Consider the following 55,684-nt stretch of genomic DNA (forward strand, 5'->3'; position numbering starts at 1 on the left):
TGCACGGGGTGACGTTCTCGCCGCTCGGCGGGCACCGGTTCGACGGCGTTTCGCTGGATTGAGGAAGGCAGGCCGGCGCGCGTGCGCCGGCCGTCGACGCGACGGTCAGTTCAGTGCGACCGCCGCCGCTGCTTCGACCGGCGAGCCTTCGAGCGCGACGGATGGCCGGCCGTCGGGGCCGACCGGCACGTCGCCGACGAGCGTCGTGCGATAGAGCTGGCGATCGAAGTCGAGATCGAAGATGTCGACCGGCGCGAGATGCGCGGTCGCGCGGTTGTCCCAGAACGCGATGCTGCGTGGCTCCCACTTGAAGCGGATCGTGAATTCCGGCCGCGTCACGTGCTCCCACAGCAGTTCGAGCAACGCCTGGCTTTCGCGCGGCGTCAGCCCGACGATCGACTTCAGGAAACTCGGGCTCACGTACAGCGCACGTTCGCCGGTCTCCGGGTGCACGCGCACCAGCGGATGCTCGGTCACGAGCGGGCGGCGCTCGACGGCTTCATCGAATGCGCCGGTCGCGCGCGCACCGGCCGGCGGCGTGAAGCGGTGGATGCCGCGCAAGCCGTCGACGAAGCCGCGCAGCGGCGCCGACAGCGTCTCGTACGCACGCACGAGGTTGGTCCAGTGCGTGTCGCCGCCGTACGGCGGAATCGTCACGCCGCGCAGGATCGACGCCCACGGCGGATTGATCGCGGCCGTCACGTCGGTGTGCCAGCCCGTCCACGGCCGGCGCACCGGCTCGCCTTCGAAACGCGTCGCCTTGCGATGCTTCGCGATCGAATAGACGGCCGGGTGACCGTCGACGTGCCCGAACACCGGATGGCCGACGGTCGGCTCGCCGAACTGCGCGGAGAACGCGACATGCTGCTCGTGCGTGAGGAATTGCTCGCGGAAGAAGATCACGCGCCATTTCAGCAGCGCGGCGCGAATCGCGGCGATCTGCGGCGTGGTCAACGGCTGGGTGAGGTCGATGCCGCGAATCTCCGCGCCGATGTGGGCGGACAGCGGGATCACGTCGACCGGCTGGGCGGCGGGTTCGGGTAGGGCGCTCATGCGACGCTCCTGGCGGAAGTGAACGGGGTGGACGGCCGGCGACATCGTTGCGCATGCAAGCGTCGGCCCGGTGGCGGGAACGTCATGGTCGGATCCTCCGGTCGGCAATGCGGGAATGCGGAAAGGTGGCCGGCGCGGCGGCGGCCGAAGTCGCCGCCGCGCGCGGCGAACGTCATTGCAGCGTCGCGCCGGGCCCCTTCAGCACGACGCTGCGGCGGCCGTCGACGCCGACCGGCACGTCGCCGTGAACGGTCGCGCGCCGCACGACGCGGTGCGCATCGCCGTAATCGTTGATCGCATAGTGCTGCGTCGCGCGGTTGTCCCAGATCGCGACGTCGCCTTGCTGCCAGTTCCAGCGCACGGTGTTCTCGAGGCGCGTCACGTGTTCGTGCAGCACCTGCAGCAGATGCGCGGAATCCTGCGACGACAGCCCCTTGATCTTCTGCACGAAGTGCCCGAGCACGAGCGTGCGTTCGCCGGTCTCCGGATGCACGCGCACGACCGGGTGTTCGGTCTCGTAGACGGTCGACGTGAACACTTCGCGGTAGCGCTTCAGTTGCGTGTCGTCGGCATGCACGTGCGTCGACGCGTAGTCGTAAGCGTTCGTATGCACTGCCGACAGCGTGTCGGCGAGTGCGCGCAGCGATTCGGGCAGATGCATGTACGCGGCGGCCGTGTTGGCCCACACCGTGTCGCCGCCGAACGGCGGGATCACGACCGCGCGCAGGATCGACACCTTCGGATACGCGTCGACGAAGGTCACGTCGGTGTGCCACGAATTGGCGCGCGCGCCGTGCGCGGAATCGAGTTCGAGCAGGTGCGCGCTGCCGTCGACGGACGGCACGGTCGGGTGCGCGACGATCTCGCCGAAGCGGCGCGCGAAGGCTTCCTGCGCCGTGTCGTCGAGATGGCCCTGGTTGCGGAAGAACAGCACCTTGTGGCGCAGCAGCGCGGCCTGGATTGCGTCGAACGTCGCGTCGTCGAGCGTGCCCGACAGCCGGACCCCGGCGATCTCGGCGCCGATCCGGCCGGCGACCTGGCGAACCTGAAGCGGGACGGCGGCCGTGCGCGGTGCGGCGGCGTGCGAAGCATGCGATGACGGGTGAGCGGCGTGCTGGACTTCGGACATCGGGAGTCTCCTGGATCGGATCGGTCGAGTCTCCATTCAAGCAGGGACCGCGCGGAACCGGAACCGATGAATCGTCACATCCTTAGCGCGCGCCGCGATGATCGATATGTGTCGTCATGCTGAGCAATTCGGGCACGGTGTCGGGTCATGCGGCGCGACCGTGTCACCACGCGAGCCGCCATTCGCCGATCCGGTGCGCATCGGGCGCATCGACGCGCTTCGCCCGGCCGCCACCGCCCCCATCGCCGCCACCCGGCGGTGCGCGATCGTCGAAATCGGCGAGCACCGTATCGCGCAGCCGCGCGAATTCCGGCGAATCGCGTCGGCGCGGCCGCGGCAGCGCGACGTCGACGATGCGCTCGATGCGCCCGGGGCGCGGTGCCATCGTGACGACGCGATCGCCGAGATAGACGGCTTCGTCGACGTCGTGCGTGACGAGCACCATCGTGATGCGTTCCTGCTCCCAGATGCGCAGCAGCTCGTTCTGCATGCGTGCGCGCGTCTGTGCATCGAGTGCGCCGAACGGCTCGTCGAGCAGCAGCACGCGCGGCCGGTTGACGAGGCCGCGTGCGATCGCGACGCGCTGCGCCATCCCGCCCGACAGCTGGTTCGGGTACGCATGCTCGAAGCCGTTCAGCCCGACGAGCGCGATGTGCTCGGCCACTGCGCGTCGCTTGCTCGCAGCGTCGAGCGGTGCATTGCGCAGCGCGGCCTCGACGTTCTGCGCGACCGTCAGCCACGGGAACAGCCGGTGATCCTGGAACACGATCCCGCGCTGCAGCGACGTGTCGCGCACCGGTTCGTCCCCGGCGCGGATTTCGCCCGCGTAGTCGGTGTCGAGCCCGGCGATCAGCCGCAGCAACGTCGACTTGCCGCAGCCGCTCGCGCCGACGATCGTGACGAATTCGCCGGCACGCACGTGCAGCGACACGTCGTCGAGCACGGCAAGCGTCGCGCCGCGTTGCGCATAGCGCTTGCTCACGTGGAGGATATCGAGCGAATCGGAAGCGAGGTTCGTCATGGCGGAGCAGGAAGCGACAGGAAGAAGAAGGGCGATCAATGGCGCAGGTCGCCGCGCCGGGCCAGCACCTTGCGTTCGACCGCACGCGCGATCGCGTTCAGCGCCCAGCCGGTCACGCCGACGACGATGATTCCGAACAGCACGAGGTCCATCCGGAACTGCTCGCTGCCGTCGATCAGCGTGTTGCCGATCCCGCTGCCCGCGACGAGCAGGTACTCGGCGCCGAGCGTCGCGAGCCACGAGTAGATGAGGCCGAGATACAGCCCGGTGAAGATCGACGGCAGCGCGGCGGGCAGGAGCACGTAACGCACCAGCTGAAGCCGCGAATAGCGCAGCGCGCGGGCCACGTCGACATACGCGCGCGGCACTGCATGAATGCCGTCGCACGTATGCGTGGCGACCGGCAGAAGCGCGGCGAGTGACAGGAACACGACCTTGGCGGCGTCGCCGAGGCCGAACCAGACGGAAATCAGCGGAATCCACGCGAACAGCGAGATCTGCTTGAACGTGTCGAAGCTCGGGCCGACCACCCGCGCAGCGATGCGCGACAGGCCGAGCGCGGCGCCGAGCAGCAGGCCGCCGGTCGCGCCGATCGCGAAGCCGCACGCTTCGCGCGCGAGCGAAGCCGACAGCGCGCGCGCCAGCGCACCGCTGGTCGTCTGGGTCCACGCCGTGTGCAGCACGTCGGTGGGGCCGACCAGCAGCCCGCTTTTGACGAGATGCGCGGACGAGACGGCCCACCAGAGCGCGAACGCGCCGAGTGGCAGGACGAAACCGCGCCAGTCGGGCACGGGGAAGCGCCGGGCGGTCGAGACGGCGGGCGACGAGGCGTCGGGTGTCGACGTGGCGGCAGGCGGCATGAGCGGCATCCTTGAATCGGGTTCAGCCGCGGAACGCGGACGGCACGCCACGGCGCAGCCGTGCTTCGAGCGCGTCGAGCAGCCGGTTGATTGCGAGGCCGACCGCGCCGACGACGATCACCGCCGCCATCACGAGATCGAGCTGGAACAGCTGGCGCCCGTACACGATCAGGTAGCCGAGCCCTTCGGACGACGCGACGAGTTCGACGACGACGAGCGCGAGCCAGGATTTCGTGAAGGCGAGCCGTACACCGGTCGCGAGTGTCGGGATCGCGGCGGGCAGCACGACGTGGGCGATGCGCTGGCGGCGCGTATAGCCGAACACGCGCGCGACTTCATCGAGCGCAGGCGGCGTCTGGCGGAAACCCTGCAGCGTGCTCATCGTCACGGGGACGAGTGCCGCATGCGCGATCAGCAGGTACTTCAGCGGCTCGCCGACGCCGACGAGCAGCAGCAGGAATGGCAGCCAGCCGAGCACGGGAATTTGCACGAGCGCGTTGAAGCCGGGCAGCACGTAGGCTTCCAGCGTGCGCGACAGGCCGAGCGCCGCACCGGTCGCGAAACCGAGCAGCGTGCCGGCCGCGAAGCCGACCAGCACGCGCTGCAGGCTGACCAGCGTATGGCGCGCGAGATCGCCGCTGGCGGCGAGTTCCGCGAGCGAGTCGGCGACCTGTTCGGGCGGCGGCAGGATCTGCGGCGCGATCCAGCCGCGCGCGCTGCCGACCGTCCACAGCGCGAACAGCAGTGCGGGCAGCGCCCACGGCGCGAGCCGCCACGCCACGCGCTTCACGGCCGCCGCGCGGGTCTGCGCCGCGAGCGCAGGCGGGTCGGACGACGGAATCGGGATCGCGGTGTCGCTCATCGGGGCCAGTCCGGGTCAGGAGAGGGGCTTGCCGGACGCGTCATAGCGCGGCCAGTAGTGCTCGAGGTGCTGCGCGCGCAACGCGTTGTCGAGATACTTCGGTTCGAACCAGCCGTCGACGTCGACCGGCTGGCGGATCAGTTTCAGCTTCAGCGCGTCCTGCGCGACGGCCTTGTAGCGCGCGACGAGGAACGGATCGATCAGCGGCGACAGGCGGTCCTTCAGGCGCTGGTTCGCAAAGTCGGCCTGCCACGACGTATAAGGCACGCCGCTTTTCGCCCACAGCTTGAACAACGCGTCGCGGTTCGCTTCATCGGACGACCAGTGCGCGCCCTTGACCAGCGCGTCGACGACACGCTGCACGATGTCCGGATGCGCGCGCTCGAAGTCGTCGAGCACGAGCAGGTGGGTCTGGCGCGTGAACTGCGGGCCGTCGTTCTGCGATTCGTAGATGATCTTCGCAAGGCCCGCGTCGCGCAGTTTGTACAACTGATAGTCGCCGACCGATGCGTCGATGCCCTTCGACGCGAGCGCGGCGAGCGAACTCGCCGAGTCGAGGTTGATCACGCGCAGGTCGCGTTCGCCGAGGCCGTTCTTCGCGAGCGCATTGTCGGCGACGAGCTGCAGGTTCGTGCCGCGGAAGATCGACACGCGGCGGTCCTTCAGGTCGGCGATCGAGCGGATCGCGGAGTCCGGCGGCACCGCGATCTTCACGCCCGAGCGCACGCTCGCGGCGAGCAGCAGGCGCGTCCTGATTCCATTCGAGCGTGCGAGCACCGCCGGCAGGTCGCCCTGGTAGGCAAAGTCGAGCGCCTTGTTGGCGATCGCCTCGTTGACGGCCGGGCCGGCGCCCTTGAAGAACAGCCACTGCACCTTGATGCCGTCGGTCGCGAACTCCTTTTCGACCAGTTGCTGCAATTGCGCGGTGGCCGCGCTCGACCCGCCGAAGGTCGGCGGATCGCCGGTGCCCTGCTGGGCGACGCCGATGCGGATGGTGGCGGGCTTGTCGGCGTGCGCGGCGACAGCGGGGAACGCGACGAGGGACGCGATCAGCAACGATCGCAGCAGGCGCAGCGGAGACGGGAATCGGTCGATCATGGCGCGTCGGATGGCGAGGAGTGGAAATCGGGCCGGAGGGCGTCGAACCATTCTGGAGGACGCCGCCGGCGCGGGACAAGCAACGATTTGAACTATGCTTATCGCCGCGTTTCCGGTTGGCAAATCACGCGTGGCGCCAATTGGAAATGTCGAATCGCGCGAGCGCCGAGCACCGATCCCGCAGCCGATCGACGGCGTGCAATATTTTCCGGATCGCGCTGGCATGCACGAAAGGATTGCCGGGCAACGCACACGAGAGTGTGTTCTGAATTCGTCAATGCGAAGCGTGCGGCATATCGAAAAACTGAATAAAAAACCATCGAATTGAACGCTGGCGGCAATGATGCGGCCGGGCATTAACATACTTACTTCGAGCCATGACCGGCCTGCCGCGCCACGCTGGAAAAGCGGTAAATGGCGTGCGCGTATTTCATCGCTGAAGCGCTCCGCGCATAAATGCATTCCGACGCCAAATCATTTGAATTCGCCCAGAAAATTGTCTATACCCTAGACGAATTGGCGTAATCCGCATCGTGTCAATGCGGCTCGCCACAACCGCGCGAATGTAGCGGGGAATGCCGTCGCCGCACGCCACGCGTTGCAGCGATCGAATGGATTCCGGGGAATGCGCACGGTCCGATGCCGGGGCCGCCGCATGGGTCAAGAATGAGCGAACGCCGTGCGCACCACCCCGTGCAACACCGCGTCATTACATTCAACGGTCGATCACCGACCCCGCCACACGGAGGTTGTCATGCTGCAATACGTCAAGACCTTGCTGCGCGATGAACGTGGTGTCAGCTCGCTCGAATATGCGGTTCTGGCCGGCATCGTCGTGGTCGCGCTGGCGGCGGTCGGGGTGATTCTCAGCAGCACGTCCGGCGGCTTGCCGGCCGTGTTCACCGCGCTGATCAACAAGGTCACGGCGTTGATCTGATCTCCTGAACCCGCGCGCCGTCGGCGGACACACGGATCCGCAGCGGTACGACGTATCCAGCCGGGGCGCGCCGACGGACGGCTCTCCGATGCTCTTTCTCGCACAGTCGGCGGCGACGCTCGTGCTGGTGTCGCTCGCGACCCAGGACCTGCGCGAGCGGCGCTTGTCCAATCGCGCCGTGCTGGCGTTCGCGATGCTGTATTTGATCGCGGCGGCACTCGCGCGCGACGGGCTCGCGCAACTCGCCGGTCACGTGGCGACCGCCGCGGCGATGCTGCTGCTGTTCGCGGGCTTGCGTCACGCGGGCTGGATGGGCGGCGGCGACGTGAAGCTGGCGGCGGCGGTGTTCCTGTGGGCCGGCCCGACGCTCGCGTTCCCGGTGCTGACGCTCGTCGCCGCGAGCGGCGCCCTGTATGGCGTCGCCGCGCTCGCGGCCGTTGCATGGCGGCGTCACACCGCGCCGGCACGTGCGATCGCGCCGCGCGGCGTGCCGTACGGCATCGCGCTCGCGCTCGGCGGCATGCTGGCCGTCTGGGCGCCGTTTCCTCACGCGGTTTCGCTTGCCTAGCCGGGGGACGCACGCCGCCATGCCCAAACCCCTGAGAATGGCCGTGCTGATCATCGCTGCCGCGATCGGCGCCTTCATCCTGCGTCAGCTGTACGTCTCCGCGTCGACGCCTTCCGCGCCCGGCGAAGCGGCCGAGGTGAGCGTGCGCGTCGCGGCGGCGGACCTGCCCGAAGGGCTGCTGCTGCGCGACAACGATCTCGCGTGGAAGCGCATGCCGCGCACGCAGTTGCCGGCCGGTGCGTTCGTCGAGACGCAACCGGGCGCGGACCTGAAGGGCGCGCTGCTGCGCAATCGTGTCGACGCCGGTGCGCCGATCCGCGCGGACAACGTGATTGCGGCCGGCGCGCCGGATTTTCTCGCGGCCGCGCTGCAGCCCGGCATGCGCGCGATCTCGGTGCCGGTCGACGACGTATCGGGCAACGCGGGGCTGATCCAGCCGGGCGACTTCGTCGACGTGGTGCTCACGCAGGAAATCGGCGGGTCCGCGACGACGCCCGGCACGTTCGAAGCGGAGACGGTCGTGCGGCGCGCGCGCGTGCTCGCGGTCGGCTCGGAATTCCAGCGTGCGAAGACACCCGCGAGCGCGCCGGACGTGCCGGTCCGCGCGCGCACGGTCACGCTCGAGGTCGCGCCGCGCACCGCCCAGGTCGTGCTGGTCGCGACGCGCCTCGGCTCGCTGTCGCTGGCGTTGCGCAGCTTCGCGACGAGTGATCGCCGCCAGGCGGCGGGCGGCGGCGAACAGGAGCCCGATACGCCGCCGGTGTGGGCCGGCGACGTGTCGCGCGCGGCCCGTGACGCGGCGCGGGCGCCGTCCGGGAGAACGGACGGCGGCACGCGGCCGGCGGTGCAGGGCAATACGGTCGTGATTTATCGCGGCTCGTCGGTCGACGACGGGTCGCGCGGCATCGGCATCGGCACGCCTGGCTTGCCGCCGCTGCCGTCCGGGTGGCCGGCTATGCCAGGCATGCCGGTTGCGCCGGCTGCGCCTGCGGGCGGCAACGTCGCCGCGGACGCGACGGCGCAAGCGCCGCGCGCGGCCGTGCCGCAGTGACGGCATGACGATTCGGGCCGGCCGCCCGGCGGCCGGCATTTGACGGGAAGACGCATGGTGCGCATGGTTCGTTGGATCGCTTTCTGGTGCCTGGCCTGCATCGTCGCGCCGGGCGTCGTGCTCGCGCCGCGCGCGCAGGCGGCGGACGCCGGTGCGGCGTTGTCGATCGCGACCGGCAAGGGCGAGATGCTGTCGCTGTCCGAACCCGCGACCGCGATGTTCGTCGCGGACCCGAGCATCGCGGACATCCAGGTGCCGTCGCCGCGCACCGTGTTCGTGTTCGGGAAGAAGGCGGGCACCACCACGCTGATCGCGCTCGGCGCGAACCATCGGCCGATCCTGCGCCGGACGGTGATCGTGCAGGTCGATACCGCGTCGCTGCAGGCGGTGCTCGACAGCCGCTTTCCGCAATTGAAGCTGTCGGTGTCCGGCGCGCCGGGCTCGCTGATGGTGTCGGGCAAGGTGCCGAGCGCAGCCGACGCGGACGCCGTGATGCAGTCGCTCACGCCGTATCTCAACGACAAGGAAAAGATCGTCAACCGGCTCACGCTGTCGCGCCCGATCCAGGTGAACCTGCGCGTGCGCGTGACCGAGGTGAGCCGCAACGTCACGCAGCAGCTCGGCATCAACTGGAGCTCGCTCGGCGCGGCCGGCAATTTCGTTGGCGGGTTGTTCAACGGACGCACGCTGTTCGATCCGACGACCAAGCTGTTCAACCTGTCGCCGACCGGCGCGTATTCGATACTCGGCGGTTTCCACGCGGGGCGCTGGTCGATCGACGTCGTGCTCGATGCGCTCGACCAGGAAGGCCTGATCACGATGCTCGCTGAGCCGAATCTCACCGCGATGTCCGGGCAGACCGCGAGCTTCCTCGCCGGCGGCGAAATTCCGATTCCGGTCGCGCAGGCCGGCACCACGACCGGCGCGATCACGGTCGAGTTCAAGCCGTTCGGCGTGTCGCTCGACTTCACGCCGACCGTGCTCGCCGACAACCGGATCAGCCTGAAGGTGCGGCCGGAGGTGAGCGAGGTCGACTCGAGCAACAGCGTGACGACGGGCGGCGTCACGGTGCCGGGGCTTTCCGTGCGGCGCGTCGAGACGACGGTCGAGCTGTCGAGCGGGCAGAGCTTCGCGATCGGCGGCCTGCTGCAGAGCCAGACGGCCGATACCGTGTCGCAGATCCCGGGGCTCGGCCGGCTGCCGATCATCGGCCGGCTGTTTTCGTCGAAGAACTTCCAGGACAACAAGACCGAGGTCGTCGTGATCGTGACGCCGTACATCGTGCAGCCGACCGGCCCCGGCCAGCTCGAGCAGGCGCTCGACACCGTCGCGCGGCCGAGCAGCGATCTCGAGTTCGCGATCCAGCGCAATCTCGGGATCGACATGCTGTCGGGCGACACGCCGCGCCTCGTCGGCGCCGCGGGCTTCGTGTACTGACCGGAGGAGCGCATGCGAATTCGAACCATCGTCTCCGTCCTGTTGCCGCCGGCGCTGGCGGGTTGCCTGTCGGCGCCGCCGCCGATCAACCTGCCCGATGCGCGCGCGATCGGCTTCGACGGCGTGCACGCGGTGCCGCCCGACTGCGCGAAGCTGATGCAGCCGTCGCATCTCGTCGATGCCGGGTTCGGGCGGCCCGGCGTGCCGTTCGGCTGCGCGACCTACACGAATCTCGCGACGATGCTCGCGCGCCCGGAGGATCTCGTCGCGCCCGTGCCGTATGGCGGCGCGGACGCGCAAGTCGCGGCCGACGCCGTGCGCCGCTACGTCGAGGATCGCGTGAAGCAGCCCGCACCCGGCAAGACGTTGACGACGACCGGCTCGCCCGGCCATTGACCCACTCCCGATGCGAAGCGCGATGCCGCCCATGAACGTCCTCGACCGCCAGAATGCCAAGCACGCCGCCGCAGCCGGAGCGGCGGACCTCGTCGCGGTCGTGTCCGACGCCGGCAGCGAGGACGTGATCCGGCGCGTCGCGCAGGATCTGTCGATCACGCGCGCCCATGTGCAGCCGGGCAACTGCGACGACGCGATCCGGCTGTTGCAGCAGCATGAACGCTCGCCGCGCCAGCTGATCGTCGACGTGTCGGATTCGGTGCTGCCGGTATCCGACCTGATGCGGCTGGCCGACGTGTGCGATCCGTCGGTGAGGGTCATCGCGATCGGCACGCAGAACGACGTCGGGCTGTTCCGCAACCTGCTCGGCATCGGCGTGCAGGACTACATCGTGAAGCCGCTGACCGTCGAGTTGATGCGGCGCGCGCTGACCGCGACGGAATCGGTCGTGCAGGCGCGCACCGGCAAGATCGTCGCCTTCGTCGGCGCGCGCGGCGGGGTGGGCACGACCACGATCGCGGTGAGTCTCGCGCGCTGCCTGGCGGGCGAGAAGCGCCGCCGCGTCGCGTACGTCGACCTCAACCTGCATGGCGGCGGCGCGAACTCGATGTTCGGGCTGTCGAGCAACAACGGGCTGATCGAATTGCTGAACATGGAGCAGCGCCCCGACGACGCGTTGTTCGACCGCATGTTCGTCACGAAGGGCGACCGCCTGCACGTGCTGTCGGCCGAACTGGCGTACGGCGAGGAAGCGTCGTTGCGCGACGATGCGGTCGCGTTGCTCGTCGACATGCTCAAGGACCGCTTCCACTACGTGCTGTTCGACGTGGGCACCCGCGTCGGCAAGCTGTTCGAGGACGCGCTGGCGGTGTCCGATCTCGTCTATATCGTCGCCGACCGTTCGGTGCACGCCGCGTACGAAGCCGCGCGGCTTGCGCGCTTCGTGAAGGAGCTGCCCGGCGAGCGGCTGCTGTCGATGATGCTGAACAACCCGCTCGAACCGGTCAAGGGACGCGTCGCGCAGACCGACTTCGAGGACGCATTCGGCGGCGTGAGGCTGCGCGAGCTGCCGCACGAGCCGCAGCCGCTCGCGGTCGCCGAGAACCTCGGCGAGCCGATCGAGCGCGCGAAACGTCACGGCTTCCTGGACGAGATCCGGCTGCTCGCGAACGGCATCACCGGCGAATCGATGGCCGTCGCCGAGCCATGGTACGCGCGCTTCGTCAAATGGAGGAAGGGATCGTGACGTTCGGTACCCGCAAGCAGTCGACGCCGGACCCGGCGCCCGCAGGGGCGCCCGCCGCGCCGCGCGACGGCGCGCCCGGGCCGGGCCCGGGCGCGGGTCCGGCCGCGAGCCCGGCGCCCGCGTCCGCGCGCGCGCTGGCGTCGGCCGATACCCAGGAGGCGCTCATTCGCTCCGGCAAGTTCGATGCGATTCGCACCGCGGTGTTTTCGTCGATGAACATGTCGGCGGCGCTGATGAAGACGCGCGACGAAGTGCGTGCGGGCATCGAACAGGTGGCTGCGCACACTGTCGAGCGCGAACGTCTGAAGATCACGACGGGCGAGCAGGTGCTGATCGTCGATGCGATCCTGAACGACATGTTCGGCGTCGGGCCGATCGAGCCGCTGCTCGCCGACGACACCGTCTCCGACATTCTCGTGAACGGCCCCGATCAGGTGTACGTCGAGCGCGCGGGCCGGCTCGAACTCACGCCGCTGAAGTTTCGCGACAACGCGCACGTGACGAGCGTCGCGCAGCGGATCGCGGCGGCGGTGGGGCGTCGCGTCGACGAAAGCAGCCCGATGGTCGACGCGCGTCTCGCCGACGGCAGCCGCGTGAACGTGGTCCTGCCGCCGATCGCGATGCGCGGCGCGTCGATCTCCATTCGCAAGTTCGCGAAGCGCGACATCACGCTTGCGCGCATGGCGCATCAAGGCAATATCTCGCACGGGATGCTTCAGGTGCTGAAGATCGCGTGCGCGTGCCGGCTGAACATCGTGATCTCGGGCGGTACGGGTTCGGGCAAGACGACGTTGCTCAACGCGCTGTCGCAACATATCGAGGAGCACGAACGAATCGTGACGATCGAGGACGCCGCCGAGCTGCAACTGCTGCAGCCGCACGTCGTGAGTCTCGAGACGCGGCCGGAGAATACGGAAGGGCTCGGCGGGATTTCGCAGCGCGACCTCGTGCGCAACGCGCTGCGGATGCGGCCCGACCGCATCATCCTCGGCGAAATCCGCGGCGCGGAGGCGTTCGACGTGCTGCAGGCGATGAATACCGGGCACGACGGCTCGATGACGACGATCCATGCGAATTCGCCGCGCGACGCGATCAGCCGGCTCGAAAGCATGGTCATGATGGCGAACGCGAACCTGCAGCTGCTGTCGATCCGGCGCCAGATCGCGAGCGCCGTGCACCTGTTCGTGCAGGTCGAGCGGATGCGCGACGGCGTGCGCCGCGTGACCCGCATCACCGAGATCGTCGGGATGGAGGGCGAGGTGGTGATCACGCAGGATCTCTTCGCGTTCCGTCAGGAAGGCGACACGACGCGGGACGTGGTGAAAGGCGTGTTCGAGGCGTCGTCGCTGCGGCCTGCGTTCGCGCCGCGCGCCGCGTATTACGGCGTCGAGGACGCGCTTTCCGAGGTATTCCGGCAATGAGCGCCGCGGACCTGTTCGCGCTCGGCGCATTCGTCGTGATCCTCGCGGTGGGCCTGGCGCTGTCCGCGCTGCTCGATCGTGCGCGCCACACGCCGGAGCAGCGCATTCGCGCGCGGATGCGGCACCTTGCGCCATCGCTGGCGGGCCGGGAGGCCGGTGCGGCCGCGGCGCCCGGCGTCGCGCTGTTCAACCTGCCGCGCCGGCAAAGCCGCGCGCGTGCGTGGCTGCAGCGTTACGTGACGCGCGTGCGGGCGGTCGGCGGCGAACGCGGGATGCGGATCGTCGTCGCCGGCACGCTCGCCGGCGCGATCGCCGCGATCGCCGTGGTGGAGCTCGTCGCGCTGCCGAGCGTACTTCATCCGCTGATCTACGTCGGGTTGCCGCTGGTGGCGATGCGCGCCAGTTACCGCGCGCTGGTCGAGCGGTTCCGGCTGCGCTTTCTCGAAGCGTTCCCGGACGCGATCGACCTGATCGTGCGGGCGGTGCGCGCGGGCATTCCGGTCACGCAGGCGATCAGCACGGTGGGCGACAGCGCGGCGGAGCCGGTGCGCTCGACCTTTCGCACGATGGGCGACAGCCTGCGCGTCGGCGCGGATCTGAAGGACGTGCTGACGCTCGCGGCGGACCGGCTGATGATCGCGGACTTCTCGTTCTTCACCGTCTATCTGCTGCTGCAGCGCGAGACGGGCGGCAGCCTCGGCGAGACGCTCGACGAGCTGTCGAGCATCATTCGCACGCGCCGCGACATCCGCCTGAAGACGCGCGCGTTGACCGCCGAAGGGCGGATCACCACGAAGATCATTTCGGCGGTGCCGTTCGTGATGATCGGTGCGCTGTTCCTCGTGAACCGCGCGTACGTGATGCTGCTGTTCGACACGCATCCCGGACGCGTGATGCTGACGATCGCCGCGGCGCTGCTGACGATCGGACTGCTTATGATCCGCAAGATCTCGAAACTGGATACCGCGCGATGACGATGTCGATGCTGGCCGCCCGCGGCCTCGAACTGTTGTTGCTGCTCGCGTGCGTCGCGGCGGCGCTCGCGCCGCCCGGCGGCGGCACGCGCCGGCGGATCGCGGAGCGAGTGCAGCAGGCGGCCGGGCAGCGCCCGCTGTCGCTGGCGTCGGGGCGGCTGCAGCCGGGCGAGGTGCGTCAGGACCTGACGCGGCGGCTCGCGCAGCTCGGCGAGCGGCTGCCCGTGCTCGACCCGATGCAGCGCGCGAAGCTCGGGCTGCAGCTCACGCGCGCGGGTTTTCGCGAGCGGCGTGCGGTATCGTCGATGATCGGCATCAAGCTGAGTTGCGGCGTGCTGTTCGCGGGCGTCGCGATCGTGTTCAGCCCGTACATTCCGCGCTTCGGCGAATACTTCGTGATCCGCGCCCTGGCGATGGTCGCCGCGTTCGTGATCGGCGTGATCGTGCCTGAATACGTGCTCGGCGCGATGATCCGGCGGCGTCGGCGCATCATCTCCGCGTGCTTTCCGGATGCGCTCGACCTGCTCGTGATCTGCACGATGGCCGGCAACAGCCTCGCATCGGGCGTGCGGCGTGTCGCGCGCGAACTCGAGCGCATTTGCCCGCCGCTCGCCGACGAGCTGAAGGTGTGCGCGGACGAGCTGACGCTGAGCGGCAACGTGGCCGAAGCCCTTGCGCACTTTTCGATACGCGTCGACTTCGCGTCGGCGCGTTCGCTTGCCACGACGCTTACGCAATCGCAGCGATTCGGCACGCCGATCACGCAGGCGCTGCGGACGCTGTCGCGCAGCGAGCGGACCGAGCAGATCGTCGCGCTCGAGGAACAGGCCGCGAAGCTCGCGCCGAAGATCACGCTGCCGATGATGCTGTTCATCCTGCCGACGGTCGGCCTGATCGCGGCGGGCCCGGCGGCGATCCGCCTGCTCGAGGTATTCAAATGACACGATCCGTCCTCCGTGCGCTCGCGTTCGCGGCCGTGTTGCCGGTGCTGGCCGGCGGCTGCGCGCCGGGTATCCAGACGCGGCCGGCGCTGTCGCACAAGAGCGACGATCCGCAGGCCGAATTGCGCATTGCCGACAGCGCGCTGGCCGGCGGCAACGTCGATCTCGCATCGACGCTGTACGAGAAGGTGCTTGCCCGGCATCCCGATTCGCTCCCGGCGCGTCTGGGGCTCGGCGACGTCAACTACCGCGCGGGCGATCTGGAGCGCGCGCGAATTCTCTACGAGCAGGCACGGCAGCAGGCGCCCGCCGAACTCGGGCCGCAGATCGGGCTTGCGCGGGTCGCGTTGCGGCAGCGTCGGCTCGACGAGGCCGCACGGCGCTACCGCGACCTGCTGGCCGCGCAGCCGAACCTTCCGCTCGCGGCCGAAGGGCTCGGCACGGTGCTCGATCTGCAGGGCCGCCACGAGGACGCGCAGGCCGTGTACCGGGATGCGCTGCGCGCGCATCCGGATGCGCAGGGGCTGCGTGTCGACCTCGGGCTGTCGCTCGTGCTGGGCAACCGGCCACGCGAGGGCGTGAACGTATTGCTCGACGTGGCCGGGCTGCCCGACGCGCCGTGGCAGGCGCGCCAGAATCTCGCGTTCGCGTATGGCGTGCTCGGCAACACCGATTCGGCGAAGAAGTTGCTGTCCGCGGATCTGCCCGCGTCGGCGGTGGCTGACAATCTGCGCGTCTACCAGGCGGTGCGCGCGCAGCTCGCGTCGCGCCCGGCGTCCGCCGCGGCGCGGCCGTCGACGGGCGCCGCGCTCGAGCCGCGTGCCGTGCCGCCCGCCGCGGAGGCCGAAAAATGACACGCGGGGCGATGGGCGCGCGCCGCGCGCGCGGCGTCGTGTCGCTCGAATTCGTGCTGATGCTGCCGTTCCTGTTGATGGTGCTGATCGGTATCATCGACACCAGCCTGCTGCTATGCGACAAGGCCGTCATCACGAACGCGAGCCGCGAGGCCGCGCGCGCCGGCGTCGTGTTGCGCGTGCCGATGCTGACCACGACGCAGATCGCCAGCGTCGCATCGAGCTACATGCAGAACAGCCTGATCACCGGCGGCGCCGCGACGACGCCGACCGTGACCGTGACGCAGGCGAACGGCACGACGTCGGGCACCGCGCTGACGGTCACGGTGACCTACACGTATTCGGGGCTGGTGCTGGGTTCGGCATTCAGCGCGCTGACCGGCCCGGTGACGATCTCGGCCAGCTCGGTGATGCTTTATGAATGACGCCGCCGACGCGCCAGGGATCGGCGCCGTGCGCGAGCGCGGTTCCGTCGCGCTGTTCTTCCTGATGTTCCTGATTCCGCTGCTGTCGTTCGGCGCGCTGGCGATCGACATCGCGTGGGTGGCCACCGTGCGCAACCAGTTGCAGAACGCCGCCGACGCGGCTGCGCTCGCGGGGGCCGACGCGATGATGTCGCCGACCGGCGGCGCGCTGAACTGGTCGCAGGCCGCGCCTGCGGCGAACGGCGTGATCGCGCAGAACGCGGCGGCAGGCGCACCGCTGGCGACCGGCACGGTGACGACCGGCTACTGGAACGTGACGCGCAGCCCCGCGTCGATGCAGCCGACCACCATCACGCCCGGCTCGTACGATGTGCCCGCGGTGCAGGTGACCGTGTCGCGCGCGCCGGGCGTGAACGGCGGGTCGATTCCGCTGCTGCTCGGCGGGCTGCTCGGCATCCCCGGCGCATCCGGCAGCGCGACCGCGATCGCGGTGCTCGCCGCGCCCGGCGGAGTCGCGGCAGGCGGGCTCTTTCCGATCGCGATCGACCAGTGCGTGTACAACCAGTACTGGAACGCGGCGACCAACCAGCCGCTGATCAATCCATTGACCGGCCTGCCGTACGAATTCTCGATCACGAACGGCCAGACCTACGGCGCGCTGTGCATGGGCGGCCAGTGGACGTCGTTCCAGTCGACCGCGACCGACACGACGACGATGGGCGGCCTGATGGTGACCGGCAACCCGACGACGCTCAACATCGGCGACAGCATCTATCTCGCGACCGGCGTGAAGGCCACGCTCTACACGTCGGTGCCGGTCGGCACGACGGTCGTGCTGCCGGTCGTCACGCAGACGGCGAGCAGCACCTACGTGCCGATCGTCGCGTTCGCGGCGTTCCACATCGACGTGTCGCTCGGCGGGACGTACAAGTACATCCAGGGGCACTTCGTCGCCGGCGTGAAGATGACCGGCGTCGCGACGGGCGTCGGGCCGTACTACGGCGTATACGTGCCGCCGCGGCTCGCGCTGTGAGCGTCGTGGCGCGCGCGGCGCAGCAGCACGAGCAGCGCGAAGAGCGTCACGGCCGGGCCGATCTGCGGCCACTGGAGCCACGGGTTCAGGTATTCGACGATCGGCAGTGCCCACATCAGCGCGATCGCGGTCTGTTCGCCGCGCAGCCAGCCGTCGCGCCAGCCGATCGACAGCATGCAGGCGATCGCGATGGCGAGCCATGTGAGTTCGTAGTGCCACAGGTACGGGGTGGCCACGAGCGTCGCGACCGTCAGCACGGCGGCGCGCACGCGGGTATCGCGCGACTGCGTCCAGGCGATGCAGGCGGCCGCGATCGTGATCGCGGCAATGCCCGCATGTGCCGCATACGCGGCGCCGAGCGGCACGCCCGAGAGGCGGAACGCCGCGAACGGCGTCGGCGACGCGAGCCAGAACACGACACCGTGTTCGAGGACGATCGAGCGTACGAGGTCCGTGCCGGCCGCGAACAGGCGCAACGACTCGATGCCGCAGACCAGGACGCCCAGCGCGACGAAAGTGCCGGTGGCGAGCGCAGCCCACGCGATCGTGCGCCATGCGCGTGTCGCCACCAGCACGAACGGGAACAGCAGCGCCATCTGCGGCTTGACGGACAGCAGTCCGATGCAAAGGCCCGCCCACATCGGCCGCCGCTCGGCCCAGTGGACGGCCAGCGCCGCGCACGATGCGGTCAGGAACGCGTTTTGCCCGAGCGCCCCGGTGACGAACACGCACGGCGCGACGGGCAGCGCAACGATGCCGGCGCGCCATGCGCCGGGAATCACGCCGAGACGCGCCACGCGCCATGCGGCGAGGCCCAGCGCGGCGACACCGGACGCGACGAACAGCGGATAACCGAGCGCGAACGGAAGCAGCGCCAGCGGCGTCACGAGCAGCAGATACGTGGGCGGGTACAGCCACGGGGCGAAGGCGTCGCGACGAAGATTCGGGAACAGTTCGGCCGTCAGCCGCGAGAACGCCGAGAAATCGTATGCCTGCGAGGGCGAGCGGTGCAGCATGACGTACGACGCGGACCAGAACACCGAGAAGTCGGCGCCGGCGCGAGACAGGACGCTGCCGTGCGCATGACGCACGACGGATATCCAGATCGCGACGAACAACGCGGACAACGCCAGCATCAGCGTGCTGTACAGGATGACGCGTCGCGGTGTGAGCCACGCGACGACCGGGCGCTCCGCCGAGCGCAGCGATTGCCGGGGAATGTCCAATTGCGGCCGCCCGGTTCTACTTGAACGACGCCTTGCGAGCGGCGACGCCGGTTGCCGCCGGCAGCGCCGTCCGGCGGCGCGCGGCGTTCGCGCGCTTCAGCGGGAACTGCAGCAGCTTCGATGCCGGCTGCCCGGCGGCATCGCGCTCGGCACGATAGCGTCGCCTCACGAGATAGACGGGGCGCTGCTTGGACTCGTGATAGATCCGGCCGAGGTATTCGCCGATCACGCCGATGCCGATCAACTGGATGCCGCCGACGAACAGCACGACGGAAATCAGCGACGGGTAGCCATGCACCGGATTGCCGAACAGCAGCGTTCGCACCACGATGAACGCGCCGTACACGAGCGACAGCATCGCGAACGTGAGGCCGACGTAGGTCCACACGCGCAGCGGCACGGTGCTGAAGCTCGTGATGCCCTCGAGCGCGAAGTTCCAGCGGCGCCATCCGGAGAACTTCGAGCGGCCGCCGCTGCGCGGCGCGCGCGTGTATTCGACGATCGCGGTGCGAAAGCCGACCCACGCGAACAGCCCCTTCATGAACCGCCGCCGCTCCGGCAGCGCGCGCAGCGCATCGACGACCTCGCGATCCATCAGGCGGAAATCGCCGACGTTTTCCGGCATTTCGACTTCGGACAGCGCATTGTGCACGCGATAGTAGAGTGCCGCCGCCGCGCGCTGCAGGTACGGATCGCACATCCGGTCGGTGCGTTTCGCGGCGACGACTTCGGCCCCGCCGCGCCAGTGTTCGATCATCGCGGGAATCAGCGCGGGCGGGTCCTGCAGGTCGGCGTCGATCAGGATCACCGCGGCGCCGGCGGCCTCGTCGAGGCCCGCGGTGAGCGCCGCTTCCTTGCCGAAGCGGCGCGTGAGATCCACGACGTGCACGCGCGGGTCGCGTGCGGCGACCGCGACCAGCCGGTCGAGCGTGCGGTCGCGGCTGCCGTCGTTGATGCAGACGATCTCGAAGCGCACCCCGGCGACCGACTCGAGAACGGGCAGCGTTTCTGCAAAGAATGCGTCGATCGTTTCCTCTTCGTCGTGAAACGGCACGACGAGCGATATCAGCGGCTTCCTGGCGTGCGTGGACATGCTGCGGTTCCCCCGAGAGATCCGGCCTGCGCTGCACCGTATGGTTCCGGTTGTCGTTCGCCGAACGGGCCCGGCCCGGTTCGGCGTGAAGTCGGTTCCGGCCTGCTCGTCCACCGCGTACCGGACGACAGGCATTGCGTTCATTGTAGGCAGGAATCGCCGATTCGTAACACGTATCGGTGGATTTGCACGCCTGGCCGGTTTGCTGGGGAAAACATCGGACGGCGGCGCGTCGGCGAACCGCGCGCGGCGGCGCCAGGATGGCGTTTTCAAGACCGCTGGAGGGCGCGATGCAGGTTCAGGATCTGGCCGGTGCGCCGCCCGATTTCTGGGTGGCGATGGCGGAAGACCTCGGCGCGCCGCGCGGCGACGCAGCACGGTGCACGGTCATTCGCGAACCGGGCGGCACGCCGGTGCCGAAACCGCGCTGAACGCGCGCGAAACCGATCAGGCGGCCGACAGGTTGCGTATCGCGATCGACGCGACGTCGACGCGCTTCGGCAGGATCGCGTCCGCGGCGGCACGGTCGGCGACCCGTTGCAGCACGTCGATGTCCGCGCCGGTGACGCCGCGCTGCGCGAGCGCCGCGCGGCGGACGATGTCGGCGGCCGCATCGCGCGGCAGGCGCGTGAGCGACGCATAGACGGCCGCGTAATCGGAAGAGTGCGACAAGGCCCACTGGCCGGCGCGGGTCAGGCGCGCGAGCACGTCCGACAGCGCCGCGCGCTTGGATCGATCGTCGAGCGTGTCGACGGGCGATGTGAGGAACGCGAGCCCCGAATTGATCCCGCTGCCGTCGCGCACGATGCGCGCACCGCGCCGCACCACATGTCCGTAATACGGATCGAAGGTCGCCCAGATGCCGATCTGCTTCGCCTCGAATGCGGCGAACGCATCGACCGGCAGCACGAAGCGCACCTCGACGTCGCCCGGTGCGAGGCCGTGTTCGCGCAGCGCGCCGTACAGCTGGTATTGCGAGATGCTGCCGCGCGCCGACGACACGACGACGGTGCGCCCCTTCAGGTCGGCGACGGTGCGCACCGGCGAATCGGGCTGCACGACGATGCCCAGCGACGTCGGCGAGCCGACGCGCGTCGCGACGATCCGCAATGCCGGATCGCCGAGCGCGGCCGTCAACACGGGCAGGTCGCCGGCCGGCGCGAGATCGATCGCGCCCGCGCGCTGCGCTTCGAACAACGGTGCCGCGCCCTGGAAATTCGCCCAGCGAAACCGGTACGGCACGCCGTCGAGCACGCGCGCGGCTTCAGCCAGCGCGCGCAGGCCGCCGGCCTGGTCGCCGAGCACCAGCGTGACGTTCGACAGGTCGGGGCCGGCCGCGCGCACGGGCGATGCGGCGGCGCCGGCCAGCGGTGCGGCGGCCAGGGCGGCCACGCGCAGCAGGGCGCGGCGGCGGGCCGGGGCGGGGGGCGAAGTCATCGGCGGCAGGTCCTCGGTGATCCGCGCGCAAGCCGCGCGGCTGCCGGGCAGATTACGGAATCGGTTTCGCGCCGGCAAACATCGAATCGCGAAATGCTTATTCATGCGAGGGTGGGGAGTGGCGGTGTGGAGAAGCCAAGGCCGCGGCCGCCCTCGACGCATGCTCGACGGCGGCGGGGCGGCGCCAGTCCGTTGCTGGCGCGAACAGGCCCAGGCCCTAGCCAGCGGCCGGAACGGTGCGCAGGAAGGCGCGCACCGCGGGCGCCTTTTCGAAGCGCCGATGCGCGAGCGCGAGCTCGGACATGATCGGCTTGCCGGCGATCGGCCGGTACACGACGCCCGGCAACGACACGCAGCCGGCGAGCGCGTCCGGGATCACGGCGACCCAGCCGTTCACCGACACGCACGCGAGCACCGCGAGCAACCCGCCCGGCCGCGCGGCGATCACCGGCGCGAAGCGGCCGCGGCGTGCGACTTCGAGCGTGCCGCGTTCCTGTTCCGGCACCGCGAAGCGTGCGTCGGCGAGATCGGCGGCGCGCACGGCGGTCATCGCCGCGTAACGCGAATCGGCCGGCACCGCCGCGACGAACACGTCGCGTTGCAGCGTGACGATCCGCAGGCCGCCCGGCAGCGGCAACGGCGGGCGCACGTATGCGAGGTCGAGCCGGCCCGTGTCGAGCTGCTTCGCGACGTCGTCCATCGGCACCTCGCGCAGGTTCAGCTCGATACGCGGATGCGCGGCGCGGAACGCGCCGACCGTGCGCTGCAGTGTGCCCGAATAAACGGCCGACGACACATGGCCGATCTCGAGGCGGCCGAGCTCGCCTCGCTCGGCGAGGGTCGCGAGTTCGCGCCCGCGCTGCAGATGCTCGAACGCGGCGCTCGCCTCGGCGAGAAACGCCTCGCCGGCCGCCGTCAGCGTGACCGCGCGGCGCGAGCGCTGGAACAGCCGCACGCCGAGCACCCGCTCGGCTTCCTGGATCTGCCGCGTGAGCGCGGGCGGCGCCATGTCGAGCGCGTCGGCCGCGCGGGCGAAATGCAGGTGCTGCGCGACGGCCAGGAATGCGCGCACGTGACGGAATTCGAGCGGATTCATGATTGCGATTTTCGTCAATGAAACTGCATGGGTATGTCAATGACAGGCAATACGGGGCCAGCCTAGCATACGGCTCGTCCCTCTTGCTCCGGAGCCCGTCGATGTCCCAGTCTTCTCCCGCCCCGCGTGCCGGCGCGCCCGCCGCAGCGCATGCGCATGCCCGCCTGCCGGCCGCCGCGACGCTCGCGGTCGCCTCGGCGACGTGCTCGCTGATCGTGCTCGACACGAACGTCGTCGCCGTGTCGCTGCCGAGTGTCGCGCGCAGCTTTCATGCGAGTTTCGCGGACATCGAGTGGGTCGTGAGCGCCTACATGACCGCGTTCGCCGCATGCCTGCTGCCGGCCGGCGGGCTCGCGGATCGCTTCGGGCGCAAACGCATGCTCGGCGCGGGGCTCGCGCTCTTTGCGCTCGCGTCGCTCGGGTGCGGGATCGCGCCGTCGGCCGGCTGGCTGATCGCCGCGCGCGCGGTGAAGGGCGGCGGGGCCGCGCTATTGCTGACGGCCGCGCTCGCGGTGATCGCGAACCGCTTTCCGGACGGGCGCGAACGCGCCCGCGCGTGGGCGATCTGGGGAATGTGCATGGGGATCGCGACGGCCGTCGCGCCGCTGGTCGGCGGCGCGATCACGCAGTGGATCGGCTGGCGCTGGGTGTTCCTGCTGAACCTGCCGGTGTGCGCGCTGCTCGCGGTCGGCGCGCGCGTGGCGATCGACGAGTCGCGCGACCCGCATGCGAAACGGGTCGACGCCGCGGGCAGCCTGCTGTTCGGCACGGCGCTCGCGTGCGCGATCGCGGCGCTGATCGGCGCGCCGTCGCACGGCTGGCTGTCGGCCGCGACGCTCGGCCGGTTCGCGCTCGCCGGCGCGCTGCTGGCCGCGTTCATCGGCGCGGAGCGCTGGCAGGCGCGGCCGATGATCGATCTCGCGCTGTTTCGCCAGCCGCGCTTCGTCGGCGCCGTGCTCGCGATGTTCGGCTACGCGGCGTGCGCGCAGGTGATGATGACGTTCCTGCCGCTGTACCTGCAGAACGCGTTCGGGATGTCGGCGATCGACGCGGGGCTCGGGATGTTGCCGTTCGCGTTCGCGATGATCGCGGGGCCGTCGCTCGGCGGCATGCTCGCGTCGCGCGTGTCGTCCGGCGGCGTGCTGGCGGGCGGGCTCGCACTGATCGGCGCGGGCAATCTCGCGACCGCGGCGCTGACCGCTTTCGGCGACTACCGGCTCGTCGCGCTCGGGATGTTCGTGACGGGCTGCGGTGCCGGCATCATGAACGGCGACACGCAGAAGGCCATCATGGCGTGCGTGCCGCCGAGCCGGACCGGAATGGCGTCGGGCATCAGCACGACCACCCGCTTCTCGGCGATCGTGACGGCCGTCGGCGTGCTCGGCGCGGTGCTGGCCGCCAGCACGCACGCGCGACTCGACCGGATGCTGTCCGCCGTGGCGGACGTGCGCGCGTTCGTCGATGCGCCGTTCATGTCGAGCCTGCTGGCCGGCGATCTCGGGCAGGCGCTGGCGCACGTGCCGCCGTCGGCCGCGCGCACGCTCGCCGATGCGGCGCCCGCGGCCTTCGCGAGCGGATTCGCCGCCGCGCTGACGGTGAGCGGCGTGCTCGCGCTGGCTGTCGCCGCCATTGCATACACGTTGCTTGCGCAACCGATGCGCGATGCGTGACGCCTGTCGCGAGCGACGCGCTTCCCGTTGCACGCGACGACGCGGCGTCGTCGAGCCCGCGGTTCAGCGCGATTTCATCGCGAGGCGATGGATGCGCGCCGCGCGCGCGACGTGCGATCGCTGCGATGCACCGCAGTGCGTCGCCTGCCGGCGGCGTGTGCGCCGCGTCGGCTCGGGCGGGGCATCGGCGATCGGCGCGTTCGTTCGCGCGTCCGCATCCGCGTTCGCGTTCGCGGCGACCGCCGCAACGGCCGGCCGTGCGGCCTCCGCATCGAGCCAGCCGCGCGTCGCCTCGGCGATCAGCCCGCGCAGCCAGCGCACACCGTCGACGCACGGTCCCGATTCGTTGCACGTCATCCGATACACGATGTCGGGCGGCTCGGCCGGCAGCGCGACCGTGCCGAGCGGCAGCAGCTTCGCGTAGTGGCGCGCGAGCCGGTACGTGGTGGTCAGGATCAGATCGGAGCGCACCAGCGCGTGCGCGGCGAGTTCGAAGTGCGGCAGCGTGACGACGATCCGCCGTTGCAGGCCGACGCGTTCGAGCTGCCGGTCGATCGCGCCGGACGCTTCGAGCCACGACGGCGTCGGGCACAGTTGCGGCGCCTGCGCGAAGTCGGCGGCCGTCATCGCGCCGCGCCGCGCGAGCGGATGCGTCGCGCGCATCAGGCACACGACGCGATCGTCGAACAGGTCGTCCTGCCGGAACCGCGACGAGCGGGCAGGGCGGTTGTCGATCACGACGTCGAGCTCGCCGTCGGCGAGTGCCCGTTCGTCGTCGAAGCCGTCGCCGAGCGGATGAAACACGAGCTGCGCGTTCGGTGCGCGTTCGCGGAACAGCGCGACGAGCTTCGGCACGAACAGCACGTTCAGGTAGTCGGGGCAGCCGATCCGGTAAGTGCGCACCGACGTGCGCGCGTCGAAGGTCGGCTGCTGGATGCGGATGAAGTCGATCACGCGCAGCGCGTTGCGCAGCGGCTCGATCAGCCGCGCGCCGAACTCGGTCGGCACCATCCCGTAGCGGCTGCGTACCAGCAGCGGATCGCCGAGCAGCGTGCGCAGGCGCTTGAGCGCGGCGCTCGTCGCCGGCTGCGACATGTTCAGCCGCACGGCCGCGCGCGACACGGTGCGCTCGGTCAGCAGCACGAGCAGGATGCGCATCAGCCGCGCGTCCAGCACGTCGAGCGCGCCCGTTGCGTCGGACGCGTCGAGGGCAACGCCGTTCGGCTCCGGTGCGTCCCGCATGGCGCTACGCGTTCGCGCGGCCCGTCATTTGGCGAAGGTGCCCGGCCAGCCGACGATCCGCTTCGGACGCGGCGGCGCATACGTGCGGACCTTCGACGTCTTCAGCTTCAGGCGCACCAGCGATTCGGCAAGCGCGACCGCGGCCGACACGCCGTCGACGACCGGCACGCCCGTGCATTCCTCGATCTGCCGGTCGAGGCCGGCCATCCCGCCGCAGCCGAGGCAGATCACTTCCGCGTGATCGTCCTTCACCGCGCGCGCGGCCTGGTCGACGATCGACTCGATCGCGCGGGCCGGGTTCTCCTCGAGTTCGAGCACCGCGAGACCGCTCGCGCGCACCGATGCGCAGCGCGCATCGAGCCCGGCGAGCTTCAGGCGATCCTCGATCAGCGGCACCGTGCGGTCGAGCGTCGTGACGACCGAATAGCGGTGGCCGAGCAGCATCGCGACGCTCGCGGCCGCTTCGGTGATGTCGACGACGGGCACCGTCAGCAGTTCCTGCAGCCCTTCGCGGCCGTGTTCGCCGTAGCCGGCCTGGATCACCGCGTCGTACGGCTCGTCGTAGCTCAACACGCGGTCCATCACGGCGATCGCCGCGAGGTAGCTCTCGAAGTTGCCCTCGACCGACTCCGCGCCGAAGCGCGGCGTCAGCCCGACGATCTCCGTGCCGGGCGACGCGGCGGCGCGCGCCTGCGCGGCGATGGCGTCGGTGATCGATTCGGTCGTGTTGACGTTGACTACCAGGATTCTCATCGGTGCACTCCGTATGCTGCGTTCAGTGTCGGGCGCAGGCGACCGCGATGTGTTCGCCCGAGCGCTCCTCGTATTGCCGTTTGCGATCGGCCGTCAGCCAGTACACGCCGCCCGCGACGGCCGCGCCGAGCAGCCAGGAGAACGGCGTCATCGCGCCGAAGGCCGGCACGACGGCGAGCGCGATCGAGATCAGCGCGGACGGCACCAGGGCCGCGAGCGCCTTGCGGTTCACGCCGCGCGTATGGAAATAGGCGCCGGTCGGCGCTTCGGTATAGAGATCCGGCACGTTCACGCGCTGCTTGCGCACCAGCCAGTAGTCGACCGTGATGATCCCGTACAGCGGGCCGAGCAGCGCGCCGAGGCCGGACAGGAAGTAGACGATCACGATCGGGCTGTTGTACAGGTTCCACGGCAGGATCAGCACCGCGACCGTCGCGCTGATCAGGCCCGCGCGGCGGAACGTCAGGCGGTGCGGCGCGAGGCTCGTCAGCACGAAGGCCGGTGCGACGAAGTTCGCCATGATGTTCACCGCGACCGTCACGATCAGGAACGCGAGGCAGCCGAGCACGAGGAACAGCTTGTTCGGCACCGTCGCGATGATTTCCGTCGGGCTGTGGATGATCTGGCCGTTCAGCTTGAACTGCGCGCCCGCGAGCACGAAGCTGATCGCCGCGAACACCACGATGTTCACCGGCAGGCCCCAGAAGTTGCCGACCCGCACCGTCTTCGCACTCGGCGACGAGCGCGCGAAATCGCAGAAGTTGAGCACCAGCGTGCCGTAGATCGCGAGCCACAGCGAGCCGCCCGCGAACACCTCGGTCCACATCTTCAGGCCGGTCATCGGCTTGCCGATCGACATCGCGAGATGGCCGCCGGTGCGGCTGAACATCCACGCGGCGAGCGACAGCGTCGTGACGAGAATGACCGGGCCGGCGAGCCCCTCGTACTTGCGGACCATCTCCATGCCGTAAGTCAGGATGCCGATCTGAACCAGCCAGATCGCGACGAACGTGATCCAGCCGAGCGTCGACAGCCCGAGGATCGCATCGTGATCGAAGGCGGCGAGGCCCGGCCAGATCGCGGTGAGCAGCACGCGCAGCACGACCGATGCGAGATAGGTCTGGATTCCGAACCATGCGATGGCGATCACCGCGCGGATCATCGCGGGCAAGAGCGCGCCGTAGATGCCGAAGCTCATCCGGCTGATCACCGGGAACGGCACGCCGGTCTTCTGGCCCATGTAGCCGGTGAGGTTCATGAAGCAATACACGAGCACGGCGCCGATCGCGAGCGACGCGAGCATCTGCCAGCCCGACAGGCCGAGCGCGAACAGGCCGATTGCGAACGAGTAGTTCGCGATGTTGTGCACGTCGTTGGTCCAGAGCGCAAAGATGCTGTAGCGGCCCCAGGTGCGGCCCTCGGCCTTGGTCGGCGCGAGGTCGGCGTTGTGCAGCCGCGGGCTCAACGCGGGATCGCGCGCGGCCGTATCGGTTCGATGCAGTGCGTCGTGCGCGCCGGGCACGATGCCCGCGCGGTGGATGGCTTCCAGTTGCACGCCTTGTCTCCTTCCATGTGCGGGGCGCGAACCGGCAGCGTGTGCACGCAGCGCGGGCCGGCCGCCGTGGACGTTATGTCTCGGATTTGTTCGCGAGTATGGGCGGCGGGCGCGGCGATGGGAAATTAAATATTCGGCTGAGCGTCATTTGAAAAATGAATGGGGATGGATCGACCGCGCGGCACGCGAATTGCGTATTGAAGGGCTCCATCCACATCGACATCAGCGGAGGTGTCATGCAGCGATATTCCATTCGTCACGTATCGCGGGCCGTCTTCGCCGGCATCCTGATCGCCGGTCTGGCGGCGGGTGCGGGTTGTCAGAAAAAGAGCGACACCGGCACCGGCGCGAGTTCGGACACGAGCGCCACCGGCGGCATGGCGCCGGCGCCGTCCACCGCACCGTCGGGCATGCCGGGCAGCGGCACGGCCGGCGGCGCGGCGAGCATGCCGGGCGCGGCATCCGCGCCGACGGGCGCAAGCGGCGGTTGATCGCGGGAGCGGGCGGCGTGCGCGGGCGGATTGCCCGTGCGCCGCCGTCACGCCATGCCGCTCGGCACGTGCGTCGCAGGACGTGCGCGGGCGGCGCGCTGCGCGTGAAAGATTTGCAAGGACCGTTGTAGCGATTCCCGGAGCGGCGCCGGCCGCGTCATGCCGGCGCGCGCCGTCGGGAACAGGAGGTGCGATGCAGAACGCGGAATCGAACCCAACCCCGGAACAGCAGCGGGAACAGATCCGGAAGAGCCCGGTGAAGACGCCGGCGGCCGGCGACATGCCGGATGCGGCGACCCAGGCAGCCGAAGTCGCGAAGCATCCGCTGACGCCGGAGGCGGTCGCGGCGAAAACGCCGACCGGCCTGCCGCCGATCGACGTCGACGCGCATGCGGTCGACAGCGGCGACCCCGTGCGTCGCGCGGCCGGCCGGATCGTCACGCTCGACAACGCCAACATGGCGATGACGGACAACACGGTCGACGTCGACGGCAAGGGCCTGGAGGCGCGTGCGGGCGCGACCGAATGGCACGACAACGTGATTTATTCGAACGCGTCGCTCGACGACGCGGTCGACACGCCCGACGAAGGGCTCGGCGGGATCGAGAGCCGCCCGGGCGGCAACATGCCGCAAATCGCGACGCGGCCGGGCTGGCGCGTCCGCCATGTCGGCGACGTCGATGTCGAGCACGGCGACGGCACGCGGGCCGAGCACGTGATCCGCCTCGAGCGGACCGACTGACGTATCGATGGACGCGAGGCGGACCGCCGGCCGGCGGTCCGCCGACGGCCGTTACTGCGGGCCGAGTTCCTGCGCGGACGTGTCCGCATCGTTGCCTTGCGCGACGAGCACGTGGACGTCGTTCGGCGTCACGTCGCCGATGCCGCCCGACGGAATCGTCACCAGCAGCCAGTCGGCATTGTTGTTGATGCTCACGGGTGCGGTCTTCAGGATCGGCGACTTGCTGCCGGCCGTCGTGACGATCACCTGGTAGCTGCCGCCGTTCAGGTAGACCGAATCCTGCCCGGATGCCGGCACGGCGTTCTGATACGCGGCGCCCGCCAGCGTCGGGCTTTGCGCGTTGATGTCGGTGCCGGGAGGCACGACGTACACGTCGACGTTCTGCGCGTTCGGCGACGCGTTGAAGCTGCGCACGCGCGCCTTGTCGGACAGCAGCTTCTTGTCGAACGGATCGTCGATCACCGAAATCGCCGACGACGTGCTCGGCAACGCGATCGTGGTGTAGTGATGGCCGTTCGCCGCGCCGAACGACTGCGACGCGACGGTCGTGGTCGTTCCCGACACGTCGTAGCTGACGGTCTGCGTGCCCGAGTCGATGTCGTGATAGCGGGTGACGCCCTTGTACGCGACACCCGACGCGTCGACCTTCGCATTCAGGTAGTAATCGAGATTGGGGCCGGCCGGCACCGCGTTGATGAAGCGCGCCTGCGGTTTCGAGATGCCGAGTTCGGTGCCGACGTCGTTGCCGTCTCCGCCGCATGCCGCGAGCATGGAAACGACCGAGCACAGGGCTGCTATTGTTCGAATGGATTTCATTGTCGTCCTCTCATTCAGGGAACCTGATTGCGATGCGGTGTCGCCGCGCGAGGCATCGCGCGGTACGCAGCGCCGGATTGAAGGAAGGAATTGCCGTCCGCCGGGGCGGCGGGCGCATGGATGCCGCAAGCGATGTGCCCGCGCGACGGAATGGGCGAGGGCGCCCGTGTGGCGGAGGTGCGGCGGCAACGCCGGACGCGCCGCGGCCCCGTAAATCTTGCCGCGGACACCCATCGTTTAACCATTCGAAACAATGTGTTCACCGAAAAGGGCATGATCTCCGGCAATCGGGCAGGCATACTATCGCCTATGTTGCTCAATGCCGTCGAATCGACGTGCGCTTGCCCCCCATGTCCATCCCAGTACCTTTTCGATCCCTGCGAGGGTTGACCATCGCGGCCGCTGCATGCTTGCTCGCCGCGTGTTCGACCGCCTCCGACGTGACCACGACGTCGAACCCGAACGTCTTCACCGTGACGACGCGCACGCTCGGCGTGTCGACGACGTGGGCCGACGCCCATGAAAAAGCCGTCAACGAAGCGACCAACTACTGCACGCAGCGCGGCATGCGCGCGAGCCTGAAGCAGGAGTCGGTGACCGGCGGCCGCCGCGTCGACGCGCGCTCGGAACTCGCGTTCGAGTGCCATCCGACCTTCGAGACGGCGTCGAACCCGCGCGGATAAGCGCCGCGTCGCCCGCGCGGCCGTGGCTGCCACGCCCGTGCTGCTCCGGAAGTGAATCGACCCGCGATGCCGTTGACGGGCATCGCGGGTCGACGCACGCCCGTCGGCCGCGTTACGCGGGCTGCGCCTCGTACAGCTTCACGCACGCGGAGAAGTCGAGCGTGCCGAGCCCTTGCTGGCTCATCGACTGATAAAGCTGCTGCGCGAGCGCACCCATCCATACCGGCTGACGTGCGCTGCGCGCGGCTTCGGTCGCGAGCCCGAGATCCTTCAGCATCAGGTTCGCGGCGAAACCGCCCGAGTAGCCGCGCGCGGCGGGCGCCGCGTCGTTCACGCCCGGGTACGGGTTATACGCGTCCGAGCTCCAGCAGCGGCCGGTCGACGTGTTGATGATGCCGGCCAGCACGGCCGGATCGATGCCGAGCGCGGCGCCGAGCGCCATCGCTTCCGACACGCCCATCATCGAGATCCCGAGCAGCAGGTTGTTGCAGATCTTCGCGATCTGCCCGGTGCCCGTGCCGCCGCAATGCACGACGTTCTTCCCCATGTCGAGCAGCACCGGGCGGATGCGCTCGAACAGCGCGCCTTCCGCGCCGACCATGAAGGTCAGCGTGCCGGCCTGCGCGCCGCCGGTGCCGCCCGACACCGGCGCATCGGCGAGCGGGAAGTCGCGCTGCGCGGCGGCGTCGGCCAATGCGCGCACGGTGTCCGGATCGATCGTGCTGCAGTCGACGAACGTCGCGCCGGCGCGCGCGCCGGCCAGCACGCCGTCGTCGCCGAGATAAACCGCGCGCACGTGCTGCGCGGCCGGCAGCATCGTGATTACCAGCGACGCGCGGGCGGCCGCGTCACGCGGCGACGCGGCCGCCGTCGCGCCCGCATGCACGGCGGCGTCGACCGCGTTCGCATCGAGGTCGAATACCGTCAGCGTGTGGCCGGCCTTGAGCAGGTTGGCGGCCATGGGGCCGCCCATGTTGCCGAGTCCGATGAATGCAATTTCCATGTACAGGCTCCTGTGTCGACCGGACTTAGCGCTTCAGCGCTTAGTCCGGTCCCATGCTTCGCGGTCGACCGGACTTAGCGCTTCAGCGCTTAGTCCGGTCCCATGCTTTGCGGTCGACTGGACTTGGCGCTTCAGCGCTTAGTCCGGTCCCATGCTTCGCGGTCGACCGAACTTGGCGCTTCAGCGCTTAGCCCGGTCCCATGCTTCACGCTCAGCGCAACGCGATCGTCGTGTTCACGCCGCCGGCCGTCGCGTCGTCGTCGAACCAGCGCGCGGTGACCGTCTTCGTCTGCGTGTAGAACTGCACGACCTGCTTGCCGTACGGGCCGAGATCGCCGAGCTTCGAGCCGCGCGAGCCCGTGAAGCTGAAGTAGGGGACCGGCACCGGGATCGGGATGTTGATGCCGACCTGGCCGACGTCGATTTCGCTCTGGAACTTGCGCGCGGCCGCGCCGCTCTGCGTGAACAGGCCGACGCCGTTGCCCATCGGGTTCGCGTTGACGAGCGCGATCGCGTCGTCGAGCGTGTCGGCTTCGAGCACGACCACCACCGGCCCGAAGATTTCTTCCGTGTAGATCGACATGTCGGTCGTCACGCCCGAGAAGATCGTCGGGCCGACGAAGTTGCCGTGCTCGTAGCCGGGCACCTTCACGTCGCGGCCGTCGAGCAGCAGCGTCGCGCCTTCCTTCACGCCCGCGTCGATCAGCGACAGGATGCGCGCCTTCGCCGCCTTCGACACGACCGGGCCGACGTCCGTGCCGGCTTCCGCGCCGGCGTTGACCTTCAGCGCCTTCGCCTTCTCGACCAGATCGGGCAGCCAGTCGCGCGCCTTGCCGACCAGCACGACGACCGACGTCGCCATGCAGCGCTGGCCGGCCGCGCCGAAGCCCGCGCCGACCAGCGCGTTGATCGACTGCTCGCGATGCGCATCCGGCAGCACGACCGCGTGATTCTTCGCGCCCATCATCGACTGCACGCGCTTGCCGTGCTGGCTGCCGAGGTTGTACACGTGCGTGCCGACGCGCGTCGAGCCGACGAACGAGATCGCCTTGATGTCCGGGTGCGTGCAGAGGCGGTCGACCACCGTCTTGCCGCCGTGCACGACGTTCAGCACGCCCTTCGGCACGCCGGCCTCGATCGCGAGCTCGACGAGCTGCATCGTCGACAGCGGGTCCTGCTCGGACGGTTTCAGCACGAACGTGTTGCCGCACACGATCGCCATCGGGAACATCCACAGCGGGATCATGCCGGGGAAGTTGAACGGCGTGATGCCCGCGCACACGCCGATCGGCTGGCGCAGCGTGTAGGTGTCGACGCCGCCCGCGACGTTCTCCGCGAACTCGCCTTGCTGCAGCGTGCCGATCGAGCATGCGTGCTCGACCACTTCGAGGCCGCGGAAGATGTCGCCCTGCGCATCGGGCAGCGTCTTGCCTTGCTCGGCCGTCAGCGTGTGCGCGATCCGTTCGAGATTGCGGCGCACCAGATCCTGGAACTTCAGCATGATGCGCAGCCGCGCGCCGATCGGCGTCGTCTTCCAGGTCTGGAACGCGCGCTGCGCGGACGCGATCGCGGCATCGACCTCGTCGAGCGTCGCGTACGGCACGCGGCCGATCGCTTCCTGCGTCGCGGGGTTGACGATGTCGCCCCATTCGGCGCTTTGCGAATCGACGAACGCGCCGTCGATCAGCAGCTTGGCGGTGGGCAGGGCGAGGGTGGTCTGGGGAACTGCGGCGTTCATGGAACTCTCCGGAAACGGTGGTGCGAAGAAAATGGGTGCCCTGCGTCCGTCGCGCGTTCGGCCACGGCGGACGGCAGGTCGAATGGAAACCAGGTAAAGCCGGGCCGGCGGGCGTCGATGCGTTACGTCCGTGCCGGACGCATCAGTGCGGTGCACGCGAGCGCGAACACGCCGAAGCCGACGAGGTACGCGATCACGTAGTGCGGCTGGCCGCCGCCCGCTTTGAGCAGCGACGTCGCGATCATCGGCGCGAAGCCGCCGCCGATCACGCCGGCGAGCTGCACCGACAACGAGATGCCGCTGTAGCGGATCTCCGCCGGGAACTGCTGCGCGAACAGCAGCGACTCCGGTGCATAAAGAATCGGGAACACGACGCCGAGGCCGAGCACGATCGCCCACCATGCGGTCGACGTCTGCTGCGTGCCGAGCATCATGAAGAACGGCGCGGCGAACGCGCACATCAGCACGAGGCCGATCGCGAACATCCGGCGCTGGCCGATGCGGTCGCTCAGATGCCCGCACAGCGGCATCGTGACGAGCGACAGCGCCGCGCCGGCCGTGATCGCGTGCAGCATGTCGGCCTTCGGCAGATGCAGCTGCTGCGTTGCATAGGCGAGCGCAAACGTGACGACCATGTAGAACCACGTGTTCTCGGCGGCGCGCGCGCCGACGATCGTCAGCACCTCGCGCGGATGGCGACGCAGCGCGGCCGTCACCGGCGACTTCTCGGCCTTGCCCTGGCGCTGCATCTTCTCGAAGTCCGGCGACTCGGGCACCTTCGCGCGGATGAACCAGCCGAGGCCGACGAGCGCGATGCTCGCGAGGAACGGCACGCGCCAGCCCCACGACAGCATGTCCGCTTCGGGCAGCGCGGCCACCGCGGCCATCGCGACCGACGACAGGATCAGCCCGAGCCCGACACCCGTCTGCGGCAGGCTGCCGAACAGCCCCTTGCGGCCCTTCGGCGCGTGCTCGACGGCCATCAGCACCGCGCCGCCCCATTCGCCGCCGACCGCCATCCCCTGCAGGAAGCGCATCGCGATCAGCAGGGCGGCGGCCCAGTAGCCGATGCGGTCGTACGACGGGATCAGCCCGATGATCATGCTCGGCACGCCCATCAGCAGCAGCGTGATCATCAGCATCGACTTGCGGCCGATGCGGTCGCCGAAGTGGCCGAACACGATGCCGCCCATCGGCCGCCCGATGAAGCCGACCGCGAACGTGCCGAACGCGGCGAGCGTGCCGACGACGGGGTCCAGCGACGGGAAGAAGATGCGGTTGAACACGAGCGCGGCGGCGGTGCCGTAGAGGAAGAAGTCGTACCACTCGATCGTGGTGCCGGCCATGCTGGCCCAGCCGGCCAGCAGGTAGTGCCTCGCGGTGCGGGCGGGGGCCGGCGTTGCGACGGCGGCATGCTCATCGAGGGTGGATCGCGTCTGCATGGTGTCTCCGTATTTATTGCCCGCGGCTCATGGTCCGCAGGTCACGGTCGAGTATAGTTATGCGCGGATCCACGATGTACCGACAAGAAAACCGGTTGGATGTGCATTTATGCATATCGACGGCCGGCCCGGAGACTCCTGCCCTTTTTCCCGCCGATGCGACATGCCACCGAGCCGGTTTCCGGCAACCTGAACTGGGACGATCTGCGCTTCTTCCTCGAAGTCGCCCGCACGCAGCGCGCGAGCGGGGCGGCGAAGCGGCTCGGGGTCGACTACACGACGGTCGCGCGGCGCATTCGCGCGCTCGAGGCCGCGATGGGCACGCTGCTGTTCGACAAGTCGCGCTCCGGCGGCTTCACGCTGACGGCCGAGGGGCAGCGGCTCGTCGCGTATGCGGACGCGATGGAGACGACCGTACAGTCCGCGTGCGACCAGGTCGCCAATACCGGCGAGGCGCTGTCGGGCCACGTGCGGATCGGGTCGACCGAAGGGTTCGGCTGCTTTTTCCTCGCGCCGCAGCTTGCGCGGTTTCGCGTCGCGCATCCGCACGTGACGGTCGATCTGCTGCCGGTCCCGCATTTCGTCAACCTGCCGAAGCGCGAGGCCGATCTGGCGATCACGCTCGAGCGGCCCGAACGCGGGCCTTACGTGGTCACGAAGCTGTGCGATTACCAGTTGCGGCTCTATGCGACGCGCGACTATCTGGCGAGTCACGCGCCGATCACGTGCACCGACGATCTCGCGCGGCATGCGTTCATCAGCTACGTCGACGATCTCGCGTTCAGCAGCGAGCTGCTGTATCTGGAGCGCGCGGTGCCCGGCGCGACCGCCGGATTGCGCACGACGAGCGTGATCGCGCAGGTGTTCGCGGCGCTGCAGGGCGGCGCGCTCGCGATCCTGCCGTGCTTCATGGCGGCCACGCAGCCGGCGCTGGTGCCGGTGCTGCCGGACGACGTGGTGGTCACGCGGTGCTTCTGGCTGACGTGTCGCGAGGACCTGCGCAAGCTGCGCCGCGTGACGGCGCTATGGGATTACCTGCGCGCGGCGGCGGACGCGAACCGGGCATTGCTGATGGGGGAGTCGGAGCAAGTGCGATTCGTCGGCGATTGAGCGCGGCGGTGCGTCACGGGCGATCCGTCCCGTGTCGATCGGCGACGACGAACGCAACCGGGCCGCGATGACGATCCGTGCGTTCATATCGTGATCGTTTTCCGGGCACGCGGCCGTGCGTCAACCCGGACAGCCGAGCCGGTCCGCGAGTTGGTGCAGGTTCTTGACGTCGAAATCCCACGCGCCGTCGGCTTTCAGATCCGTCGTCTGGTTCGGCCCGTGTTCGGTCGGCCGCAGCACGAACGCGGTCGCGAACCCCAGTTGCCGCGCGGCGGCCAGATCGCCGTTGTGCGCGGCGACCAGGCAAACCTCGGCCGGCTCGACACCGAGAATCTCGACCGCTTCGGTGTAGACCTTCGGCGACGGCTTGTACGCGTGCGCGACTTCGGCGCCGAGAATCGCGTCCCACGGCAGGCCGCCGTGTTTCGCGACGTCGATCATCAGCCGGATGTTGCCGTTCGACAGCGGCGCGATGATGTAGCGCTGCTTCAGCCGCTGCAGCGCCGCGACGGAATCGGGCCATGGATCGAGCCGGTGCCACGCGAGGTTGAGCGCGTCGATCTCCGCGTCGGGCACGCCGTCGATCCCGTAGCGGTCGAGCGTGCGCACGAGGTTCTCCCGATGCAGCACGTCGAGCCGCACGTAGCGCCTGCGCCCGCTGCGGATTTCCTCCATCGACGGCGCATATTCGCGACGCCATGTATCGGCGAATTCGAACGGATCGCGATCCGGCGCATGGCGCGCCAGGAACGTGGCGGCTTCGCGCGCGACGCCGTTTCTCCAGTCGACGATCGTTCCGAACACGTCGAAAACGAGCGCCTTAATGTCGGCAGGGTTCGTCATGGGATTCCGTGAAGGTCGGTCGAGGGAGGCGCGATGCGCGGCGTGATGACAACGCGCGACGCCGGTTCGAACGACATTGAAGCACGTATCCGCGAACGCGGCTGGCCGTGTCGTCGCCCGCCCGCGCGCGGCTGCTGATCGACTTCCTCGCCGAACATATCCGCAAGGACTGACGGCGGCGTAATAATCAGACGAATCGGGTTCCGGACAGGCCGGCCGCGACCGCGCGTAAGCCCTGATGCGCAGGGACGCGCAGGGCTGCACGGATTGGTATTAAATGTATTTTGGTGCGCATCAGGGGCGCACCCGAATGGGGACGCACCGGGGGCACGACGTCATCCCGGTGCGGAAAACGGCACGAAGCATCGCTAACGAATCGGGCGCATCAGACCCGGTCGAACTGACGGCAGGATTCATGTCGAATACCGAACCGCAAAGTTCTCGCTACAGCCTCGGCCTCGCAGCCGAAGTGCTCGCATCCGAGCAGAGCGTGCTGAGGCTGATCACGCGCAACACACCGCTGCCGGAACTGCTCGTCGAGGTTTGCCGGCGCGCCGAGGCGCTGCTCGGCGACGGCGCCTCGTGCACGATCCTGCTGCTCGACGCGGACGGCGTGCACGTGCGCGTCGGCGCCGCGCCGTCGCTTCCCGCGCAGTACAGCGCGGCGATCGACGGGGCGTCGATCGGGCCCGCCGCGGGTTCGTGCGGCACGGCGATGTACGAGCGCCGGATGGTCGCCGTCGACGACATCGAAACCGATCCGCTGTGGGCCGACTTTCGTTCGTTCGCGTTGCCGTTCGGCCTGCGCGCGTGCTGGTCGGTGCCGTTTCTGGACGAAGCCGGCAACGTGCTCGGCGCGTTCGCCGTCTATCACCGGACGCCGCGCCGGCCCACCGATGCGGAAACCGACCTGTTGCGCGACATCGGCAACAGCGTCGGCCTCGCGGTGCACCAGGACTGGATCGCGCGGCAGCTCGTGCGCAGCGAGGAACATCACCGCCTGGTCGTCAACAGCCTGAACGAAGGGATTCTCGTCGTGTCGCCCGACGGCGTGGTGGTCGCGAGCAATCCGAGCGCGAACCGGATGATGCGCGCGAAGGGCGACCTCGTCGGCCGCCGGCTGTCGACGGTGATCCTGTACAAGCTGTACGAGGACGGCACGCCGATCGCGCCCGACGACTGGCCGAGCCGGCGCGCGCTGACCACGGCCACGCCGCAGCTCGACTACTCGGTCGGCTTCGGGCTCGCCGACGGCGACGTCATCTGGGTGCGCGGCAACGCGGTGCCGATCGTGAAGCCGGGCGAGACGCAACCCGAATCGGTGCTGGTGTCGTTTCACGACATCGGCCCCGTGCGTGAAGCACAGCAGCAGCTGCGCTACCTGGCGACGCGCGACGCGCTGACGGGCCTCTACAACCGGCGCTGGCTCTCCGACCGGATGCGCGAGCTGTTCGGCGCGCGCGATGCGGCGGCCGGGCCCGCGCGTGTCGCGGTCTTGTTCATCGATCTCGTCGGCTTCAAGAAGGTCAACGACACGGCCGGGCACGACGCCGGCGACGCGCTGCTGCGCAGCGTCGCGGCGCGCCTCGCGGCGTGCGCGGGCGGGCGCCACGCGCTCACGCGCGTCGGCGGCGACGAGTTCGTGATCCTCGTCGACGACTGCGACGATCCCGACGCGCTCGCCGTGCTCGCGCGCGAGGTGATCGACACGATCGCGAAGCCGTTCGCGATCGCGAACAACGAGTACTGGCTCGGCGTGTCGATCGGGATCAGCGTCGCGCCGCGCGACGGCGACGATGCGGTCACGCTGATGCGCAACGCCGACTCCGCGATGTACGACGCGAAGCAGCGCGGCCGCAACCACTTCACGTTCTTCACCGCGCAGTTGAACCTGCGCCTGCAACGCCGCTTCGCGATCGAGCAGTCGCTGCGGCGCGCGATCGCCTCGGATGCGCTGCGGCTCGCCTATCAGCCGGTCGTCGACGCGCGCAGCGGCCGCACGGTCGGCGCCGAAGCGCTGCTGCGCTGGACGAGCCCCGAGCTCGGGCCGATGTCGCCGGCGGAATTCATCCCGGTCGCGGAAGATACCGGGCTCATCGTCGCGATCGGCCAGTGGGTGCTCGAAACGGCCTGCCGGCAAGCCGCCGAATGGCGCCGCACGATCGCCCCCGACCTGATGCTGGCGGTCAACCTGTCGCCGCGGCAGTTCCACGAGGGGCTCGTCGAGTCGGTCGACCGCTGCCTCGAACAGACGCGGCTCGATCCGGGCGCGCTCGAACTGGAAATTACCGAAGGACTGCTGATGAACGACACGGACACCGTGCTGCCGATGCTCGAGGCGCTCACGGACATGAACGTGCGGATCTCGGTCGACGACTTCGGCACCGGTTATTCGTCGCTCGCGTACCTGAAGCGTTTTCCGCTGCACAACCTGAAGGTCGACCGTTCGTTCGTGTCGGGCGTGCCCGATCATCGCGACTCGGTCGCGATCACGCAGGCCGTCGTCGCGATGGCGCATTCGCTCGGGATGAAGGTCACCGCGGAAGGCGTCGAGACCGAGGCGCAGTCGTGGTTCCTGCAGCAGATCGGCTGCGACATGCAGCAGGGTTACCTGTTCGGCCGGCCGCTCGATCCGGCCGACTACGCGCGCCGGCTCGTCGCCGTCTAGGCGTTCACGCGAGACCGCCGCCGTCCGGCGACGCAGGCGGGGCCGCGGGCGCCGGCGGTGCGGGCGGCGCATCGATCTCGACGCGATTCTTGCCGTCGTGCTTCGCGCGGTACAGCGCGCGATCGGCCGCCTCGATCAGCGACGTCGTCGGCAGGCCGGCGGCCGGCACGATGCTCGCGCCGCCGATGCTGATCGTCACGTAGCGCCCCGTCGACGAGTGCGCGTGCTCGAGCCGCAACGACTCGACCGCGAGGCGGATCTTCTCGCCGAGCAGCCGCGCGGCGCCCGGCGACGTGGCCGGCATCACGACCGCGAACTCCTCGCCGCCGAAACGCGCGGCGAGATCGCCGGATTGCCCGAGACAGCGTTCGATGGTGGCCGCGACCTGCTTGAGCACGCCGTCGCCCGACACGTGACCGTACGTGTCGTTGTACAGCTTGAAGTTGTCGACGTCGATCATCAGCAGCGACAGCTCGCTGCGCTCGCGCGTGCCGCGCCGCCATTCGGCGGCCAGATATTCGTCGAGATAGCGGCGGTTCGACAGCCCGGTCAGGCCGTCCGAATGCGTGAGGCGCCGCAGTTCGAGATTGGCCTCCAGCAGTTGCTGCTGCGATTGCCGCAGCGCGCGATAGGCCTCGTCCCGCTGCAGCAGGTTCATGTACGAGCGCGAGTGATAGCGGATCCGCGCGATCAGCTCGATGCGGTCCGGCAATTTCACGAGGTAGTCGTTCGCGCCGGCCGCGAACGCGGCGCTCTTGATCACCGGCTCTTCCTGCGTCGACAGCACGATGATCGGCACGTCGCGCGTCGCCGCATTCGCACGGTACGCCTTCACGAGGCTCAGCCCGTCGGTGCCGGGCATCACGAGATCCTGCAGGATCACGGTCGGCCGCGTCTCGATCGCGGTCGCCAGCGCGTCGTCCGAGCGCGGGCAGTAGTGGAAGTCGATGCCGTCCTCGTCGACGAGCGCGCGTCGGATGGCTTCCGCGACGATCGTCTGGTCGTCGACCAGCAGGACCATCGCGGGCGCGTCGGCGTGCGGCGTGGACGCCGCGTGCGCGGCGTCGAACGCCGCATGCAGCCCGCCGGGCGGGCGGGTGAGGTCGCTAGTCATGATTGATGCTGGGTTGCGCCATGGTAGCGATGGGTGTGACAGGGTTTCATCGGGATCAAATTCGCGCGAGCGCCACCAGCTCGCCCGCGATGCGCTCGAGCGGCAGGATCGCGCGCGCGGCGCCGAGCGTCGCGGCCGCCTTCGGCATGCCGTAGACGGCGCTGGTCGCCTCGTCCTGCGCGATCGTATGACAGCCCTTCATGCGCAGTGCCTTCAGGCCGATCGCGCCGTCGCGTCCCATGCCGGTCAGCAGCACGCCGATCACGCGTCCCGGCCAGTGCTCGGTCAGGCTGTTGAAGAATACGTCGACCGACGGCCGGTACGGCGTGGCGGCCGGTTCGCGCGTGTATTCGAGCGTGCCGGTGCGCGTGACGCGCAGGTGATCGTCGGTCGCCGCGAGCAGCGCGACGCCGGGCTGAGGGCGGTCGCCTTCGTTCGCGACGCGCACGGTCAGCGGCGTCTGGCCGTCGAGCCATTGCGCCATGCCTTCGGCGAACGCGCGATCGACGTGCTGGACGATCACGATCGGCGCGCTGAAGTCGGCCGGCAGGCTGCCGAGGATCGACGCGAGCGCGCCGGGGCCGCCGGCGGACGCGCCGATCGCGATCAGCGGGCCGCCGCTCGCGCGCGAGGCCGTGCCGGCCGCGCGGACGCCGCCGGGCGCGTCGAGCAGCCGGCCGATCTGGTCGATCTTCGCGAGCAGCAGCCGCGCGGTGTCGCCGCCCGCGCCTTCGCCGAGGCGTGGCGTGTCGACCGCGTCGAGCGCGCCGGCGCCCATCGCTTCGAACACGCGCCACGCGTTCGCGCCGATGCAGCTCGTCACGATCAGGATCGCGCACGGGCGGCTGGAACGCATGATCCGCCGCGTCGCCTCGATGCCGTCGAACTTCGGCATGACCAGGTCCATCAGCACGACGTCGGGCGGTTGCGCGGCGCACATTTCGACGGCTTGCGCGCCGTCGGTCGCGACCCACAGCACGCGATGCTCGGGCCGGTGCGCGAGCGCGCGGCGCATCGCCTCGACGGCTAGCGGGAGGTCGTTGACGATGCCGATGTTCACAAGCGGGATACTCCGGTCGGTTCGTAGTGTTGGATATGGGCCGGGTTCATGAAAGGTGAAAGGCAGTGCCGGGCCGGCGCCGCCGAACGGCATCGGCGGGCGGATGGCACGAAATTCTTTTCGACTGGCGACGCCCCGAATGCTGTCATGCGGCGCGAGCGGCGGCAATCGAAAAAATTGCGCATTGCGTCGATTCCGACCCTTTCCTCTATGGGTAGACGGCATTTTTTGCCGCCCCGGAAGACGGACAGCGATGTGCAGGATCATGCGGCAGCGCGGCAATCCGTCGTCGACGCGTTCGTGACGGCGCGAAGCGCGGCGCCCGGCACGGGCGCACGCGCAGGCACCGGCGAGCCGGCCGCGCGGGCCGGCACACCGCGCGCGGTGCGCGTCCAGTCGTTCAATGGCTGCGGGCGTACCCCTGGATCAGCGCGCGCATCATCCCTTCGACCGTTGCGTCGAGCAGATCGGCTTCCTGCTCCGATTCCTCGACGAGCGCGGCATAGGCGGTCGCGAGCGTCACGCGGTCGACTTCGTGGCGTTGTTCCATCAGCGTCACCATCCCGTCCTTCGCCAGATGAGCGGAGAACGCGCGGCTGCCGATGGTCTGGAATACGTCGATCATGGCGGCTCTCCCGAACGTTGCGATGCCTTCCAGTGTAGTCGGCGCACCGGCGCTCCGCCATGCGCGGCGGGGGCGCGGGCGGTCCACGGCACGCCGGCCGGAATCGTGCGTTGCCGCGCGCGCGTTGCCGCCGCCAGCCGCCCGCCGGCCGCGAATCGTTCCGCCGAAACACGGCGGACACACGGCCGGCGCAACGTGGCATCGGTTTCAACGTTTACCCGAAGCTTCAAATTGTCGACTTTTTATCGATAAAGTCTCGTGTTAGATTTTGCCGCCTGAACCCGGTCGAAACCGGGCGGGCGGCGCGCCTTCACGGCGCCGCGAATCCATCGCAAGGAGGGGCAATGCTGGTGCTGATTGGGGTGCCGATCGTCGTGATCGGTTTCGCGCTGCGCTTCAACGCGCTGCTGGTGGTGACGATCGCGGGCCTCGCGACGGGGCTGGCGGGCGGGATGAATCTCGTCGACATCGTCAGCGCATTCGGCAAGGCGTTCACCGACAACCGCTACATGGGGTTGATCTGGCTGACGCTGCCGGTGATCGCGCTGCTCGAACGCAACGGGCTCAAGGAACAGGCGAAGCGGATGATCTCGCGCGTGCACGCGGCGACCACCGGCCGCGTGCTGATGCTGTATTTCGTGCTGCGCCAGGTGACGGCCGCGCTCGGCCTCACGTCGCTCGGCGGCCACGCGCAGATGGTGCGGCCGCTGATCGCGCCGATGGCCGAGGCCGCGGCCGTCAGCCGGCTCGGCGACCTGCCTGAATCCGTGCGCCAGCAGATCCGCGCGCATGCGTCGGCCGCCGACAATGTCGCCGTGTTCTTCGGCGAGGACATCTTCATCGCGATCCAGTCGATCCTGCTGATCAAGGGCTTTCTCGAACAGAACGGGATCGTGGTCGAGCCGCTGCACCTGTCGGTCTGGGCGATCCCGACGGCGATCGCCGCGCTGCTGATCCACTGCACGCGGCTCGCGCTGCTCGATCACCGGCTGTCGCGCAGCTTCGGCGCATTCGGGCGGGAGGGCGCGCGATGATCGGCCTCGAACCGCTGTACACGCTCGCCGGCCTGATGTTCGGCGCGTTCGCGTGCTTCAACCTGACGGACCGCACGAACCCGCGCCGCGTCGTCAACTTCGCGTTCTGGGCGATCTACGCGCTCACGTTCCTGTTCGGCGCGCGGCTGCCGCACTTCGTGACGGGCTGCCTCGCGATCGCGCTCGCGCTGATCGCGGGCTCGGGCAAGCTCGGACGCGGCAAGTCGGACGAATCCAGCGAAGCGGCGGGCGCGCGGCGCGACGCGAAGGCGCTGCGCTTCGGCAACCGGCTGTTCCTGCCGGCGTTGCTGATTCCCGTCGTCACGCTGATCGGCACGTTCGCGCTGAAACGGGTGCCGTTCGTCGATCCGAAGAGCGTGACGCTGATCTCGCTCGTGCTCGGCACGCTCGTCGCGTTCGCCGTCGCGCTCGCGATGCTGCGCGATTCGCCCGTTCACGCGCTGAAGGAGGCGCGTCACACGATGGACGCGGTCGGCTGGGCCGCGATCCTGCCGCAGATGCTCGCGGCGCTCGGCGCGCTGTTCGCGGTCGCGGGCGTCGGCGGCGTGGTGTCGGGGCTCGTGAGGGAGTGGGTGCCGATCGATTCGCCGTTCGCGGTCGTCGCCGCCTATACGGTCGGCATGGCGCTGTTCACGATGATCATGGGCAACGGGTTCGCCGCGTTCCCCGTGATGACGGCCGGCATCGGCCTGCCGCTGATCGTCCATCAATTTCACGGCAACCCGGCGATCCTCGGCGCGATCGGGATGCTGAGCGGCTTCTGCGGTACGCTGATGACGCCGATGGCCGCGAACTTCAACATCGTGCCGGCCGCGCTGCTCGAACTGAAGGACAAGAACGGCGTGATCAAGGCGCAGTGGCCGACCGCCGTGCTGCTGCTGGCCGTCAACACGCTGCTGATGTACGCGTTCGTATTCCGCTTCTGACGAGGTGCCCATGACCGACCGGCTGACCCCCGAACTCGCATCGAAATTCGCGTCGCTCGCGCTCGCGCACCTGACCCGCGAATATCCGAACAAGCTCACGCATTCGCTTGAAGGCCCGCACGACGTGCAGGGGCCGCGCGCGCTGCATCCGATCTTCTACGGCAGCTACGACTGGCATTCGTGCGTGCACGGCTACTGGCTCGTGCTGAGCGTGCTCGAACGCTATCCGGCGCTGCCGGAGGCCGAGCGGATCATCGCCGTCGTCGATGCGCACTTCACCGACGCGAACGTCGCCGGCGAACGCGCGTATCTGGCGCTGCCGCACAACAGCGGCTTCGAGCGGCCTTACGGATGGGCGTGGCTGCTGGCGCTGTCCGCGCAGCTGGAGCGGCTCGCGCTGAAGGGCGTGGTGCCGCAGGCCGCGCGCTGGGCGAAGACGCTCGCGCCGCTCGCCGACCTGTTCGTCGCGCGTTTCGAGACCTTCCTGCCGAAAGCCACCTATCCGCTGCGGGTCGGCACGCACTTCAACACCGCGTTCGCGCTGGCGCTCGCGCTCGACTTCGCGCGCGCGACGCAGCGCGACGGGCTCGCGGCGCTGATCGTCGATACGGCGAAACGCTGGCATCTGAACGATGTCGCGTGCCAGGCGTGGGAGCCGTCGGGCGACGAGTTCCTGTCGCCCGCGCTGATGGAGGCGGAGCTGATGCGCCGCGTGCTGCCGGCCGCCGAATTCGACGGCTGGTTCGCGCGTTTCCTGCCCGATCTCGCGCGCGGCGAGCCGGCGACGCTGTTCGAGCCGGCGACGGTCAGCGACCGCAGCGACGGCAAGATCGCGCATCTGGACGGATTGAATCTGAGCCGCGCGTGGTGCCAGCGCTCGCTCGCCGGCGCGCTGCCGGAAGGCGATGCGCGGCGCGCGAAGCTGCGCGATGCGGCCGACCGGCACCTCGCGAGCGCGCTCGCGCACGTGGCCGGCGACTATATGGGCGAGCACTGGCTCGCGACGTTCGCGCTGCTGGCGCTGGACGCGTAGTCGCGGCGTCGGTTGCCCGCGAAGCCGAGTTCGATGTTGCGCTAGCGCTCGGGCGCGCGGTTCTGGTTTGTCGCCGTGATGGGAGCGGCGCCGCCGCCGAGGCCCGCGTTCGAGCCCGGCGTGCGTGACGGCTTTGCGTCCGGCGCAATACCGCTTTCCACGGGGCGCCCGGCTCGACCCGGCGGCAGAGTCGATACACTGCCGTACCGGTTGCACGGGCCCCGGCATATCAGGCCCCGACGAAGGAGACAGCACAGATGGACACCCAACGCGCAGCGGTCGTGACGTACCGCGGCAATGCGATCGAGAACACGCACGTCGCCGATGTGGCGGTGGTGGATGCCGGCGGCAAGCTGCTGTTCCGGCTCGGCGATCCGTTCCGGATGACCCTCGCGCGCTCGGCGGCGAAGCCGGCCCAGGCGCTGTCCGTGATCGAGACGGGCGCGCCGGAGCGTTTCGGTTTCGACGAAGCGGACATCGCGCTGATGTGCGCATCGCACAGCAGCGAGGAGCGGCACATCGCGCGCACGCGGGCGATGCTGGCGAAGGTCGACGCGCAGGAGTCGGATTTGCGGTGCGGCGGCCATGCGCCGCTGTCGGACGCGGTGTACCGGTCGTGGATCAAGCGCGACTACACGCCGACCGGCGTGTGCAGCAACTGTTCGGGCAAGCACGTCGGGATGCTGGCCGGCGCGCGGGCGATCGGCGCCGCGATCGCCGACTACCATCTGCCGGCGCATCCGATGCAGATGCGCGTGAAGCACGTGGTCGCCGATGCGTGCGGCCTGCCCGACGACGCGGTCGACTGGGCGATCGACGGCTGCAACCTGCCGACGCCGGCGTTCCCGCTCGACCGCCTCGCGCGTCTTTATGCATCGCTGGCGGACGGTGCGGATACGGTTGAAGTCGGCAGCGCGGCGACGACCGATCGCGTGCGCGCGCTGGCGCGCATTCATCATGCGATGACGGCCCATCCCGAGCTGGTCGCCGGAGAAGGGCGCTACTGCACGGTGCTGATGGAGGCCTTCGACGGGCAGGTCGTCGGCAAGCTCGGCGCGGACGCGTGCTACGGGATCGGCGTACGCGCATCGGCGCGCACGCGGGAACTCGGCGCCGACGGCGCGCTCGGCCTCTCGGTGAAGATCGAGGACGGCAACATCGACGTGCTGTACATGATGGTCAGCGAACTGCTCGAACGGCTGCGGATCGGCACGGACGCGCAGCGCGCGCGGCTCGCCGCGTTCCACCGGCCGCGGATGCTGAACACGCAGGGCGTCGAGATCGGGCACGCGACGTTCCCGTTCGAATTGCAGCCGGCCTGACGGCCGCCGCTACGCGCCCGCGTCGCGAATCTTCGTCAGCTCGACTTCCGACAGCTCGCCGATGTGCGCGAGATGCTCCGCGAGGAAGTCCTTCAGCACACGCAACTTTGCCGAGCTGCGCCGGTTCGCCAGATACGCGATGTAGATGTAGTCGCCCGTGAGCTTGTTCTGCAGCCGGTAGCGCGGCAGCACGGCTTCGAGCCGGCCGCTCGCGAGCAGGTCGCGCACCAGCCAGATCTCGAATTCGGCGATGCCGAGGCCCGCGCAGGTCGCGTCCAGCAGCAGTTCCGAATGGTCGGTGACGAGGTTGCCGGCCGGCAGCACGCTGTGCCGTGCATCGCCGCGCACGAGCTCCCAGCGCGGATCGCCCTCGGGATGCACGTAGCGCAGGCAGTTGTGATGCCGCAGGTCGTCCGGCGTCGCGGGGCGCCCGCAGCGGTCGAGGTAGCCGGGCGTCGCGCACAGGATGCTGTCGTTGCGCGACAGCCGGTGCACGACCAGGTTGTCCAGGTAGTTCTCGCCTTCGTGAATGTCGAGGTCGAAGCCGCCGGCGACGAGGTCGTTGTGGTTGTCGGTGAGCCGCACGTCGAGCTGGATCGTCGGATAGCGCGCGAGAAACGGCGCGATCAGCGGCGCGAGATGGCGGCGGCCGAACGCGACCGGCGCGGTGAGCTTCAGCGGGCCGCTCGGCTGCGAATTGAGCTCGGCGACGACGCGCAGCGTGTCGTCGAGATCGGCGATCAGCGTGACCGCGCGTTCCAGGTAGATGTGGCCGGCCTCGGTCAGCGTCACGCTGTGCGTCGAGCGATGCAACAGCGCGACGCCGAGGGCGTCCTCGATCGCCGTGATCTTGCGCGCGACCGTCGACGTCGACACGCGCATCTCCTTCGCGACCGCGGAAAAACTTCCCATTTCGACGACCCGCACGAACGCGCGCATCGCGCCGAGGTGATCGATGCCGGTGTCTCTCGCCGTTGTTTTCATTCGTCTCTCGCTGTTGCATCCCACGCAAAACCGCTTTCGATAATACAGAAGCGAGGTTCTTTATGCAAAGGCATAGAATGCGATCCCGTCGTACGGGGAAGCGGTGAACGCAGCCGGTTTCCCACGTCGGCAGAGACAATTCAGGAGGGGCACCATGACGGAAAGCGGCTTCCGCGTCGAGGCGGATCTTTTAGGGAAACGAAGCATTCCGGATTCGGCGTACTACGGCGTCCATACGCTACGCGCGAAGGAGAACTTCGACATTTCGGGGCGCACGATCGCGTCGCTGCCGTACCTCGTCATGGCGCTCGCGGCGGTGAAGGAAGCCGCTGCCGATGCGAACTGCGAGCTCGGGCTGCTGCCGGACGCGTATCGCGACGCGATCGCCGCCGCCTGTGTCGAGATCCGCGAGGGCCGGCTGCACGATCAGTTCGTGGTCGACATCATCCAGGGCGGAGCCGGCACGTCGACCAACATGAACGCCAACGAGGTGATTTGCAACCGCGCGCTCGAAATCATGGGGCATGCACGCGGGCAGTACGAATACCTCCATCCCAACGAGCACGTCAATCTCGCGCAGAGCACGAACGACGTCTATCCGACCGCGATCCGGATCGCGACCTGCTTCGCGGTCGAGCATCTGCTCGACGCGATGGCGCGCCTGCGCGATGCGTTCGCGGAGAAGGCCGACGCGTTCTCGGATCTGTTGAAGCTCGGCCGCACGCAGCTGCAGGACGCCGTGCCGATGACGCTCGGCCAGGAATTCTCGACCTACGCGGTGATGGTGACGGAAGACATCGCGCGCCTGCAGGAAGCCGGCTTGCTGATGCGCGAGATCAATCTCGGCGCGACCGCGATCGGCACCGGCATCACCGCGCATCCGCAGTACGCGCAGAAGGCGCTGGCCGCGCTGCGGCGCATCACCGGCCTGGACCTGAGCACCGCGCCGAACCTGATCGAAGCGACGCAGGACTGCGGCGCGTTCGTGCAGGTTTCCGGCGTGCTGAAGCGGATCGCGGTGAAGCTGTCGAAGATCTGCAACGACCTGCGGCTGCTGTCGAGCGGCCCGCGCGCCGGTTTCGGCGAGATCAACCTGCCGCCGGTGCAGGCCGGCTCGTCGATCATGCCGGGCAAGGTGAACCCGGTGATTCCGGAAGTCGTGAACCAGGTCGCATTCGAAGTATTCGGCAACGACCTCACGGTGACGTTCGCCGCCGAGGCTGGCCAGCTTCAGCTCAACGCGTTCGAGCCGGTGATCGCGAGCGCGCTGTTCCGCAGCTTCGGCCACCTGACGGCGGCCTGCACGACGCTCGCGGACCGCTGCGTGAGCGGAATCACCGCGAACCCCGAGCGCTTGCGCGAAACGATGGAGCGGTCGGTCGCGCTCGCGACCGCGCTGAACCCGTACATCGGCTACAAGCGCGCGACGGCCGTGGCCACCGAGGCCCACGCGAGCGGCAAGTCGATCCGCGAAGTCGTGCTCGATCGCCAGTTGATGACCGCCGCGCAACTGGACGAAGCGCTGCAGCCCGAAGCGCTGATCCGCCCGCGCGCGTACTGATTCTGGCCGCGCGGCGCCGGGGCGCATGCCGCCGGACGCCCGTGCGCGGCCGTTCCCGCAGCGCCCCGTCGACGGGCGCGACACATCAAGAAACGGAGACACACCATGAAGCACGCCAGCGAGCGCGCGGCCGACACGGCCGGCGGCGCGGATCCCCGTCATGCCGACCGAGACGCGATGTTCGCGTCGCACGAATCCGGCTATGAGAAACAGTTGAAGCCGCGCCACGTGCAGATGATCGCGATGGGCGGAGCGATCGGCACCGGCCTCTTTCTCGGCGCGGGCGGCCGCCTGCAGAGCGCGGGCCCCGCGCTGGCGGTCGTGTATCTCGTGTGCGGCGTATTCGCATTCCTGATCATGCGCGCGCTCGGCGAGCTCGTGATGCATCGGCCGACCAGCGGCTCGTTCGTGTCGTACGCACGGGAGTTCATGGGCGAGCGCGCGTCGTTCGTCGCGGGCTGGATGTACTACCTGAACTGGGCCACCACCGGCATCGTCGACATCACCGCGGTCGCAATCTACATGAAGTACTGGGCGGTGTTCACGGACGTGCCGCAGTGGGTGTTCGCGCTCGGCGCGCTGGGGATCGTGTCGGTGATGAACATGATCGGCGTGAAGGTGTTCGGCGAGATGGAGTTCTGGTTCTCGATCGTCAAGGTCGGGACGCTCGCGCTGTTCCTCGCCGTCGGCGCCGTGTTTCTGGCGAGCGGTCATCCGGTCGCCGGGCAGATGCCGGGGCTGCACCTGATCGCGGATCACGGCGGAATCTTCCCGCACGGGATCCTGCCGGCGGTGCTGATCGTGCAGGGCGTCGTGTTCGCGTATGCGAGCATCGAGCTCGTCGGCGTCGCGGCGGGCGAGACCGCCGATGCGCGCAAGGTGCTGCCGAAGGCGATCAACAGCGTGATGTGGCGCATCGCGCTCTTCTACGTCGGCTCGGTCGTGCTGTTGACGATGCTGCTGCCGTGGACCGCGTACAGCGCGCACGAAAGCCCGTTCGTCACGTTCTTCGGCAAGCTCGGCGTGCCGTACGTCGGCACGGTGATGAACGTCGTGGTGCTGACCGCCGCGCTGTCGAGCCTGAATTCCGGCCTCTATTCGACCGGGCGCGTGCTGCGTTCGCTGGCGATGGGCGGCTCGGCGCCGCGCTTCGTGTCGCGGATGAACGCGCGCGGCGTGCCGTACGGCGGGATCCTCGTCACGGTCGCGGTCAATGCGATCGGCGTGCCGCTGAACTACATCGTCCCGGCGCAGGCGTTCGAGATCGTGCTGAACATGGCGTCGCTCGGGATCATCACGACCTGGGGCTTCATTGTGATGTGCCAGATCCTGTTCCGCCGCGCGGTCAATCGCGGCGAGTTGAGCCCCGTGTCGTTCCGGATGCCCGGCGCGCCGTTCACGTCGTGGCTCACGCTCGGGTTCCTGGTCAGCGTGCTGGTGATGATGGCGTTCGATTACCCGGGCGGCACGTGGACCGTCGGGATGATCCCGGTCGTCGTGCTCGCGCTCGTGGTGGGCTGGAAGCTCGCGAAGCGCGGTGCCGCGCGAGAGGCGTCCGCCGCGGCCGCCGCGCCGATCGGCGCCGATCCGGCGAGCAACGTCTGACGATACGCACGGGCGGGGCGACCGCCCGTGCGCTCAGTTCGATCCGGTGCGCGCACCGACCCAGCGGCCGAAGTCGCCGGCCATCTCCGCCGTGAGTTCGTGGCCGGCGTCGTAGAGGCGCGTGTCGTGCGCGACGCCGAGCGCCGTCAGCTTCGCGTCGGCGGTTTCGGCCCACGCGACCGGCAGCTTGTCGTCGAAGCGGCCGTGCATCACCAGCGCGTGCAGCGCGCTCAATGCGTCGCGCGGCGCGATCAGCGAATCGATCTCCGGCAGGATGCGCCCGCACAGCACCGCGAACGCGGCGACATCGGCCGGTGACGTGAGCGCGACGCTCGCGCTCATGATGCCGCCCTGGCTGAAGCCGGCGATCACGGTGGGCAGGGCGGCGTGTTCGTCGTCGGTGCCCCGGGCGCGCAATGCGCGCAGCAGCGCGATCAGCTGCACACGGCTCGCCTCCGCGCGGGCCGCATCGATTTCCGGGCCGTTCGGGCCGAAGCGCACCGGAAACCACGCGTGCTGGCCGGGGCCGAACGTCAGCGGGCCGCGCACGAACGCGATTTCGATGCGTGGGTCGATCATGCCGGCCAGATTCAGCAGATTGGTTTCGTTGCCGCCGACGCCGTGCAGCAGCAACAGGCGGCCCGCGGCGCGGCCCGCGGCCGGGCGCAGCCGGTAGTGGAGGCCGGATTCGGAGTCGGTGGTCAGCGGCAGGACGTCGGTCATTGCAAGGGTCCGGTGGGGAAGTGATCCGACAGTCTAGAACGCGCGGAAGAGAAGGTGAATCGCCGGGCGGCGATTGATTGTTTCCTGATCGGAATGAATCGACGGTCATTCGCCATGTCGGCCGGCGCGGCGAATCCGGCCGCGCGGCGGAAGGTGCATGCCCGATTCGATTCGCGGATAATGCGCAAACGTTTTACCGGTATTCGGCCCGATTGAATTATCGGATCGCAAATAAAAGAATGAATATCCGGATTCGATTTATCGAGGCCGCCGGGAACGCCCGCCGGACCACTCGGGCCAGAGGTTAACGGCCGATTCGAGAAAAACTTTAGGATTTTCTCGCCGCAATTGATCATTGCGATTTTCTCAACGACCGATTGATTTTCAGTCATCGGACAGTCATACACCATCCCCGATAATTCGGCGCTCACATTCTTTCAATAGACAAAAGGGCGATCGAAGCCGGATCGCTGCGGGGAGCTGTACTCATGACCATCCGTCATCGCATTACGCTGCTAGTCGTCCTGACGTTTTTCGCGCTGTCCGCGATTGGCGTGTACGCCGTGTACCAGACGCGCAAGAGCGCGTCCGAGGTGCGTCAGGTTACCCAGGGAATCGTGCCGAGCGCGCTCGCATCGGCGGATCTCGTCGCCGACGTGAAGAACATCCAGATCGCGACGATGACGCTGGTCTACGCGCCCGACGCGAACACCGCCGCGCAGGCGCGCGACGAGCTGAAGGCGAAGCAGGGCGCGCTGCGCGCGGCGCTCGACGCCCAGGCGAAATCGGCGGTCGGCCGTGCGCAGGAAGGCCTCGTCGAGCAGGCGAAGGACAGCGCCGCGAACTACTTCGCCGCGATCGACGACACCGTGAAGATGAAGACCGACGGCAAGCCCGAGATGGCGCAGGCGTACCTGTTCGCGAACGTCGCGCAGTATCGCGACGAACTCGAGGGCATCGTCGACACGCTGCGCGTCGAGAAGAACCGCCAGAAGGACGATGCGATCCGCGCGCTGAACGGCATGCTCGCGACGACGGCCACCGCGATCGCGGGCGTGGCGGGCACGGTGGTCGTGCTGCTGACCGCGCTCGGCTTCGTGCTGTATCGCCAGATCACGCGTCCGCTGATCGGGATGCAGACGGCGATGAGCGAGATCGCCGCGAGCCAGGACTTCACGCGCCGCGTGCCGGTGGGCCGGATGGACGAGATCGGTCATTCGATCGTCGCGTTCAACGGGATGATCGAGAAGATCCAGGAGAACGCCGCGCAACTGAAGCAGAAGACGGCCGACATCCAGGCGATGCTGCAGAACATGCAGCAAGGGATCCTGACGGTCGTCGACGGCGGTGTCGTGCATGCGGAGTATTCGGCTTACCTCGAGACCATCTTCGAGACCGGCGACATCGCCGGACGCGACCTGATGGCGCTCGTGTTCGACGATTCGAGCATCGGCTCCGACGCGCGCTCGCAGGTCGACGCGGCCGTGCATGCGTGCCTCGGTGAGGACAGCATGAACTTCGCGTTCAACGAACACCTGCTCGTCAACGAAGTCGCCAAGCGGATGCCGGACGGCCGCGAGAAATGGCTCGACCTGAGCTGGTCGGCGATCACCGACGAGACCGACACGGTCGTGCGCCTGATGCTGTGCGTGCGCGACGTGACCGAGATTCGCGAGCTGACCGCGCAGGCCGGCGAGCAGCAGCGCCGCCTCGAGATGATCGGCGAGATCCTGTCGATCAGCCAGGACAAGTTCCACGACTTCGTGCACAGCGCGAAGGGCTTCCTCAGCGAGAACGAGCGGATGATCCGCCAGCACGAACGCGCCGATCATTCGATCGTCGCAGCGCTGTTCCGCAACATGCACACGATCAAGGGCAACGCGCGCACGTACAGCCTGCAGCATCTGACCAACATCGTGCACGAAGCGGAGCAGGCGTACGAATCGCTGCGCCGCGCGGACGGCGGCCCCGAGTGGAATCGCGATGCGCTGATGGACGACCTGGCCCGCGTGCGCGAAGCAGTCGACCACTACGCGACGATCAACGCGGTCACGCTCGGCCGGCATGGCGAGGCGGCGCAGCACGGCGGCGCCGACTACCTGATGGTCGAGCGCGCGCATATCAGCGAGAGCCTGCGCATGCTCGACGGCGCCGATCCGGCGAACGCAAGCGACTGGCGCGCGGCGCGCGATTCGGTGCGCCGCCTGCTGAGCCAGTTCGGCACGCAGGGCATCGGCGATGCGCTGGGCGGCGTGATCGAATCGCTGCCGTCGCTCGCGGCCGAACTCGGCAAGCCGGCGCCCGTCGTGCATATCGACAGCAACGGCCATCGCGTGCGCAGCGAGATCGGCGCGACGCTGAAGAACGTGTTCATGCACCTGTTGCGCAACGCGATCGACCACGGGATCGAAACGTCGGAAGAGCGTCGCGCGGCCGGCAAGGCGCCGGCCGGCAAGATCGACATCGCGGTCGACGTGGAGGACGACGCGTTGCGCTTCGTGCTCGGCGACGACGGCCGCGGCCTCGCGCTCGACCGGATTCGCGGGATCGCGCGCGAGCGCGGCTGGATCGATGCCGGCAACGAAGCCGCGCTGACCGACGAAGCGGTGGCCGAACTGATCTTTCGCCCGGGCTTCTCGACCGCGCGCGCGGTGACCGAAGTATCGGGGCGCGGCGTCGGGATGGACGCGGTGCGCAACTTCCTGAAGCGCGACGGCGGCGACATCGCGCTGCGCTTCACCGACGATCGCGTCGGCGCGTCGTATCGCGCGTTCGAGACGATCGTGTCGCTGCCGGCGCGATTCGCGGCGGACGGCGCGGCCCGCGACGCCGGGCAGCCGACCGGCGCCGGCATCGCGAACGCCGACGTGACGGAGTGATCGTGCAAGCGTGGATGATCCCGATCGGCGCCGCGCTGGCGGGCGGCCTGGTGGTCGCGGCGGTGGCCGCGATCGTGTGTCGCATCGCGCGAGCACGGCTCGTTGCCGCGCTGACGCGCGAAGCCGGGGCGTTGCGCGCCGCGCTCGGCGCGGCCGATGCACGGGCCGATGAAGCCGTTGCCGCACATGCCGAAGCGGCGCAGGCGTGGGCGCGCCGCGAAGCGGCGTTCGAGGAGGCGCTGGCGCGCGAGGCGGCCGGCACCGGCGAGCAGCGCGACGCGCTGCAGGCGCTCGCGGCCGAGCGCGCCGCGCTGTCGCAGCATGCGACGAAGCTCGCCGACGAAGCCGCGCGGCTGCGCGGGCTGGCCGGCACGTTCGAACGCTGGCACGAGCAGATGATCTCGCTGACCACGCAGAACCAGGACATGCGCACGAAGAACCAGGAGCTGTCGGCGATCGTCGCGCACGTGTCGATCGTGTCGCTGAACGCGTCGATCGAGGCCGCGCGCGCGGGCACGGCCGGGCGGGGCTTCTCGATCGTGGCGAGCGAGGTGCGCGGGCTCGCCGCGCGCTCGCAGCAACTGTCGAACAGCTATCGCGACAGCCTGAATCGCAACGATCTCGTGACGGCCGCGACGTTCCAGGACATCCAGGCCGGCGGCAAGATGATCACGGCCGCGCTCGCGACGGTCGAGACGCTGGCCGGGCAACTGCATGCGCGGCTCGAGGGAGCGGCGGCGTGATCAGCGCGCAGGCCCGGGCCGGTTTCGAGCGGATCTTCTTCGATGCGGCGCGCACGCGGCTCGCGTCCGGCGGCGCGTGCGAAATCAGGCCGGCCGCCGGCGATGCGCACGACGCGTCGCACGATCCGTCACGCGCGAAATCGCGCGCGACGCCGAAGGTTACCGAACACGTCGCAGTGCTGACGATCTCGGCGCTGCATTTCCGGCTGCTGCTCGCGCTGCGCTTTCGCGACGACGGACCGACGCGTCGTCATTTCGCCGCGGCGATGCCCGGCGCGAGCGCGCAGCGGCCGCTGCCCGAGGCGTTCATGGAAGTCGCGAACCTGTGCTGCGGCGCGATCAACCAGGCGCTGACCGCGCCGTTCCCCGATCTCGGGATGTCGACGCCTTACCTGTTGAGCGGCGCGAGCGTCGACTACCTGCCGGCGCTGAATCCCCATCACGTGGCCGCGTACGACGTGACGCTCGACGGCGACGTGCGGATCGGCGCGACGCTGTGCGTGTGCGCGAACGCGCCGGTCGATTTCCACGTGCCGGAAGCGGCGAGCGTGGACACGGGCGGCGAGCTCGAACTGTTTTGACCGATTGTGAGGAAGGACTCCGCGAGATGACCGTAGACCAACCCGTCAGCAAGGTGCTCGTGCTCGACGACAGCCGCGCGCATGCGGCGACGATCAAGCGCTTCTGCGACGAGCACAACCTGGTCGGCCTGACCGTGCGGCGCAACCGGCTGCTGAAGGTGCTGCGCTCGAACATCGATCTCGGCGCGATCCTGCTCGCCGAGGACTACGGCGGCTCGCCGGACGAAAGCGCGATCATCGCGACGCAGATCGATGCGCTGCGGCCCGAGCTGCCGATCATCCTGCGCCGCGCGTCGAATGCGTCGCGCGACGGGCTGCCCGATGCGTTCGCGCGCGTCGCGTGCGCGGCCTACGTCGCCGACGACCTGACGCCGCTCAAGCGCGCGATCGACGAATACCTGTTCGGCCGCGACTACCCGAACGCGCTCGTGCGCGGCATCGCGGAGATCACCGAGGCGCGGCTCGACAGCCTGTTTCCGGGCCTCGCGATCGAGCGCGACACGCCGTGCATCGTGCGCGACCAGATCATCTTCGGCGAGGTGTTCAGCCTGATCGCGCT

Annotated in this window: 55 protein-coding genes (2 of these 55 only partly in view); 31 read left to right on the forward strand and 24 right to left on the reverse strand. The window is 69.1% G+C overall.

The features are described 5' to 3' along the window. Positions 1 to 62 carry the end of an ABC transporter substrate-binding protein gene (locus WS45_RS12030; protein ID WP_082721903.1) on the forward strand. It extends 1,600 nt beyond the left edge of the window, so only the last 62 of its 1,662 coding nucleotides appear in the window; its start codon lies off the left edge, out of view; it ends in the stop codon at positions 60 to 62. A gap of 43 nt (positions 63 to 105) precedes the next feature. Here WS45_RS12030 and WS45_RS12035 read toward each other — a convergent pair whose 3' ends face one another. The 6 genes from WS45_RS12035 to WS45_RS12060 form a co-directional block, all read right to left on the reverse strand. Continuing rightward, the gene (locus tag WS45_RS12035; RefSeq protein WP_059699979.1) at positions 106 to 1,053 is read right to left on the reverse strand and encodes a TauD/TfdA dioxygenase family protein; all 948 of its coding nucleotides are present in this window, start codon (positions 1,051 to 1,053) and stop codon (positions 106 to 108) included. Positions 1,054 to 1,225: 172 nt separating this feature from the next. Next, on the reverse strand, positions 1,226 to 2,182 hold the full coding sequence (locus tag WS45_RS12040; protein WP_059699981.1) for a TauD/TfdA dioxygenase family protein: 957 nt from the start codon (positions 2,180 to 2,182) through the stop codon (positions 1,226 to 1,228). Positions 2,183 to 2,345: 163 nt separating this feature from the next. Next, positions 2,346 to 3,203: an ABC transporter ATP-binding protein gene (locus WS45_RS12045; protein WP_059699983.1), complete on the reverse strand. Its 858-nt coding sequence runs from the start codon at positions 3,201 to 3,203 to the stop codon at positions 2,346 to 2,348. Between the two features lie 35 nt (positions 3,204 to 3,238). Further along, positions 3,239 to 4,063: an ABC transporter permease gene (locus tag WS45_RS12050; RefSeq protein WP_059700574.1), complete on the reverse strand. Its 825-nt coding sequence runs from the start codon at positions 4,061 to 4,063 to the stop codon at positions 3,239 to 3,241. Between the two features lie 22 nt (positions 4,064 to 4,085). After that, positions 4,086 to 4,925, reverse strand: coding sequence for an ABC transporter permease (locus WS45_RS12055; RefSeq protein WP_059699988.1), 840 nt, complete (start codon positions 4,923 to 4,925; stop codon positions 4,086 to 4,088). A 15-nt stretch (positions 4,926 to 4,940) separates the two neighbouring features. Next, a complete protein-coding gene (locus WS45_RS12060) occupies positions 4,941 to 6,023 on the reverse strand; it encodes an ABC transporter substrate-binding protein (RefSeq protein ID WP_059699990.1) in 1,083 nt (360 codons plus the stop codon). A 94-nt stretch (positions 6,024 to 6,117) separates the two neighbouring features. Here WS45_RS12060 and WS45_RS34920 point away from each other — a divergent pair, with 94 nt between their 5' ends. The 13 genes from WS45_RS34920 to WS45_RS12120 all read left to right on the forward strand — a co-directional run bounded on the left by WS45_RS34920 (position 6,118) and on the right by WS45_RS12120 (position 17,306). Then, positions 6,118 to 6,351, forward strand: a complete 234-nt coding sequence (locus WS45_RS34920) for a hypothetical protein (RefSeq protein WP_156437129.1) — start codon at positions 6,118 to 6,120, stop codon at positions 6,349 to 6,351. Between the two features lie 426 nt (positions 6,352 to 6,777). Then, a complete protein-coding gene (locus tag WS45_RS12065; protein WP_044843866.1) occupies positions 6,778 to 6,960 on the forward strand; it encodes a Flp family type IVb pilin in 183 nt (60 codons plus the stop codon). 88 nt (positions 6,961 to 7,048) lie between these two features. Continuing rightward, complete coding sequence (locus tag WS45_RS12070) at positions 7,049 to 7,528, forward strand: A24 family peptidase (protein ID WP_059699992.1); 480 nt, start codon at positions 7,049 to 7,051, stop codon at positions 7,526 to 7,528. Between the two features lie 19 nt (positions 7,529 to 7,547). After that, positions 7,548 to 8,579 (forward strand): Flp pilus assembly protein CpaB, encoded by a 1,032-nt coding sequence (gene cpaB, locus WS45_RS12075; RefSeq protein WP_059699994.1) that lies wholly within the window; start codon positions 7,548 to 7,550, stop codon positions 8,577 to 8,579. A 54-nt stretch (positions 8,580 to 8,633) separates the two neighbouring features. Further along, on the forward strand, positions 8,634 to 10,016 hold the full coding sequence (locus WS45_RS12080; protein WP_059689805.1) for a type II and III secretion system protein family protein: 1,383 nt from the start codon (positions 8,634 to 8,636) through the stop codon (positions 10,014 to 10,016). Positions 10,017 to 10,028: 12 nt separating this feature from the next. After that, on the forward strand, positions 10,029 to 10,412 hold the full coding sequence (locus tag WS45_RS12085) for a CpaD family pilus assembly lipoprotein (protein ID WP_059524851.1): 384 nt from the start codon (positions 10,029 to 10,031) through the stop codon (positions 10,410 to 10,412). Between the two features lie 22 nt (positions 10,413 to 10,434). After that, positions 10,435 to 11,658: an AAA family ATPase gene (locus WS45_RS12090; RefSeq protein ID WP_059690198.1), complete on the forward strand. Its 1,224-nt coding sequence runs from the start codon at positions 10,435 to 10,437 to the stop codon at positions 11,656 to 11,658. Next, complete coding sequence (locus tag WS45_RS12095) at positions 11,619 to 13,079, forward strand: CpaF family protein (RefSeq protein ID WP_373559426.1); 1,461 nt, start codon at positions 11,619 to 11,621, stop codon at positions 13,077 to 13,079. Before WS45_RS12090 ends, WS45_RS12095 begins: the two co-directional genes overlap by 40 nt. Further along, on the forward strand, positions 13,076 to 14,053 hold the full coding sequence (locus WS45_RS12100) for a type II secretion system F family protein (RefSeq protein WP_059700004.1): 978 nt from the start codon (positions 13,076 to 13,078) through the stop codon (positions 14,051 to 14,053). Before WS45_RS12095 ends, WS45_RS12100 begins: the two co-directional genes overlap by 4 nt. Then, positions 14,050 to 14,994: a type II secretion system F family protein gene (locus WS45_RS12105; RefSeq protein ID WP_059689809.1), complete on the forward strand. Its 945-nt coding sequence runs from the start codon at positions 14,050 to 14,052 to the stop codon at positions 14,992 to 14,994. The genes WS45_RS12100 and WS45_RS12105 overlap by 4 nt, the downstream gene beginning before the upstream one ends. After that, complete coding sequence (locus WS45_RS12110; protein WP_059524856.1) at positions 14,991 to 15,848, forward strand: tetratricopeptide repeat protein; 858 nt, start codon at positions 14,991 to 14,993, stop codon at positions 15,846 to 15,848. The genes WS45_RS12105 and WS45_RS12110 overlap by 4 nt, the downstream gene beginning before the upstream one ends. Next, positions 15,845 to 16,273: a TadE/TadG family type IV pilus assembly protein gene (locus WS45_RS12115; protein ID WP_059700006.1), complete on the forward strand. Its 429-nt coding sequence runs from the start codon at positions 15,845 to 15,847 to the stop codon at positions 16,271 to 16,273. Before WS45_RS12110 ends, WS45_RS12115 begins: the two co-directional genes overlap by 4 nt. Further along, positions 16,266 to 17,306: a TadG family pilus assembly protein gene (locus WS45_RS12120; protein WP_059689812.1), complete on the forward strand. Its 1,041-nt coding sequence runs from the start codon at positions 16,266 to 16,268 to the stop codon at positions 17,304 to 17,306. Before WS45_RS12115 ends, WS45_RS12120 begins: the two co-directional genes overlap by 8 nt. Here the strand turns inward: WS45_RS12120 and WS45_RS12125 are convergent. Both WS45_RS12125 and WS45_RS12130 read right to left on the reverse strand, forming a co-directional pair. After that, a complete protein-coding gene (locus tag WS45_RS12125; RefSeq protein ID WP_059700007.1) occupies positions 17,270 to 18,532 on the reverse strand; it encodes a glycosyltransferase family 87 protein in 1,263 nt (420 codons plus the stop codon). The two genes, WS45_RS12120 and WS45_RS12125, sit on opposite strands and share 37 nt — an antisense overlap. Positions 18,533 to 18,548: 16 nt before the next feature. Next, positions 18,549 to 19,625 (reverse strand): glycosyltransferase family 2 protein, encoded by a 1,077-nt coding sequence (locus tag WS45_RS12130; protein ID WP_059524863.1) that lies wholly within the window; start codon positions 19,623 to 19,625, stop codon positions 18,549 to 18,551. Between the two features lie 290 nt (positions 19,626 to 19,915). Here WS45_RS12130 and WS45_RS34925 point away from each other — a divergent pair, with 290 nt between their 5' ends. Continuing rightward, positions 19,916 to 20,056, forward strand: coding sequence for a hypothetical protein (locus WS45_RS34925; protein WP_156437131.1), 141 nt, complete (start codon positions 19,916 to 19,918; stop codon positions 20,054 to 20,056). Between the two features lie 16 nt (positions 20,057 to 20,072). Here WS45_RS34925 and WS45_RS12135 read toward each other — a convergent pair whose 3' ends face one another. Both WS45_RS12135 and WS45_RS12140 read right to left on the reverse strand, forming a co-directional pair. Next, positions 20,073 to 21,062 (reverse strand): ABC transporter substrate-binding protein, encoded by a 990-nt coding sequence (locus WS45_RS12135; RefSeq protein WP_059700575.1) that lies wholly within the window; start codon positions 21,060 to 21,062, stop codon positions 20,073 to 20,075. 217 nt (positions 21,063 to 21,279) lie between these two features. Beyond that, complete coding sequence (locus tag WS45_RS12140) at positions 21,280 to 22,158, reverse strand: LysR family transcriptional regulator (RefSeq protein WP_059700009.1); 879 nt, start codon at positions 22,156 to 22,158, stop codon at positions 21,280 to 21,282. 101 nt (positions 22,159 to 22,259) lie between these two features. Between WS45_RS12140 and WS45_RS12145 the strand changes: the two genes are divergently transcribed. Beyond that, positions 22,260 to 23,828, forward strand: coding sequence for an MFS transporter (locus WS45_RS12145; protein WP_059700012.1), 1,569 nt, complete (start codon positions 22,260 to 22,262; stop codon positions 23,826 to 23,828). A gap of 63 nt (positions 23,829 to 23,891) precedes the next feature. Here the strand turns inward: WS45_RS12145 and WS45_RS12150 are convergent, their stop codons facing one another. From WS45_RS12150 to WS45_RS12160, 3 genes are read right to left on the reverse strand one after another with little or no spacing between them, the layout of a single operon-like run. Next, positions 23,892 to 25,070, reverse strand: coding sequence for a LysR substrate-binding domain-containing protein (locus WS45_RS12150; protein WP_059700014.1), 1,179 nt, complete (start codon positions 25,068 to 25,070; stop codon positions 23,892 to 23,894). 24 nt (positions 25,071 to 25,094) lie between these two features. Beyond that, entirely contained in the window at positions 25,095 to 25,823 is a 729-nt protein-coding gene (locus WS45_RS12155) for an aspartate/glutamate racemase family protein (RefSeq protein WP_059524874.1), read from the reverse strand. 22 nt (positions 25,824 to 25,845) lie between these two features. Beyond that, the gene (locus tag WS45_RS12160) at positions 25,846 to 27,378 is read right to left on the reverse strand and encodes an NCS1 family nucleobase:cation symporter-1 (RefSeq protein WP_082721904.1); all 1,533 of its coding nucleotides are present in this window, start codon (positions 27,376 to 27,378) and stop codon (positions 25,846 to 25,848) included. Positions 27,379 to 27,614: 236 nt separating this feature from the next. On the opposite strand from WS45_RS12160, the gene WS45_RS12165 reads away from it, so the two are divergent. Together WS45_RS12165 and WS45_RS12170 are read left to right on the forward strand one after the other, a co-directional pair. Continuing rightward, positions 27,615 to 27,869, forward strand: a complete 255-nt coding sequence (locus tag WS45_RS12165) for a hypothetical protein (RefSeq protein WP_059524876.1) — start codon at positions 27,615 to 27,617, stop codon at positions 27,867 to 27,869. A 193-nt stretch (positions 27,870 to 28,062) separates the two neighbouring features. Continuing rightward, complete coding sequence (locus WS45_RS12170) at positions 28,063 to 28,611, forward strand: DUF3005 domain-containing protein (RefSeq protein ID WP_059689821.1); 549 nt, start codon at positions 28,063 to 28,065, stop codon at positions 28,609 to 28,611. 51 nt (positions 28,612 to 28,662) lie between these two features. On the opposite strand, the gene WS45_RS12175 is transcribed toward WS45_RS12170, so the two are convergent. After that, positions 28,663 to 29,427, reverse strand: coding sequence for a DUF4397 domain-containing protein (locus tag WS45_RS12175; RefSeq protein ID WP_059524878.1), 765 nt, complete (start codon positions 29,425 to 29,427; stop codon positions 28,663 to 28,665). Positions 29,428 to 29,777: 350 nt separating this feature from the next. Here WS45_RS12175 and WS45_RS12180 point away from each other — a divergent pair, with 350 nt between their 5' ends. Beyond that, positions 29,778 to 30,110, forward strand: coding sequence for a hypothetical protein (locus WS45_RS12180; protein ID WP_059524879.1), 333 nt, complete (start codon positions 29,778 to 29,780; stop codon positions 30,108 to 30,110). A gap of 112 nt (positions 30,111 to 30,222) precedes the next feature. On the opposite strand, the gene mmsB is transcribed toward WS45_RS12180, so the two are convergent. The 3 genes from mmsB to WS45_RS12195 form a co-directional block, all read right to left on the reverse strand. Beyond that, positions 30,223 to 31,113, reverse strand: coding sequence for a 3-hydroxyisobutyrate dehydrogenase (gene mmsB, locus WS45_RS12185; protein WP_059700016.1), 891 nt, complete (start codon positions 31,111 to 31,113; stop codon positions 30,223 to 30,225). Positions 31,114 to 31,324: 211 nt separating this feature from the next. Continuing rightward, complete coding sequence (locus tag WS45_RS12190) at positions 31,325 to 32,851, reverse strand: CoA-acylating methylmalonate-semialdehyde dehydrogenase (protein ID WP_059524883.1); 1,527 nt, start codon at positions 32,849 to 32,851, stop codon at positions 31,325 to 31,327. Positions 32,852 to 32,973: 122 nt separating this feature from the next. After that, positions 32,974 to 34,293: an MFS transporter gene (locus WS45_RS12195; RefSeq protein ID WP_059700018.1), complete on the reverse strand. Its 1,320-nt coding sequence runs from the start codon at positions 34,291 to 34,293 to the stop codon at positions 32,974 to 32,976. Between the two features lie 156 nt (positions 34,294 to 34,449). Here WS45_RS12195 and WS45_RS12200 point away from each other — a divergent pair, with 156 nt between their 5' ends. Further along, positions 34,450 to 35,403, forward strand: a complete 954-nt coding sequence (locus WS45_RS12200; RefSeq protein WP_059700020.1) for a LysR family transcriptional regulator — start codon at positions 34,450 to 34,452, stop codon at positions 35,401 to 35,403. A 120-nt stretch (positions 35,404 to 35,523) separates the two neighbouring features. Here the strand turns inward: WS45_RS12200 and WS45_RS12205 are convergent, their stop codons facing one another. Further along, positions 35,524 to 36,246 carry a haloacid dehalogenase type II gene (locus WS45_RS12205; protein ID WP_059700022.1) on the reverse strand — a complete coding sequence of 241 codons (723 nt, stop codon included), beginning with the start codon at positions 36,244 to 36,246 and terminating at the stop codon, positions 35,524 to 35,526. A 415-nt stretch (positions 36,247 to 36,661) separates the two neighbouring features. Between WS45_RS12205 and WS45_RS12210 the strand changes: the two genes are divergently transcribed. After that, a complete protein-coding gene (locus WS45_RS12210; RefSeq protein WP_059689830.1) occupies positions 36,662 to 38,914 on the forward strand; it encodes a putative bifunctional diguanylate cyclase/phosphodiesterase in 2,253 nt (750 codons plus the stop codon). A 4-nt stretch (positions 38,915 to 38,918) separates the two neighbouring features. Here WS45_RS12210 and WS45_RS12215 read toward each other — a convergent pair whose 3' ends face one another. From WS45_RS12215 to WS45_RS12225, 3 genes are all read right to left on the reverse strand, one after another. After that, positions 38,919 to 40,028, reverse strand: coding sequence for a diguanylate cyclase domain-containing protein (locus WS45_RS12215; protein ID WP_059700024.1), 1,110 nt, complete (start codon positions 40,026 to 40,028; stop codon positions 38,919 to 38,921). A 55-nt stretch (positions 40,029 to 40,083) separates the two neighbouring features. Then, positions 40,084 to 41,088, reverse strand: a complete 1,005-nt coding sequence (locus WS45_RS12220) for a chemotaxis response regulator protein-glutamate methylesterase (RefSeq protein ID WP_059689834.1) — start codon at positions 41,086 to 41,088, stop codon at positions 40,084 to 40,086. A 400-nt stretch (positions 41,089 to 41,488) separates the two neighbouring features. Further along, positions 41,489 to 41,713, reverse strand: coding sequence for a hypothetical protein (locus WS45_RS12225; protein WP_039357299.1), 225 nt, complete (start codon positions 41,711 to 41,713; stop codon positions 41,489 to 41,491). Positions 41,714 to 42,057: 344 nt separating this feature from the next. On the opposite strand from WS45_RS12225, the gene WS45_RS12230 reads away from it, so the two are divergent. The 4 genes from WS45_RS12230 (at position 42,058) to WS45_RS12245 (ending at position 46,049) form a co-directional block, all read left to right on the forward strand. Then, on the forward strand, positions 42,058 to 42,747 hold the full coding sequence (locus WS45_RS12230) for a DUF969 domain-containing protein (protein WP_059689837.1): 690 nt from the start codon (positions 42,058 to 42,060) through the stop codon (positions 42,745 to 42,747). Then, complete coding sequence (locus tag WS45_RS12235; RefSeq protein ID WP_059689839.1) at positions 42,744 to 43,694, forward strand: DUF979 domain-containing protein; 951 nt, start codon at positions 42,744 to 42,746, stop codon at positions 43,692 to 43,694. Before WS45_RS12230 ends, WS45_RS12235 begins: the two co-directional genes overlap by 4 nt. A gap of 10 nt (positions 43,695 to 43,704) precedes the next feature. Next, positions 43,705 to 44,727, forward strand: coding sequence for a DUF2891 domain-containing protein (locus WS45_RS12240; RefSeq protein ID WP_059700026.1), 1,023 nt, complete (start codon positions 43,705 to 43,707; stop codon positions 44,725 to 44,727). A 257-nt stretch (positions 44,728 to 44,984) separates the two neighbouring features. Next, positions 44,985 to 46,049 (forward strand): asparaginase, encoded by a 1,065-nt coding sequence (locus WS45_RS12245; RefSeq protein WP_059700029.1) that lies wholly within the window; start codon positions 44,985 to 44,987, stop codon positions 46,047 to 46,049. Between the two features lie 9 nt (positions 46,050 to 46,058). On the opposite strand, the gene WS45_RS12250 is transcribed toward WS45_RS12245, so the two are convergent. Beyond that, a complete protein-coding gene (locus WS45_RS12250) occupies positions 46,059 to 47,033 on the reverse strand; it encodes a LysR family transcriptional regulator (protein WP_059689844.1) in 975 nt (324 codons plus the stop codon). 154 nt (positions 47,034 to 47,187) lie between these two features. Between WS45_RS12250 and aspA the strand changes: the two genes are divergently transcribed. Next, a complete protein-coding gene (gene aspA / locus WS45_RS12255) occupies positions 47,188 to 48,594 on the forward strand; it encodes an aspartate ammonia-lyase (RefSeq protein WP_059700031.1) in 1,407 nt (468 codons plus the stop codon). Between the two features lie 105 nt (positions 48,595 to 48,699). Continuing rightward, entirely contained in the window at positions 48,700 to 50,199 is a 1,500-nt protein-coding gene (locus WS45_RS12260; RefSeq protein ID WP_059524912.1) for an amino acid permease, read from the forward strand. Positions 50,200 to 50,232: 33 nt separating this feature from the next. Here the strand turns inward: WS45_RS12260 and WS45_RS12265 are convergent, their stop codons facing one another. Beyond that, the gene (locus WS45_RS12265) at positions 50,233 to 50,922 is read right to left on the reverse strand and encodes an alpha/beta hydrolase (RefSeq protein ID WP_059700033.1); all 690 of its coding nucleotides are present in this window, start codon (positions 50,920 to 50,922) and stop codon (positions 50,233 to 50,235) included. Then, complete coding sequence (locus WS45_RS33405) at positions 50,919 to 51,314, reverse strand: hypothetical protein (RefSeq protein ID WP_179950364.1); 396 nt, start codon at positions 51,312 to 51,314, stop codon at positions 50,919 to 50,921. The genes WS45_RS12265 and WS45_RS33405 overlap by 4 nt, the downstream gene beginning before the upstream one ends. Before the next feature lie 96 nt (positions 51,315 to 51,410). On the opposite strand from WS45_RS33405, the gene WS45_RS12270 reads away from it, so the two are divergent. The 4 genes in view from WS45_RS12270 to WS45_RS12285 are tightly spaced (at most 26 nt apart) and all read left to right on the forward strand, a layout consistent with a single transcriptional unit that may run on beyond the window. Further along, on the forward strand, positions 51,411 to 53,801 hold the full coding sequence (locus WS45_RS12270) for an ATP-binding protein (RefSeq protein ID WP_059700036.1): 2,391 nt from the start codon (positions 51,411 to 51,413) through the stop codon (positions 53,799 to 53,801). Between the two features lie 2 nt (positions 53,802 to 53,803). Further along, positions 53,804 to 54,544, forward strand: a complete 741-nt coding sequence (locus WS45_RS12275; protein WP_082721918.1) for a methyl-accepting chemotaxis protein — start codon at positions 53,804 to 53,806, stop codon at positions 54,542 to 54,544. Beyond that, positions 54,541 to 55,125, forward strand: coding sequence for a hypothetical protein (locus tag WS45_RS12280; protein ID WP_059700038.1), 585 nt, complete (start codon positions 54,541 to 54,543; stop codon positions 55,123 to 55,125). Before WS45_RS12275 ends, WS45_RS12280 begins: the two co-directional genes overlap by 4 nt. Before the next feature lie 26 nt (positions 55,126 to 55,151). Further along, on the forward strand, positions 55,152 to 55,684 hold the 5' portion of the coding sequence (locus WS45_RS12285; RefSeq protein ID WP_059700041.1) for a chemotaxis protein CheX. The gene runs 427 nt beyond the window's last position; only the first 533 of its 960 coding nucleotides appear in the window; its start codon is at positions 55,152 to 55,154; the stop codon falls past the right edge of the window.

The sequence above is a fragment of the Burkholderia sp. RF2-non_BP3 genome (assembly GCF_001522185.1).
Classification (GTDB): domain Bacteria; phylum Pseudomonadota; class Gammaproteobacteria; order Burkholderiales; family Burkholderiaceae; genus Burkholderia; species Burkholderia diffusa.

Excerpts from the sequence above, each read along its gene's own strand:
- WS45_RS12035 (WP_059699979.1), bottom strand. The coding sequence starts at position 1,053 with ATGAGCGCCCTACCCGAACCCGCCGCCCAGCCGGTCGACGTGATCCCG.
- WS45_RS12040 (WP_059699981.1), bottom strand. The coding sequence starts at position 2,182 with ATGTCCGAAGTCCAGCACGCCGCTCACCCGTCATCGCATGCTTCGCAC.
- WS45_RS12045 (WP_059699983.1), bottom strand. The coding sequence starts at position 3,203 with ATGACGAACCTCGCTTCCGATTCGCTCGATATCCTCCACGTGAGCAAG.
- WS45_RS12050 (WP_059700574.1), bottom strand. The coding sequence starts at position 4,063 with ATGCCGCCTGCCGCCACGTCGACACCCGACGCCTCGTCGCCCGCCGTC.
- WS45_RS12055 (WP_059699988.1), bottom strand. The coding sequence starts at position 4,925 with ATGAGCGACACCGCGATCCCGATTCCGTCGTCCGACCCGCCTGCGCTC.
- WS45_RS12060 (WP_059699990.1), bottom strand. The coding sequence starts at position 6,023 with ATGATCGACCGATTCCCGTCTCCGCTGCGCCTGCTGCGATCGTTGCTG.
- WS45_RS34920 (WP_156437129.1), top strand. The coding sequence starts at position 6,118 with ATGCTTATCGCCGCGTTTCCGGTTGGCAAATCACGCGTGGCGCCAATT.
- WS45_RS12065 (WP_044843866.1), top strand. The coding sequence starts at position 6,778 with ATGCTGCAATACGTCAAGACCTTGCTGCGCGATGAACGTGGTGTCAGC.
- WS45_RS12070 (WP_059699992.1), top strand. The coding sequence starts at position 7,049 with ATGCTCTTTCTCGCACAGTCGGCGGCGACGCTCGTGCTGGTGTCGCTC.
- cpaB (WP_059699994.1), top strand. The coding sequence starts at position 7,548 with ATGCCCAAACCCCTGAGAATGGCCGTGCTGATCATCGCTGCCGCGATC.
- WS45_RS12080 (WP_059689805.1), top strand. The coding sequence starts at position 8,634 with ATGGTGCGCATGGTTCGTTGGATCGCTTTCTGGTGCCTGGCCTGCATC.
- WS45_RS12085 (WP_059524851.1), top strand. The coding sequence starts at position 10,029 with ATGCGAATTCGAACCATCGTCTCCGTCCTGTTGCCGCCGGCGCTGGCG.
- WS45_RS12090 (WP_059690198.1), top strand. The coding sequence starts at position 10,435 with ATGCCGCCCATGAACGTCCTCGACCGCCAGAATGCCAAGCACGCCGCC.
- WS45_RS12095 (WP_373559426.1), top strand. The coding sequence starts at position 11,619 with ATGGTACGCGCGCTTCGTCAAATGGAGGAAGGGATCGTGACGTTCGGT.
- WS45_RS12100 (WP_059700004.1), top strand. The coding sequence starts at position 13,076 with ATGAGCGCCGCGGACCTGTTCGCGCTCGGCGCATTCGTCGTGATCCTC.
- WS45_RS12105 (WP_059689809.1), top strand. The coding sequence starts at position 14,050 with ATGACGATGTCGATGCTGGCCGCCCGCGGCCTCGAACTGTTGTTGCTG.
- WS45_RS12110 (WP_059524856.1), top strand. The coding sequence starts at position 14,991 with ATGACACGATCCGTCCTCCGTGCGCTCGCGTTCGCGGCCGTGTTGCCG.
- WS45_RS12115 (WP_059700006.1), top strand. The coding sequence starts at position 15,845 with ATGACACGCGGGGCGATGGGCGCGCGCCGCGCGCGCGGCGTCGTGTCG.
- WS45_RS12120 (WP_059689812.1), top strand. The coding sequence starts at position 16,266 with ATGAATGACGCCGCCGACGCGCCAGGGATCGGCGCCGTGCGCGAGCGC.
- WS45_RS12130 (WP_059524863.1), bottom strand. The coding sequence starts at position 19,625 with ATGTCCACGCACGCCAGGAAGCCGCTGATATCGCTCGTCGTGCCGTTT.
- WS45_RS34925 (WP_156437131.1), top strand. The coding sequence starts at position 19,916 with ATGCAGGTTCAGGATCTGGCCGGTGCGCCGCCCGATTTCTGGGTGGCG.
- WS45_RS12135 (WP_059700575.1), bottom strand. The coding sequence starts at position 21,062 with ATGACTTCGCCCCCCGCCCCGGCCCGCCGCCGCGCCCTGCTGCGCGTG.
- WS45_RS12140 (WP_059700009.1), bottom strand. The coding sequence starts at position 22,158 with ATGAATCCGCTCGAATTCCGTCACGTGCGCGCATTCCTGGCCGTCGCG.
- WS45_RS12145 (WP_059700012.1), top strand. The coding sequence starts at position 22,260 with ATGTCCCAGTCTTCTCCCGCCCCGCGTGCCGGCGCGCCCGCCGCAGCG.
- WS45_RS12150 (WP_059700014.1), bottom strand. The coding sequence starts at position 25,070 with ATGCGGGACGCACCGGAGCCGAACGGCGTTGCCCTCGACGCGTCCGAC.
- WS45_RS12155 (WP_059524874.1), bottom strand. The coding sequence starts at position 25,823 with ATGAGAATCCTGGTAGTCAACGTCAACACGACCGAATCGATCACCGAC.
- WS45_RS12165 (WP_059524876.1), top strand. The coding sequence starts at position 27,615 with ATGCAGCGATATTCCATTCGTCACGTATCGCGGGCCGTCTTCGCCGGC.
- WS45_RS12170 (WP_059689821.1), top strand. The coding sequence starts at position 28,063 with ATGCAGAACGCGGAATCGAACCCAACCCCGGAACAGCAGCGGGAACAG.
- WS45_RS12175 (WP_059524878.1), bottom strand. The coding sequence starts at position 29,427 with ATGAAATCCATTCGAACAATAGCAGCCCTGTGCTCGGTCGTTTCCATG.
- WS45_RS12180 (WP_059524879.1), top strand. The coding sequence starts at position 29,778 with ATGTCCATCCCAGTACCTTTTCGATCCCTGCGAGGGTTGACCATCGCG.
- mmsB (WP_059700016.1), bottom strand. The coding sequence starts at position 31,113 with ATGGAAATTGCATTCATCGGACTCGGCAACATGGGCGGCCCCATGGCC.
- WS45_RS12190 (WP_059524883.1), bottom strand. The coding sequence starts at position 32,851 with ATGAACGCCGCAGTTCCCCAGACCACCCTCGCCCTGCCCACCGCCAAG.
- WS45_RS12195 (WP_059700018.1), bottom strand. The coding sequence starts at position 34,293 with ATGCAGACGCGATCCACCCTCGATGAGCATGCCGCCGTCGCAACGCCG.
- WS45_RS12200 (WP_059700020.1), top strand. The coding sequence starts at position 34,450 with ATGCGACATGCCACCGAGCCGGTTTCCGGCAACCTGAACTGGGACGAT.
- WS45_RS12205 (WP_059700022.1), bottom strand. The coding sequence starts at position 36,246 with ATGACGAACCCTGCCGACATTAAGGCGCTCGTTTTCGACGTGTTCGGA.
- WS45_RS12210 (WP_059689830.1), top strand. The coding sequence starts at position 36,662 with ATGTCGAATACCGAACCGCAAAGTTCTCGCTACAGCCTCGGCCTCGCA.
- WS45_RS12215 (WP_059700024.1), bottom strand. The coding sequence starts at position 40,028 with ATGACTAGCGACCTCACCCGCCCGCCCGGCGGGCTGCATGCGGCGTTC.
- WS45_RS12225 (WP_039357299.1), bottom strand. The coding sequence starts at position 41,713 with ATGATCGACGTATTCCAGACCATCGGCAGCCGCGCGTTCTCCGCTCAT.
- WS45_RS12230 (WP_059689837.1), top strand. The coding sequence starts at position 42,058 with ATGCTGGTGCTGATTGGGGTGCCGATCGTCGTGATCGGTTTCGCGCTG.
- WS45_RS12235 (WP_059689839.1), top strand. The coding sequence starts at position 42,744 with ATGATCGGCCTCGAACCGCTGTACACGCTCGCCGGCCTGATGTTCGGC.
- WS45_RS12240 (WP_059700026.1), top strand. The coding sequence starts at position 43,705 with ATGACCGACCGGCTGACCCCCGAACTCGCATCGAAATTCGCGTCGCTC.
- WS45_RS12245 (WP_059700029.1), top strand. The coding sequence starts at position 44,985 with ATGGACACCCAACGCGCAGCGGTCGTGACGTACCGCGGCAATGCGATC.
- WS45_RS12250 (WP_059689844.1), bottom strand. The coding sequence starts at position 47,033 with ATGAAAACAACGGCGAGAGACACCGGCATCGATCACCTCGGCGCGATG.
- aspA (WP_059700031.1), top strand. The coding sequence starts at position 47,188 with ATGACGGAAAGCGGCTTCCGCGTCGAGGCGGATCTTTTAGGGAAACGA.
- WS45_RS12260 (WP_059524912.1), top strand. The coding sequence starts at position 48,700 with ATGAAGCACGCCAGCGAGCGCGCGGCCGACACGGCCGGCGGCGCGGAT.
- WS45_RS12265 (WP_059700033.1), bottom strand. The coding sequence starts at position 50,922 with ATGACCGACGTCCTGCCGCTGACCACCGACTCCGAATCCGGCCTCCAC.
- WS45_RS33405 (WP_179950364.1), bottom strand. The coding sequence starts at position 51,314 with ATGACTGAAAATCAATCGGTCGTTGAGAAAATCGCAATGATCAATTGC.
- WS45_RS12270 (WP_059700036.1), top strand. The coding sequence starts at position 51,411 with ATGACCATCCGTCATCGCATTACGCTGCTAGTCGTCCTGACGTTTTTC.